This window comes from Cryobacterium sp. TMT1-62, from assembly GCF_004403145.1.
Taxonomy (GTDB): Bacteria; Actinomycetota; Actinomycetes; order Actinomycetales; family Microbacteriaceae; genus Cryobacterium; species Cryobacterium sandaracinum.
In genome coordinates this window covers 1-56265 of the sequence record NZ_SOGZ01000049.1, presented here as the reverse complement: position 1 = coordinate 56265, position 56265 = coordinate 1, and the positions used below count along the sequence as shown (strand labels likewise).

At 65.1% G+C, this 56265-nt stretch carries 51 protein-coding genes, 1 tRNA gene and 5 pseudogenes (1 of these 57 only partly in view); 28 read left to right on the top strand and 29 right to left on the bottom strand.

Features of this window, described 5'->3' with window-relative positions; genetic code table 11:
• Both E3T34_RS15130 and E3T34_RS15125 read left to right on the top strand, forming a co-directional pair.
• A protein-coding gene (locus E3T34_RS15130; protein ID WP_233191481.1) for a dehydrogenase crosses the window boundary here: on the top strand, positions 1-120 show its end. Its footprint begins 306 nt before the window's first position; only the last 120 of its 426 coding nucleotides appear in the window; its start codon lies off the left edge, out of view; it ends in the stop codon at positions 118-120.
• 156 nt (positions 121-276) lie between these two features.
• Positions 277-1872: a GGDEF domain-containing protein gene (locus E3T34_RS15125; protein WP_104102396.1), complete on the top strand. Its 1596-nt coding sequence runs from the start codon at positions 277-279 to the stop codon at positions 1870-1872.
• Positions 1873-1993: 121 nt separating this feature from the next.
• Here the strand turns inward: E3T34_RS15125 and radA are convergent, their stop codons facing one another.
• Together radA and E3T34_RS15115 are read right to left on the bottom strand one after the other, a co-directional pair.
• A complete protein-coding gene (gene radA / locus E3T34_RS15120) occupies positions 1994-3358 on the bottom strand; it encodes a DNA repair protein RadA (protein WP_104102393.1) in 1365 nt (454 codons plus the stop codon).
• Positions 3359-3367: 9 nt separating this feature from the next.
• Positions 3368-4309 carry an SGNH/GDSL hydrolase family protein gene (locus E3T34_RS15115; protein WP_241977427.1) on the bottom strand — a complete coding sequence of 314 codons (942 nt, stop codon included), beginning with the start codon at positions 4307-4309 and terminating at the stop codon, positions 3368-3370.
• 121 nt (positions 4310-4430) lie between these two features.
• On the opposite strand from E3T34_RS15115, the gene E3T34_RS15110 reads away from it, so the two are divergent.
• Both E3T34_RS15110 and E3T34_RS15105 read left to right on the top strand, forming a co-directional pair.
• A tRNA-Ser gene (locus E3T34_RS15110) sits at positions 4431-4520 on the top strand.
• Positions 4521-5979: 1459 nt separating this feature from the next.
• Positions 5980-6540, top strand: a complete 561-nt coding sequence (locus tag E3T34_RS15105; protein WP_134343448.1) for a recombinase family protein — start codon at positions 5980-5982, stop codon at positions 6538-6540.
• Positions 6541-6738: 198 nt separating this feature from the next.
• Here E3T34_RS15105 and E3T34_RS15100 read toward each other — a convergent pair whose 3' ends face one another.
• The 6 genes from E3T34_RS15100 to E3T34_RS15075 all read right to left on the bottom strand — a co-directional run bounded on the left by E3T34_RS15100 (position 6739) and on the right by E3T34_RS15075 (position 13993).
• On the bottom strand, positions 6739-8271 hold the full coding sequence (locus E3T34_RS15100) for an alpha-N-arabinofuranosidase (RefSeq protein ID WP_134343447.1): 1533 nt from the start codon (positions 8269-8271) through the stop codon (positions 6739-6741).
• Positions 8272-8340: 69 nt separating this feature from the next.
• Positions 8341-9633, bottom strand: a complete 1293-nt coding sequence (locus E3T34_RS15095; protein WP_134343446.1) for a family 1 glycosylhydrolase — start codon at positions 9631-9633, stop codon at positions 8341-8343.
• 50 nt (positions 9634-9683) lie between these two features.
• On the bottom strand, positions 9684-10577 hold the full coding sequence (locus tag E3T34_RS15090; protein ID WP_134343445.1) for a carbohydrate ABC transporter permease: 894 nt from the start codon (positions 10575-10577) through the stop codon (positions 9684-9686).
• Positions 10574-11527, bottom strand: coding sequence for a carbohydrate ABC transporter permease (locus tag E3T34_RS15085; protein ID WP_134343444.1), 954 nt, complete (start codon positions 11525-11527; stop codon positions 10574-10576). Before E3T34_RS15085 ends, E3T34_RS15090 begins: the two co-directional genes overlap by 4 nt.
• Before the next feature lie 11 nt (positions 11528-11538).
• Positions 11539-12858 carry an ABC transporter substrate-binding protein gene (locus E3T34_RS15080; protein WP_241976848.1) on the bottom strand — a complete coding sequence of 440 codons (1320 nt, stop codon included), beginning with the start codon at positions 12856-12858 and terminating at the stop codon, positions 11539-11541.
• Between the two features lie 91 nt (positions 12859-12949).
• On the bottom strand, positions 12950-13993 hold the full coding sequence (locus E3T34_RS15075; RefSeq protein ID WP_134343443.1) for a LacI family DNA-binding transcriptional regulator: 1044 nt from the start codon (positions 13991-13993) through the stop codon (positions 12950-12952).
• 316 nt (positions 13994-14309) lie between these two features.
• Here E3T34_RS15075 and E3T34_RS15070 point away from each other — a divergent pair, with 316 nt between their 5' ends.
• Positions 14310-15905 carry a CBM35 domain-containing protein gene (locus E3T34_RS15070; RefSeq protein ID WP_241976850.1) on the top strand — a complete coding sequence of 532 codons (1596 nt, stop codon included), beginning with the start codon at positions 14310-14312 and terminating at the stop codon, positions 15903-15905.
• Between the two features lie 556 nt (positions 15906-16461).
• Here E3T34_RS15070 and E3T34_RS15065 read toward each other — a convergent pair.
• On the bottom strand, positions 16462-17079 hold the full coding sequence (locus tag E3T34_RS15065) for a recombinase family protein (RefSeq protein ID WP_134343460.1): 618 nt from the start codon (positions 17077-17079) through the stop codon (positions 16462-16464).
• Between the two features lie 31 nt (positions 17080-17110).
• On the opposite strand from E3T34_RS15065, the gene E3T34_RS15060 reads away from it, so the two are divergent.
• Together E3T34_RS15060 and E3T34_RS15055 are read left to right on the top strand one after the other, a co-directional pair.
• A complete protein-coding gene (locus E3T34_RS15060) occupies positions 17111-17797 on the top strand; it encodes a sulfite exporter TauE/SafE family protein (RefSeq protein ID WP_104102319.1) in 687 nt (228 codons plus the stop codon).
• 596 nt (positions 17798-18393) lie between these two features.
• A complete protein-coding gene (locus tag E3T34_RS15055; RefSeq protein WP_241976852.1) occupies positions 18394-19818 on the top strand; it encodes an alpha-amylase family protein in 1425 nt (474 codons plus the stop codon).
• A gap of 674 nt (positions 19819-20492) precedes the next feature.
• On the opposite strand, the gene E3T34_RS15050 is transcribed toward E3T34_RS15055, so the two are convergent.
• Complete coding sequence (locus tag E3T34_RS15050) at positions 20493-20960, bottom strand: SRPBCC family protein (RefSeq protein WP_134343440.1); 468 nt, start codon at positions 20958-20960, stop codon at positions 20493-20495.
• 135 nt (positions 20961-21095) lie between these two features.
• Here E3T34_RS15050 and E3T34_RS17025 point away from each other — a divergent pair, with 135 nt between their 5' ends.
• Complete coding sequence (locus E3T34_RS17025) at positions 21096-21563, top strand: GNAT family N-acetyltransferase (protein ID WP_104102311.1); 468 nt, start codon at positions 21096-21098, stop codon at positions 21561-21563.
• On the top strand, positions 21560-23338 hold the full coding sequence (locus tag E3T34_RS15040) for a molybdopterin-dependent oxidoreductase (RefSeq protein WP_198411557.1): 1779 nt from the start codon (positions 21560-21562) through the stop codon (positions 23336-23338). The genes E3T34_RS17025 and E3T34_RS15040 overlap by 4 nt, the downstream gene beginning before the upstream one ends.
• Before the next feature lie 33 nt (positions 23339-23371).
• On the opposite strand, the gene E3T34_RS15035 is transcribed toward E3T34_RS15040, so the two are convergent.
• Together E3T34_RS15035 and E3T34_RS15030 are read right to left on the bottom strand one after the other, a co-directional pair.
• On the bottom strand, positions 23372-23593 hold the full coding sequence (locus E3T34_RS15035) for a hypothetical protein (RefSeq protein WP_104102306.1): 222 nt from the start codon (positions 23591-23593) through the stop codon (positions 23372-23374).
• 11 nt (positions 23594-23604) lie between these two features.
• Positions 23605-23970, bottom strand: coding sequence for a hypothetical protein (locus tag E3T34_RS15030; RefSeq protein ID WP_166785912.1), 366 nt, complete (start codon positions 23968-23970; stop codon positions 23605-23607).
• Here E3T34_RS15030 and E3T34_RS15025 point away from each other — a divergent pair.
• Both E3T34_RS15025 and E3T34_RS15940 read left to right on the top strand, forming a co-directional pair.
• Positions 23960-24907, top strand: a pseudogene (locus tag E3T34_RS15025) (IS30 family transposase); the annotation flags it as partial. The gene E3T34_RS15030 and the pseudogene E3T34_RS15025 sit on opposite strands and share 11 nt — an antisense overlap.
• A gap of 243 nt (positions 24908-25150) precedes the next feature.
• A complete protein-coding gene (locus tag E3T34_RS15940) occupies positions 25151-25312 on the top strand; it encodes a hypothetical protein (protein ID WP_158250296.1) in 162 nt (53 codons plus the stop codon).
• Positions 25313-25504: 192 nt separating this feature from the next.
• On the opposite strand, the pseudogene E3T34_RS17020 reads toward E3T34_RS15940, so the two are convergent.
• A pseudogene (locus E3T34_RS17020) lies at positions 25505-25651 on the bottom strand (prolyl aminopeptidase); the annotation flags it as partial.
• A gap of 264 nt (positions 25652-25915) precedes the next feature.
• On the opposite strand from E3T34_RS17020, the gene E3T34_RS15015 reads away from it, so the two are divergent.
• Together E3T34_RS15015 and E3T34_RS15010 are read left to right on the top strand one after the other, a co-directional pair.
• Positions 25916-26653, top strand: coding sequence for a hypothetical protein (locus E3T34_RS15015; protein WP_134343436.1), 738 nt, complete (start codon positions 25916-25918; stop codon positions 26651-26653).
• Between the two features lie 22 nt (positions 26654-26675).
• The gene (locus E3T34_RS15010; RefSeq protein ID WP_104102295.1) at positions 26676-27179 is read left to right on the top strand and encodes an SRPBCC family protein; all 504 of its coding nucleotides are present in this window, start codon (positions 26676-26678) and stop codon (positions 27177-27179) included.
• A 598-nt stretch (positions 27180-27777) separates the two neighbouring features.
• Here E3T34_RS15010 and E3T34_RS15005 read toward each other — a convergent pair.
• The gene (locus E3T34_RS15005; protein ID WP_104102293.1) at positions 27778-28182 is read right to left on the bottom strand and encodes a heavy metal-responsive transcriptional regulator; all 405 of its coding nucleotides are present in this window, start codon (positions 28180-28182) and stop codon (positions 27778-27780) included.
• On the opposite strand from E3T34_RS15005, the gene E3T34_RS17015 reads away from it, so the two are divergent.
• Positions 28069-28536: a hypothetical protein gene (locus tag E3T34_RS17015; protein ID WP_369827989.1), complete on the top strand. Its 468-nt coding sequence runs from the start codon at positions 28069-28071 to the stop codon at positions 28534-28536. The genes E3T34_RS15005 and E3T34_RS17015 overlap by 114 nt on opposite strands.
• Positions 28537-28696: 160 nt before the next feature.
• Here the strand turns inward: E3T34_RS17015 and E3T34_RS14990 are convergent, their stop codons facing one another.
• A complete protein-coding gene (locus E3T34_RS14990) occupies positions 28697-30106 on the bottom strand; it encodes a CoA transferase (RefSeq protein WP_104102287.1) in 1410 nt (469 codons plus the stop codon).
• 203 nt (positions 30107-30309) lie between these two features.
• A pseudogene (locus E3T34_RS17010) lies at positions 30310-30429 on the bottom strand (PLDc N-terminal domain-containing protein); the annotation flags it as partial.
• A 137-nt stretch (positions 30430-30566) separates the two neighbouring features.
• Between E3T34_RS17010 and E3T34_RS14980 the strand changes: the two are divergent.
• The 5 genes and pseudogenes from E3T34_RS14980 to E3T34_RS14960 all read left to right on the top strand — a co-directional run.
• Entirely contained in the window at positions 30567-32219 is a 1653-nt protein-coding gene (locus tag E3T34_RS14980) for an ABC transporter substrate-binding protein (RefSeq protein ID WP_104102282.1), read from the top strand.
• Complete coding sequence (locus E3T34_RS14975) at positions 32216-33181, top strand: ABC transporter permease (protein WP_255409041.1); 966 nt, start codon at positions 32216-32218, stop codon at positions 33179-33181. Before E3T34_RS14980 ends, E3T34_RS14975 begins: the two co-directional genes overlap by 4 nt.
• Positions 33178-34023: an ABC transporter permease gene (locus E3T34_RS14970; protein WP_233191474.1), complete on the top strand. Its 846-nt coding sequence runs from the start codon at positions 33178-33180 to the stop codon at positions 34021-34023. Before E3T34_RS14975 ends, E3T34_RS14970 begins: the two co-directional genes overlap by 4 nt.
• Complete coding sequence (locus E3T34_RS14965; RefSeq protein ID WP_104102279.1) at positions 34020-35594, top strand: ABC transporter ATP-binding protein; 1575 nt, start codon at positions 34020-34022, stop codon at positions 35592-35594. Before E3T34_RS14970 ends, E3T34_RS14965 begins: the two co-directional genes overlap by 4 nt.
• A 2-nt stretch (positions 35595-35596) precedes the next feature.
• Positions 35597-35745: pseudogene (locus tag E3T34_RS14960) on the top strand (transposase); the annotation flags it as partial.
• A 151-nt stretch (positions 35746-35896) separates the two neighbouring features.
• Here E3T34_RS14960 and E3T34_RS14955 read toward each other — a convergent pair.
• Positions 35897-36679, bottom strand: coding sequence for an HNH endonuclease (locus tag E3T34_RS14955; protein WP_198412297.1), 783 nt, complete (start codon positions 36677-36679; stop codon positions 35897-35899).
• Positions 36680-37402: 723 nt separating this feature from the next.
• Here E3T34_RS14955 and E3T34_RS14950 point away from each other — a divergent pair.
• The gene (locus E3T34_RS14950; protein WP_134343435.1) at positions 37403-37750 is read left to right on the top strand and encodes an SRPBCC domain-containing protein; all 348 of its coding nucleotides are present in this window, start codon (positions 37403-37405) and stop codon (positions 37748-37750) included.
• Positions 37751-38118: 368 nt separating this feature from the next.
• Here E3T34_RS14950 and E3T34_RS14945 read toward each other — a convergent pair whose 3' ends face one another.
• Positions 38119-38952: a shikimate 5-dehydrogenase gene (locus E3T34_RS14945; RefSeq protein ID WP_104102272.1), complete on the bottom strand. Its 834-nt coding sequence runs from the start codon at positions 38950-38952 to the stop codon at positions 38119-38121.
• A gap of 60 nt (positions 38953-39012) precedes the next feature.
• Positions 39013-40020 carry a LacI family DNA-binding transcriptional regulator gene (locus E3T34_RS14940; protein ID WP_134343459.1) on the bottom strand — a complete coding sequence of 336 codons (1008 nt, stop codon included), beginning with the start codon at positions 40018-40020 and terminating at the stop codon, positions 39013-39015.
• A gap of 170 nt (positions 40021-40190) precedes the next feature.
• Here E3T34_RS14940 and E3T34_RS14935 point away from each other — a divergent pair.
• Positions 40191-41335, top strand: a pseudogene (locus E3T34_RS14935) (ATP-binding cassette domain-containing protein).
• Between the two features lie 284 nt (positions 41336-41619).
• Here the strand turns inward: E3T34_RS14935 and E3T34_RS14930 are convergent.
• Positions 41620-42447, bottom strand: a complete 828-nt coding sequence (locus E3T34_RS14930; protein ID WP_134343434.1) for a hypothetical protein — start codon at positions 42445-42447, stop codon at positions 41620-41622.
• Between the two features lie 666 nt (positions 42448-43113).
• Here E3T34_RS14930 and E3T34_RS14925 point away from each other — a divergent pair.
• The gene (locus E3T34_RS14925) at positions 43114-45996 is read left to right on the top strand and encodes a bifunctional diguanylate cyclase/phosphodiesterase (protein ID WP_104102263.1); all 2883 of its coding nucleotides are present in this window, start codon (positions 43114-43116) and stop codon (positions 45994-45996) included.
• Positions 45997-46067: 71 nt separating this feature from the next.
• Here E3T34_RS14925 and E3T34_RS14920 read toward each other — a convergent pair whose 3' ends face one another.
• Positions 46068-46214 (bottom strand): SDR family NAD(P)-dependent oxidoreductase, encoded by a 147-nt coding sequence (locus tag E3T34_RS14920; protein WP_369827985.1) that lies wholly within the window; start codon positions 46212-46214, stop codon positions 46068-46070.
• Positions 46215-46362: 148 nt separating this feature from the next.
• On the opposite strand from E3T34_RS14920, the gene E3T34_RS16790 reads away from it, so the two are divergent.
• Positions 46363-46491 carry a hypothetical protein gene (locus E3T34_RS16790; RefSeq protein WP_255453057.1) on the top strand — a complete coding sequence of 43 codons (129 nt, stop codon included), beginning with the start codon at positions 46363-46365 and terminating at the stop codon, positions 46489-46491.
• Positions 46492-46506: 15 nt separating this feature from the next.
• Here the strand turns inward: E3T34_RS16790 and E3T34_RS14910 are convergent, their stop codons facing one another.
• The 4 genes from E3T34_RS14910 to E3T34_RS14895 all read right to left on the bottom strand — a co-directional run bounded on the left by E3T34_RS14910 (position 46507) and on the right by E3T34_RS14895 (position 48640).
• On the bottom strand, positions 46507-46980 hold the full coding sequence (locus tag E3T34_RS14910; RefSeq protein WP_104102258.1) for a Dps family protein: 474 nt from the start codon (positions 46978-46980) through the stop codon (positions 46507-46509).
• A gap of 97 nt (positions 46981-47077) precedes the next feature.
• Positions 47078-47470 carry a hypothetical protein gene (locus E3T34_RS14905; RefSeq protein ID WP_134343432.1) on the bottom strand — a complete coding sequence of 131 codons (393 nt, stop codon included), beginning with the start codon at positions 47468-47470 and terminating at the stop codon, positions 47078-47080.
• A complete protein-coding gene (locus E3T34_RS14900; protein WP_104102691.1) occupies positions 47463-48065 on the bottom strand; it encodes an Asp23/Gls24 family envelope stress response protein in 603 nt (200 codons plus the stop codon). Before E3T34_RS14900 ends, E3T34_RS14905 begins: the two co-directional genes overlap by 8 nt.
• Entirely contained in the window at positions 48062-48640 is a 579-nt protein-coding gene (locus tag E3T34_RS14895) for an RNA polymerase sigma factor (RefSeq protein WP_104102253.1), read from the bottom strand. The genes E3T34_RS14900 and E3T34_RS14895 overlap by 4 nt, the downstream gene beginning before the upstream one ends.
• 123 nt (positions 48641-48763) lie before the next feature.
• Between E3T34_RS14895 and E3T34_RS14890 the strand changes: the two genes are divergently transcribed.
• Positions 48764-48955, top strand: coding sequence for a hypothetical protein (locus tag E3T34_RS14890; protein ID WP_134343431.1), 192 nt, complete (start codon positions 48764-48766; stop codon positions 48953-48955).
• Positions 48952-49125, top strand: coding sequence for a CsbD family protein (locus E3T34_RS14885; protein ID WP_104102246.1), 174 nt, complete (start codon positions 48952-48954; stop codon positions 49123-49125). The genes E3T34_RS14890 and E3T34_RS14885 overlap by 4 nt, the downstream gene beginning before the upstream one ends.
• A 19-nt stretch (positions 49126-49144) precedes the next feature.
• Here E3T34_RS14885 and E3T34_RS14880 read toward each other — a convergent pair whose 3' ends face one another.
• The 4 genes from E3T34_RS14880 to E3T34_RS14865 form a co-directional block, all read right to left on the bottom strand.
• Positions 49145-50119 carry a magnesium transporter CorA family protein gene (locus tag E3T34_RS14880; protein WP_134343430.1) on the bottom strand — a complete coding sequence of 325 codons (975 nt, stop codon included), beginning with the start codon at positions 50117-50119 and terminating at the stop codon, positions 49145-49147.
• A 7-nt stretch (positions 50120-50126) separates the two neighbouring features.
• Positions 50127-51647, bottom strand: a complete 1521-nt coding sequence (gene gtfA / locus E3T34_RS14875) for a sucrose phosphorylase (RefSeq protein WP_134343429.1) — start codon at positions 51645-51647, stop codon at positions 50127-50129.
• 211 nt (positions 51648-51858) lie between these two features.
• Positions 51859-52026, bottom strand: a complete 168-nt coding sequence (locus tag E3T34_RS15935; protein ID WP_166785913.1) for a hypothetical protein — start codon at positions 52024-52026, stop codon at positions 51859-51861.
• A 1171-nt stretch (positions 52027-53197) separates the two neighbouring features.
• The gene (locus tag E3T34_RS14865; RefSeq protein WP_134343427.1) at positions 53198-53401 is read right to left on the bottom strand and encodes a hypothetical protein; all 204 of its coding nucleotides are present in this window, start codon (positions 53399-53401) and stop codon (positions 53198-53200) included.
• A gap of 193 nt (positions 53402-53594) precedes the next feature.
• On the opposite strand from E3T34_RS14865, the gene E3T34_RS14860 reads away from it, so the two are divergent.
• The 3 genes from E3T34_RS14860 to E3T34_RS14850 all read left to right on the top strand — a co-directional run bounded on the left by E3T34_RS14860 (position 53595) and on the right by E3T34_RS14850 (position 56121).
• Positions 53595-54329 carry a TetR/AcrR family transcriptional regulator gene (locus E3T34_RS14860; protein WP_134343426.1) on the top strand — a complete coding sequence of 245 codons (735 nt, stop codon included), beginning with the start codon at positions 53595-53597 and terminating at the stop codon, positions 54327-54329.
• Between the two features lie 153 nt (positions 54330-54482).
• Positions 54483-55664, top strand: coding sequence for an acyl-CoA dehydrogenase family protein (locus E3T34_RS14855; RefSeq protein WP_166785366.1), 1182 nt, complete (start codon positions 54483-54485; stop codon positions 55662-55664).
• A 253-nt stretch (positions 55665-55917) separates the two neighbouring features.
• The gene (locus E3T34_RS14850; protein WP_104171714.1) at positions 55918-56121 is read left to right on the top strand and encodes a hypothetical protein; all 204 of its coding nucleotides are present in this window, start codon (positions 55918-55920) and stop codon (positions 56119-56121) included.
• Positions 56122-56265: the final 144 nt, after the last annotated feature.

Sequence of the window (56265 nt, the reverse complement as noted above, 5' to 3'; positions counted from 1 at the left end):
ATGGTGTTCTTCGACGTCGCCGGTCCCCATGTCATGCAGGCCGCACCGGCGGACCTGATGCGCGCCCTCGGCCCGCTGCCCGGCGAGGAAGAAACCGGCACGAGCGAACCCGGCCGGTAGCGCCCGATTGACCCCCTCAGGCTGGGGGTCCCCAGACCCCCGGCCGCGGAGTCGGCCCGCGCTAGGCTGGCGCTAGACAGTGTTCGGCCCGCTCCCGAAGCGGAATCCGACGGACTTTTCACGGTCAGCATTCAGCCTGTCAGGGAGCAGGTCAATGTGGTGGAGACCGAACAGGGTCTGACCGATGCCCGCCTCGCGGGCGTCGAGCGACAGTACTGGATCGACCGCAATGTCGCCCTCCGGGACGCCGAGGCCTGGCTAGCCGAGTTCGGCGACGGGGAGCACGGAGCGACTGCGCGACGGCTGCAGGTTGTCGTCGCGGCTGTGCGCATCCGTCGCGGCGACCCGAGTCAGAGCGCCGTTGACGTGCAACAGATCCTGAGCTGGGCGGAGCAGCACGGCGAGCTCGCCCTGCAGTCGCGCTGTCACGACGTGCTCGGTTCCGTGTTCGAGATGGTGGGCGACCGCGCCCTGGCCCTGGAACACGCCGTCGCCGCGAACGACCTGCTCGAGGAGTCGGAGGTTCCACTCATGCGTGCAGCCGCCCGCAAGTGCCTGGCCGACGCGCTCGGCTCGGCCGGGTCCCTCGACGAGGCGCGCCGCCGCTACGACGATGCCCTCCGCCTCGTGATCGATGACCCCGAGACCATCATCCGCTACAACATCCTGAACAATCTCGCCTACACCGAATACCTGGCCCACAACCAGGTCGAGGCCCTCGCGGCCGTGGAACAGCTGATCGGCCTGTCCGAGGTGGGCGACCGACAGATCGGCATGTACGCCCTCGACACGGTCGCGCGCGTCTACCTGACGGCGGGGCGGCTGGACGAGGCGGAAGCGAAGCTGCTGCCGGCTATGGACCCGGCCGTGGGCAACCTGCATCCCGACGGGTCCGCAGTGGCCCTGGTCACGCTGGCCGAGATCTATCGCACGCAGGGCAATCTGGCCCGAGCGCAGACCGTCATCGACCGGTGCCGCGAGCTGTCCCAGCGGTTCGGGCTCACCCGCTGGTCGACGGAAGCGGCAAGGGAGCAGGCCGAGATCCATGCGGCCAACGGCGATTTTCGCGCCGCGTTCGAGGCGTACCGGCACTTCCACGAACAGTCCGAGGCGCTCGGTGCGAGCGAGAACGAGTCGCGCGGGCGCATCCTCGAGGCCATGTTCCAGACCGCGGAGTCCCGCCGAGAGAGCGAGCGGTACCGAGAGCTGGCTGAGCGCGATCCGCTCACCGGGCTGCACAACCGCCGGTTCGTCGACGAACATCTCAGCGCCGCGCTGATGCGCCTGCGCGAGGGTGGGCCGAGCGTGGCCATCGCCATGGTCGACCTCGATCACTTCAAGCGCATCAACGACACGCTGTCGCATGAGGTCGGCGACACTGTGCTCCGCGAGGTGGGCAGCATCCTGATCGCCGCTGCGGCATCCGCGGCCGACGGCATCGCCGCACGCCTGGGCGGCGAGGAATTCCTGCTGATCATGCCGGGGATTGACGCCACCGAGGCGCACCGGCGTTTCGAGGCGGTCTGCCGCTCGATCGCTGATCACGACTGGTCGCCGATCACCGGCGCCCTGCCGGTGACCGCGAGTCTCGGGATTGCCCTGGCGCCTGCCGACGGCCAGCAGAGCTCGGACCTGCTGCGCGCCGCCGATGTGCGTCTGTACGTGGCCAAACGCGACGGTCGCAATCGGGTCGTTCACGCCGCCATCGTCTCCACGTCGACCCCGGAGGCGGAACTGCTCGAGGCCCGATGATCACGGTGGGTCGGGCTTCCCGCTGGTCGAGCGCCCGGTGGTTGAGCTTGTCGAGACCTCGGTGACCCGAACCTGCCGCTCGCCCGGGACATCCGTGGCGGCCCGCGCCGGATGCTCCCTGCTAGAACGCGCGGTCGAGCTCGGCGTCCCGTGCGGACTGGCCGGTCGCGATCGCCGCGGCGACCGCGGTGCCGATCGCGCCGGCCTCGGCATCGAGTCGGATGGTGAAGCCGAGCCGGGCGGCCTCGGCTGCGCGCAGCTTGGCCGCTGACACCGGTCGCACCTCGCCGGCGAGGCTGATCTCGCCGAACGCCACGGCCCCTTGAGCGATCGGCTTGTCCTTGAACGCGGACGCGATGGCGAGGGCGATGGCGAGGTCGGCGGCCGGTTCGGTGAGACGGATGCCGCCTACGGTCGACACGTAGACATCCATGCTGCCCAGCCCCGACAGGCTCGCCCGGCGCTCGAGCACCGCGAGGAGCATCGCCACCCGTGAGGAGTCCACCCCGTTGGTGACGCGGCGGGGGTTCGGGGCCTGGGTCTTGATCACCAGAGCCTGCACTTCGACCGGCATCGCCCGGCGGCCCTCGAGTGCCACCGTGACGCAGGTGCCGGACACGGGGGTGGAGCCGCGGCTGAGGAACAGCGCGCTCGGGTCGGGCACCTCGGCGATGCCGTCGCCGGTCATCTCGAAGCAGCCCACCTCGTCGGTCGAGCCGAACCGGTTCTTGAGCGCCCGCACGAAGCGCAGCGCGCTCTGCCGGTCGCCCTCGAACTGGCACACTACGTCGACAAGGTGTTCGAGCAGGCGGGGGCCGGCGATCGAGCCGTCTTTGGTGACGTGCCCGACGAGCAGGATGGGCAGGTTGCGGTCTTTGGCCACCCGGATCAGCGTGGAGGCCACCTCCCGCACCTGGCTGGGCATGCCCGCGAGGCCGTCGGAGAGCGAGCTGGCCACCGTCTGCACCGAGTCGACGATGACGAGGTTGGGTTGAATGGCGTCGATCTGGCCGAGGATGGTGGCCAGGTCGGTCTCGGCGGCGATGTACAGCTCGGGTTGCAGCGCCCCGGTGCGCTCGGCGCGCAACCGCACCTGGCTGACCGATTCCTCGGCGCTGACGTAGAGCACGCGGGACTTGGCGGCCGCTGCCTTGGAGGCCACCTCGAGCAGCAGTGTCGACTTGCCGACGCCGGGCTCGCCGCTGAGCAGGATGACCGAGCCAGGCACGATGCCGCCACCCAGCACCCGGTCGAACTCGGCGATGCCGGTAGGCCAGTGCGAGACGGCCGTGGTGTCGACGTGAGTGATCGGGCGGGCGACGCCCGCGCCGGTGACGCTGGCCGGCTTGAGCGCGCGGGCCAGGCTCGCCTTCTCGGTGGTGTCCACCACGGTGCCCCACTGCTGGCATTCGCCGCAGCGGCCTGCCCACTTCAGGGTGGTCCAGCCACACTCGGTGCAACGGAAGGAGGAAACGGGTCTGGCCATTCTGCGAGCCTAGCTCGGGCCGCTGACACCACCCGATTCCGAAGTGTTCGCCACCGGAGTCGACGCGGGTTCCGGCGTGGGGGAGGGCAGGCCGGCCGGCACGGCCGAGGGCAGGCCGGCAGCCGCGTGTGCCGATGAGGGCAGGCCGGCAGGCGCGTTGGGGGCATCCGGCCCGGCCAGGTCGGCAGGCCGGATGCCCCGCACCAGATGAGCGCTCAGCGCCGGAACGAACGCCTCGGCCCAGGCCCGGTAGCCGCGGTTATTGGGGTGGAACAGGTCGCCCGCGACGTGTGTGGCGACGCTGCGCAGCCCGAGCCGCTTCGTCGTGGCGTGGAGCGGCACCACGCGTAGCTGGTACTCCGCGGCCACCTGGCGGATGATGCGGTTGGCGACGGCGACCATCCGTTCGTTGCGGGGCAGGTGGAAGCAGGGCAGGTCGGCGACCAGGGCGTGCGGGGGCAGCGCCGCGCAGACCTGCCGGATGCCGGCCTCGAAGACGGCGGCGTCCCAGAGGGCGATGTCGTTGGCGCCGATCGCGACCGTGACGATGTCCGGGGTGAGCTTCGCGAACGTGGGCAGCTGGTCGCGCACAGCCATTTCGACGGTGGCGCCCGACACGCTCAGGTTCACCACGCGCACCGAGCGGCCGGTGGAGAGACGGATGTGGTCGGTCAGGATTCCGACATAGCCGCGGTGCGGGGAACTCGCCCCGATCCCCTGCGCGGCACTGTCTCCGATGACGGCGTAGATCAGCTCGCCCTTGTCTTTCGCGCGGGCGCGCCACCAGAGAGAGTGCACCGGCAGGGTCTCATTGAGAATCACCGAGCTCTCGGCGATGCGACGCTGGAAGCCCCGGTAATTGACCACGGCGGCGGCGCCGAGGCCGGCCGCTGTGGCCAGGGTTCCGGCAGTGAGGGCAAGGGAACGGAGCCTGTGGTTCACGGTGATCACCCGGTGAGAATACCGCTTCGTGCTGGGTTCTCGTCGTTCAGGGCCGTTCGCGGCCGTTCAGACACGGATGTTCGCCGCCGCGATTCGCGCAAGGCTCCCGATTTCAACTAAACTCTCCCTCGGTACCGTGTCCGAGCGGCCGAAGGTGCAACTCTCGAAAAGTTGTGTGGGGGAGACTCCACCGTGGGTTCAAATCCCACCGGTACCGCCACAGAAAACCCCCTGCAGCCCTGTGTTTCACTGGGACTCAGGGGGTTTTTTCTCGCCGGGATTTCCCCAGCGGTAACGCAGCGGTAACGGAACATCTGTGAGCGGGTGTGAGCGGGTGTGAGCAAGTGCGAGTTGAGGCATGCGGTGGATGGTGACGCACGCACCGGGTGGCCCGCACCTTCCTGGCGACGATCTCCATGGTGCGCTGTGGCGGATCGAGAGCAGTCGAATCGACGTCCTCGCATCGGTCACGGCGAGCCCGGTGCGCTGCCGGTGAGCGCGGGGGGATACGCGTCCTCGACACGCCCGACGTGTCTGGGAATAAGCTGTGTGGCCGCTATCTCCGAAATGCACACTCATACACATTCACCCTCGCCGGTAGGTGTACGTGTACGTGTCCGGAAGCGGTGCGACCCATGCGAGACAAGGGGAGCGGGCATATCCAGCTTCAACGGTCGGACACATTCTCGCGGCGACAACTCAAGTTCAGGACCCCCCCCGGGCGCGCACAGATTCAAGGGAGTTGGGAGGAGGGTGCACATCTGTACACATACTTATCGTGGGCGCGAGCAGAGTCGCTAGGATTGTCGATCCGGCGGTACAAACGGCAGACGCGGTCCGTCCACCCGAGATCCGCGTAAATCCGCGGAGGTTAAGGGAAATTCGCAGGGTTTTCGGTTTTTCAAAAGCGGTACATCGCCGGTGCTTTTCCGGAGGGCTCGCGCCTGACGCACGACGACCGCCACGTCTGAACGCATGATGTGCTAACAAACTGCTCTTAAGGCAGGGAGCCGGAGCCACCGGAACTTAGTCGCACTATCAGAGGCGAGTGCCGTCGTTCTTGTTCCAATCTGGAGGCCACTCCTTGCGCGCAGCGTCCACCCACTCCGGTGACCTGTCTGGCCAACCTGTCGGCAGTGTGTCCCTTTGAACGTAGTAATGGCTTCGGTGCTCCGCGCCGCCCGTCCCCAGCACAGCTCCCCCAGGAGTGCGGCGCCAGGCGCGCCATACTTGTCCTCGCTCGGCGGTCTCGACCACGAATCGAAGATCAAGTCCGCCAAAAAGCACTTCGCCGCGATCGGCATCGACGACTACGCAAAGTCGAGCCCGGAGAATTGGAATCTGTGATGCATATGCGCCGGCGTCGATCGATTTGAAGGGTGATTCCCCGCTAGTTGTTTGCATAGTCATTGCCGGTTTGCTGCCCGAGTCACCAGAGACGGGCCTCCGCGAATTTCCCGGTTCTGATGTGCTCAAGACTCGTTGCCAGAATCAAACGTTGCCAGCGGAGCGCTACCGGGATTGAAGCTCAGGTTGGGCGATCCTCATGCCAATCTGGGTACACGCCAGCTTGACGTCAGATCGCGCCGCGAAACCCGTCCAGTTGGAATGGAATTTGTATTTGCTGACAGCCCTCGTGTTCGGCTCTTAGAGTTCAACCTGACAGATCGGGTGGGCATATGACAGGTCAGCGAATCGGCTATGTGCGCGTGAGCACCCTCGATCAGAGCACGGCCCGTCAGCTCGACGGTGTCGACGTCGACAAGGTCTTCGAGGACAAGGCCTCAGGTAAAGACGTGAACCGGCCCGAGCTGGAACGGATGATCGATTTCGCCCGAGACGGTGACACGGTGCTCGTTCACTCGATGGACCGCCTTGCCCGTAATCTCGATGACCTTCGTGCGATCGTGCGCCGGCTCACAGCGAAAAAGGTGCGCGTCGAGTTCGTCAAGGAGCAGCTCACCTTCACCGGCGACGACAACGCGATAGCAACGCTTCTGCTGAACGTGATGGGAGCGTTCGCGGAGTTCGAGAGATCTCTGATCCGTGAACGTCAGCGCGAAGGTATCAATCTGGCAAAGCAGCGAGGCGCGTACCGCGGCCGCACACCATCGCTGGACGCCAAGAATGCTGCCGAGTTGCGCGAGAAGGCCGCTGACGGCGTCCCGAAAGCTGCTCTCGCTCGCCACTATGGCATCAGTCGAGAGACCGTCTATGCCTACCTTCGCGCCGTGGTTTGAACGTCGCGTTGTGCAGGCGTCCTTCAACAGCTGACCGCGGTGTCCAAGGCGCTGTGATGGTTGCCTTTTATCTGCTCCACTCTGTTTGAAGGTCCTCACAGGGGAAGGCACCGCGAGCGACATTCGTTGGGAGCAGACCTGTCGCGTGCATTTATGCCTGCGAGTTTCGTGAGGTTAGTGAAAATCCGCGAGTTGCGGTCAGCTCTCGTGGGGGGTGTCAGTCGCGATGATGCGGATCATGGTCCAAGACACCGGTGGCAACGAGATCGTGGCGATCCCGGCAGCAACGACGACGGTTAGGTTGGCTGCCGGCCGGACGCGGTCTGGATCGTTAATCGTGTTGGCCGCGTTCAGATCAGGGTCGCTCAGGGTTTGAGCGGTGACGGACACATTCTCGCCGAGGTGGGTGAGGTCGATGGTGACGTCGGCTGCTTCCTCTTCGGACCTGTTCACCAGGTACACGGCTCCGCTGCCGGCGTCGTCGTTCCACGCTGCTACCGCGTCGATCACGGGTACCGTGCCGTACCGCACGGTCTCGTAGGAGTCGCTCTGCAGTTGCACGTCGACGGCCCGGCCGACCGCCGACGCCGAGGTGGCCGCGAACGGGAAGAAGGTGGTCTGTCGCCAGGCGGGTCCACCGGGCGCCGTCATGATCGGTGCGATCACGTTCACCAGCTGGGCGAGCGACGCGCTGGTGACCCGGTCGGCGTGCTTGAGCAGTGAAATCAGCAGGCTGCCAAAGACCACAGCGTCGGTGACGGTGTAGACGTCTTCGAGAAGGCGGGGAGCTGTGGGCCAATTGTCGACGCCCTCGATCTTGTCGACGTTCTCGAATCGCGTGTTGTACCAGATGTTCCATTCATCGAAAGAGAGCTGGATGCGCTTGGAGCTGCCGCGCACGGCACCGACGTGGTCGGCGGTCGCAACGACTTGCTCGATGAAGCGGTCCATGTCGACGCCGGAGGCTAGGAAACTGGCGCGGTCGCCGAGGTCCTCGTAGTAGGCGTGGCAGGAGATGAAGTCGACATCGTCGTAGGCGTGCCCTAGCACGACCCGCTCCCATTCCCCGAAGGTCGGCATGGTCGAGCTCGACGAACCGCAGACCACCAGCTGCAGGTCGGGGTCGAAGGCGTGCATCGCTTTCGCCGTTTGTGAGGCGAGCTTGCCGTAGTCATCTGCAGAGCGGTGCCCGATCTGCCACGGGCCGTCCATCTCGTTGCCGAGACACCACATCCGCACATCGAAGGGAGCCTCGCGGTCGTTCTGCCGACGCTGGTCCGCAAGCGCGGTGCCCTGCGCGAGGTTGGCGTATTCCAGCAGGTCGAGGGCCTCGGCGGTGCCGCGGGTGCCCAGGTTGACGGCCAACATCAGGTCGCTACCGACCGAGTCGAGCCAGTTCTGGAATTCGTGCAGACCCACCTCATTCGACTCCGTGGAGTGCCACGCCAGGTCGAGGCGGGCCGGGCGCTGCTCGATCGGCCCGACGCTGTCTTCCCAGCGGAAACCCGACACGAAATTGCCACCGGGGTAGCGAATTGTCGTGACTCCGAGCTCCTTGACCAGCTCGATGACGTCTTGCCGAAAGCCCTGGGCATCCGCGGTGGGATGGCTCGGTTCGTAGATGCCGTCGTAGACGGCTCGGCCGAGGTGTTCGATGAACGAGCCGAACAAGCGTCGATCGATGGCACCGATGGAAGCGCGGGGGTTTAGGGTCAAATGGGCGTGCGACATCGCAGATCCGTTTCGTCAATGGGTGGGTGGAAGGAAAGCGGGTGTATGGGGGAGGGAGAGCGGCAGGTGTCAGGCGACGACGTCGACTGAATCCATCGACAGTCCCGTGGCCAGGAGACGTGCTTCGGTCGCGTGCCGTTGAAAAGAATCGGCGACCGGGTTGCGTCGCCGGGCGAGCTGTCCCGATGGCGTTTCCAGCAGGTCGTGCAGGCCCATTGTCAGCAGGTGCTCGGCGCGGGGCGCCTGGGTGTGCCGCCATGTCCATTCGTACATGTCGAACAGCGGCCACCAGGTGTAGCCCACCACGTTCACGCCGTCGGCCTTGAGCTCGTGCAGCGCGGCAACGGAGGCGTCCAGCCACCGGCGTCGTTCGGCCACGGTGCCGGTGACGCAGGTCTCAGTGAGCATGACGGGAGCACTATAACGGTCGGCCCAGGTGGTGAGCACCTCTTTCAGGCCCTCCGTGCCGCTGTCTTCATAAGGGCGAGGGTCGGCGAATCCGCCGCCGTGGTGGATTCCCGCCTCAAACACCTCGGTGGAGTGCAGCGGGTAGTAGTTCACGCCCATTACATCGGGGCGAACCGGGTGCGCCCGAAACCAATCGAGCAGGGAGTCGGAGGTGCCGCCACGCTCGAGCTGGCCCAGCAGCGGGTGGTCCGGGCCTACGGCGCCGGTGACGAGGTCCTCGACGAGGAAGCCCTGGTGTCGAAGCCGGGTCACGGTGTCGACATGCTCGGGCGCGTCCAGGGCGCCGGAGTAGCGGATGCCCGCATCGACGTGCACGAAGGTGGCCCGGTCGCCGAGTACTGATGAAATCGCGTGTTGCGTTTTCACGAATCCCTCCGCGAGTGCGGTGGCAATCGACACCATCCCGGTCGGGCCGGAGAGATACGGCGGCCAGTAGGCATACTCGCCCGAGAACAGGGCGTGGATCACGGGTTCGTTGACCGGCGTGTAGTCGGTGGCGAGTTCGCCGTACCGCTCGGCGAACCGTTGGGCGTATTCGGTGACGTGGTCGGGATAGTCGGGATTGGAGAATTGGCCGTCGAGCCAGAGCGGCGTGCCGTAGTGCAGCAGGTCGATGACGGGGCGGAGTCCCAGTTCTGCGAACCGCGCGATGACGCCGTCCACCCACGACCAGTCCCACTGGCCTCGTTCGGCGGCCACTCGATGCCAGGGAACTCCCCAGCGCACCAGTTCGGCGCCGACGTCGCTGGCCAGTTGCAGGTCGCCGGCGTACTGCGCGTAGTGCTCGGTGAGTTCGTATTCGTCGATGGCGCGCTCGCCCGGGCGGGCCTGCGGCACGAAGGTGTCTTCGATGCCGACTGCGAAGTGCAGTCGGCCGTCGTTAAACCAGGTCATTAGTGCTCGTTTCGGTGCTGATGGTGAGTGGGAGTGGGCGGCGGCGTGGGCTATTTCAGGCCGCTGCTCGCGACGCTCTCAATGAAGCGCCGCTGCACCAAGAGGAAGAGGATCGCCAGCGGCAGCACGGCGATGAGTGCGCCGGCCATCATCACACCCTGCGGAACGATGCCGCCGGGACCGGTCAACAGGGTCAGGCCAGAGGTGATCGTGCCGTGGTCCGTTTCGGTGGTGAACACCAACGGCCAGAGCAGGTCGTTCCAGTTGTTGACGAAAGTGAAGATGCCCAGGGTCATCAGCGCCGGAATGGCGTTGGGCAGCACCACGCTCCTGAACACGCGGAACTCGGAGGCGCCGTCGATGCGGGCGGCGTTGTCGAGGTCGCGGGGGAGGGAGAGGAAGAACTGCCGGAGGAAGAAGATACCGAAGGCATCCGCTGCCCGCGGCAGGATCAGCCCGGCGAAGGTGTTAACCCAGCCGAGGTCGGAGACTAGCTGGTAGATCGGGATGAGCGTGGCCTGGAACGGGATCATTAGGCTGGCGATGATGACGATCAGCAGCACCTTGCTGCCCCGAAAATCGAGGCGAGCCAACGCGTAGGCCGCGAGCGAGTCGAACACCAAAGCAAACAGGGTGACCCCGCCAGCGAAGATGAAGCTGTTGCCGATCAGCCGCGCGAAGGGCAGTTCGGAGAAGATCGCCCGAAAGTTGTCGAGCGTCCACTCGGCCGGCGCGAGCGTGGGTGGAAAGGCGTTGACCTCGGAGGCCGGCTTGAACGCCGTCAACACGATGATGATCACAGGCAGCATGATCGCCGCCGTCACGACCAAGAAACCGACGAAATAGAGGGCTCGCGTGAGGCTGACTCGAGGAGGCCGCCGGCGGACGGTGCGGGAGGTGGATGCCGGGGCGTTGAGTGCCGGGCGGCTGAGGGTGCTGGTCATGAGCTGGTGTCCCCTCCACGCCGACCGAAGAACAGGAACTGTACGAGGCTCAGCAGGAGCGTGGCCACCAGCAACACATATGACAGTGCGGAGGCGAACCCGAGTTCGAGGTCCTTGAACCCGGACTGGTAGATCTCCATCACGATGGTTTGCGTGCTCCGGTAGGGCCCGCCTCCGGTGAGCACATAGATCTGATCGAAAGCCTGCAGTGCGGCGATCAAGGCGATCACCACCACGAACGCCATCGTGTTGCTGAGCATCGGGAAGGTCACATTGGTGAATCGGCGCCATCCGTTTGCACCGTCGAGCGAGGCTGCTTCGTACAAACTCTTGGGGATGTCTTGCAGGCCGGCCAGAAAGATCACCATGTAGAAGCCGAAACTCTTCCACACGGCCACGAGCACCACGGTGGGCATGGCCAGCGCCGGATCCTCCAGAACGTTGCCGATGCGGATGCCCACGGCTTGCAGCCAGTAATTCAGCAGGCCGATCTGCGGGTCGAGCAGGTACGACCAGGCGAACGCTGCCACGGCGAGTGACACGATGAACGGCAGGAACAGCGTGGTTCGGAAGAACCCGCGGAAGGGCAGCTGCGGGCTGTTTATCGCGAGGGCCAGCACCAGTGCAACCACCAGGGCCACCGGAGTGAACAACAGGGCATACAGAGCGGTGTTTCCGATCGACTGCAGGATGCTCGAATCGGTGAAGACCCGCGAGTAATTGGCGAGACCGACCCAGGTTTCCTGCCCGAAGCCGCTCGCGTCGGTGAAGGAGAGACGGAGGGCCGAGAGCATCGGCCAGCCCACAAAGGCCGTGAGGATGATCAAGCCAGGGGCCAGGAACCCGACGACGACGGCCCGCCGGCGGAAGCCGTCGTTGAGCGGTCGTCGGCCGCCGAGCTGGCCTGGAGGCCGCCAGGGTCGGCGGCGCTGCACAGTTGGAGTCGTCATCGGGTTCCGGTTCAGTTGTCCAGAGCCTGCTGCACCGCGGCCTGCGCGGCGGTGAGCAGTTCGGCGGGGTCGCCGCCGGCGAGAGCCTTCTGGGTGGCTTCGTCCACGGCGGTGAGCACGTCGGTGCTGTTGACGACGCCGGGCAGGAGAGCGCGGCTGGTGTCGGAGAATTCGGTGAGGGCGGCGACGGTGGCGTTTGCGCTGACATCTTCCGAGGTCACATCGGTGCGCAGCGCGGGCCAGCCGGATCCGAGCGACCAGAGGGTGGCGACATCCTTCTCGTTGAAGTAGGCCAGGAACTTCTCCGCGGCGGCCTGCTCGGCCTCGGTCGCCTGCTCGGTGACGGCCATCGAGACGCCGATCGCCGACGCGGCTTGGGCCTCGGGGCCGGCCGGGATAGCTGCGATGCCGTAGTTGATGCCGGCGTCGGTGGCGAGGCCCGTCATCCAGGGGCCGCCGATGTGCATGACGGCCTTGCCCGAGGTGAAGAGGGCGTCGGCATCGATGCCGTCGAGCCCGGTCGGCGAGATCGCATCCTTCTGAACGGCATCCGCCCAGTAGGTGAGCGTGTCGATATTGGCGGCCGAGTCCACTGTGGCCTTCGTGCCATCGTCGTTCGTGATCGAGCCGCCACCGCCCTCGAAGAGGCTCGCCCAGACGCCGTTGCCGACGGTGCCGTGGTCGGGCAGGGCCAGGCCGTACTGCTCGGGAGTGCCGTCACCGTCGGCATCGATCGTGGTGGCCTTTGCCGCGACGACCCAGTCGTCCCAGGTGGTCGGGAAGGTCGTGACGCCGGCTGCGGCCAGCTTGTCCTTGTCGTAGAAGACCGACAGCGGAACGAAACCGGTGGGGACGCCGTACTTGGAGCCGTCGACGGTTTCCATCGCGACGGCCTCAGTGTTCAGCTCGGCGGTGTTGCTCGTGTCATCGGCATAGAAGTCATCGAGGTTGACGAGCGCCTTCTTGGACGCGTAGACCGGCAGGCGCTCCGCCGGCATGGCGACAATCTGGGGGCCTTCACCAGAGGAGAGCGCCGTGAGGAGGGTGTCGTCGATGACGGCCCAGGTCTTGGTCTGGGTGGTGACCTTGACCTCGTCCTGCGACGCATTGAAGTCCTCGACGATGCCGTTGAGCACGTCGCCGTCGGCCTCGGTGTAACCGTGCCAGAAGGTCAGCGCGACGGGGCCGTCGCTGGCGGCGGGGATGGCGGCGCAGCCGGACAAACCGGAAACGACGACGGCGGAGACCGCAAAGGCGGCCATCAGCTTCTTCACTGGGTACCTGCTATCTGCTTCCCACGGCGCTGTCGGGAAGCTCTTGGAAGTGGACACTCGATGCAATTTACATCGATGTAAATTTGAAGGTACGCCATCGCCTGGGTGCTGTCAACACCTTCTTGTCCCAGACCGCGAAGCGGCCCCGTCAGTCGTGGAGCTGGGTCTTCACGGTGGTTGGGATAAGCCTCGCGGGGATGGGAATCGTGGACGCGCGCACCTTGAGCGAGTAGCCGACCTCCACATGCACCGACTCCGAAGCGTCGTCGCCCACTGCGATGCGGGCGAGTACGCGGTCCACGGCCAGGCGGGCGAGTTCTTCGCGGCCGGGGGAGATGGTGGTGAGGGCGGGGGTGGAGAAGCGCGCGTCTTCGATATCGTCGAAGCCAACCACGGCAACGTCCTCGGGAACCCGCAGGCCCGCCCGCTGCAGGGCGCTCATGGCGCCGAGGGCGAGGGCATCGTTGAAGCAGACCAGCCCGTCGAACCGGGTGCCGGCGGCCAGAAGTTGGGTCACGGCCGCCGCTCCATCGGAGCGGTGCCAGAGTGGCACGTCGGCGACCAGCTCGGGAGAGATGCCGAGGCCTCGAGCCGCGAGCGCTTCCGCGTAGCCGTTGAATCGCAGCGCGCTGGTGCCCACGGGCCCTTCTGGATGCGCCCCGACCACGGCGATCCGGCTGCGGCCCAGGTCGAGCAGGTGCTCCGTGGCCGTGCGGATGGCGGCGGTATTGGGCAGTGTGACGTGATCAGCGGGGCTGCCCTCGACCCAGTCGCCCAAGACCACCACCGGGAAGTCGACGGACAGGCCGCTGACGTCACCGGGGCCGAGCGCGATAGGGCTGAAGATGAGGCCGTCGATCGCGTGGCGGCGCATCGCGGCGACCGTGGCGATCTCGTCGTCGTCACTGCTGGTCTGCTCTATGAGCACGGTGTAGTCGTGGGCCTTCGCGGCGCGGATGACGGCATCCGCTAGTTCAGCGAAGTACGCCTGGCTCAGGTCGGGCACGGCGAGCCCAATCACCTTGGTGCGCCCCGACCGCAGGTTGCGGGCAGAGATGTTGATCTCGTAGTCCAGCTCGGTTACGGCGCTCATGACCCGGTCGTGCATGCGGGTGCTCACGTGCTCGTAGCCTGACAGCACGTTAGAGACGGTCTTGACCGAGACCCCGGCGAGGCGGGCGACATCCTGCATTGTCGCGGGCGAACCGTTGCCTCTCACCGTTGCCCCATTCCCCACGCGTGCTGTGTTCCGGATATCACCTCGACGGTACCTCACCGGGGCTTGCTCGTGCGGGAGCGACGGCAGCTCCGTGTTAGAACGGAACCCTTGACACCGGCCGTGGCGGTGATCTACGTTTGGCCTCGCTGGTTTACAACGATGTAAATCAGGCGGGCGAGCCTGCAATCCTCCAGAGAAAGACCACATGATGACAACGTCGTTAGCCAGCACTCCACGACCACCCCGCCGTTTCCGGCGGTGGGCCACTGCATCTACCCTGGCCGTAGCCATGGTCGCTGCGCTCGTGTCAGCCACCCCGGCGGTGGCGGTGACCACGGGTAACGGCGCGCTGGTCTATTCCCCGGCGGCGGGCACCTCGTTCAACCCCGAAGGCGGCCGTGCGGCCGGCACGACCTATTCCAAGATGATCGTTCTCAAGAACAGCGGCACCTCGAACGGGACCCAACTGGTCACCTTCGACCAACTCGTTCTGGAGAACGGGGTACAGGTCTACCCGATCTATCGCAGCACTAACAACGGAACCTCTTGGACCCGCATCGCGGCCGTCAAGCCGAGCACGCAGTTCCCGTCTCTCACCCGTACCTCCCAGCCGTCGCTGTACGAAACACCGGTTCAGCTGGGCACGATGCCGGCCGGAACCCTGCTCCTGTCGGGCATGATCATGCCCACCGATCGCTCGAGCAGCCGCCTGGTGATGTACAAGAGCCTCGACCACGGGGTGACCTGGTCGTTCGTGAGTACCGTTGACACCGGAGGGCCGGCCACGTACGACCCGAGCCCGACCTCCACCACCTCGACGGTTTGGGAGCCATCCGTCGCTGTCGACGCCAACGGGGGTCTGGTCACCTACTTCTCCGACGAGCGGCAGAAGGCCAACAACGTTTTGCAGGCGGTGAGCTACCGCCGGTCGACCGACGGCGGCCTCACCTGGGGCGGGGTGGTGAACGTTTCGGCGCCGACCAATTCGAGTGATCGCCCCGGCATGATCACTGTGACGCGGCTGCCCGATGGTCGCTACCTGGCCACCTTCGAAGTGGTTAACCGCCCGAGCCAGCAGAACAACACAGCTCCGGTGTATTTCAAGACGTCGCCGGATGGTTTGACCTGGTCACCGGAGACGAGCATCGGTACCAAGATCGTGCTCGCGAATGGGCGCGGCATCGGTTCGTCCCCCGAGGTACGTTGGGTGCCGACGGCTGGCACCGCCAACGGTATGATCGTGGTCTCGTCGAAATGGGCGCTCGATGCGTCGGGCAACATCAGCGGAGGCCAGAACTTTGTCGTCAATCGCAACCTGGGCAGCGGGTCCTGGGAGCAATTGCCGTACGCAGTGACCTACGACTCTGCGGACACCGAGGGAGGAACGTTCAGCGGCTTCGCACAGGGCTTCGATAGCAGCGCCGATGCCAAGACGCTTTACCAGGCGACCAACGTCGAGAACCTGACGACTACGTATAACGACGTCCGGGTCGGGTCCATCCCGATCAACGCCCAACAGTACGAGGCCGAGTTGGCGTCGCTCACCGACACCAGCCTTGTCACACAGCCGGATGCTAAGGGCGGCTCCAAGGTTGGCAACATCAACAACGCCACCAGCATCGTGAAATTCACGGTGCAGGTGGCGACCGCCGGAAACTACACAATGAACGTGCGCTACGACAACGGCACGGGTGCCGCGAGCACGCACACCGTCAGTGTGAACGGAGGAGCGCTCTCGTCGGTGGCGTACCCGGCCACGCCCAACTGGGGTCGCTTCGGCTGGGCGCAGAAAACGATCGCTCTGGTGGCCGGCACCAACACGATCACCTTCACAAAGGGCACTGGCTTCGCCGAGCTGGACCAAATTCAGCTCTACCAGCCGTAGTTCCTGACTCCGTTGACGCGAACGGGTACCTAAGATCAGGCCGACGTCCTGCTCGAGCCAACGGCCACGAAAAATGTTCAGAAAGGCGGGCTGTGAAACCCAGGGTCGTCGGCCCCACCCATCGGGGTGGGGCCAGACAGCCGTCCCTGATTTCCTGCCGCTTTCTGGTGATACGACTCGGACGTGCCCAAAAATACCCGAGAGAGGTTTGCGAGCGATCGGTTCGTGTGCTTGATCGTTTGAAGGACTGCCTCTCACTGTGGCGGGGTGTCACGGCCAGACGACGAAGCCGATCTGCTCGGCAGAAAACCTGCGGAAGCCGGTCGCTCAGGCACATGCTGAGGCACGGGACGTGCGGCGGAACATCCACGATCGCGGTCACCTTATACGTCGGCTACTCTGCGCCGCTGAGCGCCATATCGTTGCGCGTGTGTCGAATTCCACAGAGGGCACCCCGTCAGCTACCGCGTCCAACCCGTAGGTGTGACGTGGCGGCAACTTCGAGAGTCGTCCACATGACCAGTTTACGAGGCCTACTTCAAACCGGGCAATAAGTTCACAACAAGGTCACGGTGCGAATAGAGCGGCTCGTCCTTGAGATTAAGCCGCTCTCGCGGGACGAGGAGGCTTGTTGGTGGCGGTAGAGAGTCGCTCGGCTCCAGCCCACGAGGTGGGCCGCGTCTTCAGTGGTGCGCCCCTTCGCTCGAGCGGCGGTTGCGATCACGAGTTTGTCGGCGATGACGGCTGGGTCTGAGAGGGGCCGGCCGAAGCGGGTGCCGGATTGACGGGCGGCGGCGATGCCAGAGGTGACGCGCTCGACGATGAGTTCCCGTTCGTATTCGGCGAAAGTGGCCAGCATGTTCAGCATGAGCCGTCTGGTGGTGGCTGGGTCGATGCCGTCCGAAATGGACCGCACATTCACGCCGCGCTCGCGCAGCAGAGTGACCGTATTCAGGACATCGATCAACGATCGTCCCAAGCGATCCACCCGCCACACCATGACAGTGTCATCAGGATCGGCATACTCGAGCAACTTCGTCATCCCCGGCCGCTCAATCGCGGTCTCACTCCCGGACGGGATATCAGCGAACACATCTCGCTTCTGCACCCCGGCGGCGGCCAGCGCATCCAGCTGAAGTTCAGCCGCTGGCTCCGGGGCCTCACTGCACCTCATCAGCACCGACGGCGCCCCCATAGGCCTCGTTATGTTGACCCCGGCGCGAGCCGGAAGAGTTGGACGCCAGCCCAGCTCCTCGCCGACGTACTACGATCCAGCTAACCAGTCAGCTCATCGTACTGGCCGCGATCGTGTTTTCGCATGTTGCGGCGAATGTCTAGTTAGTGCGATCACGCTGTGGTCCGACGTGAACATCCGTGTGGCGGCCCTGTTGCTGGTGACTTCCGCGATCGGGATCGTCCCCGGGACCCTGATCGCAAAGTCGCTGCCGGCCAGCTGGCTCGGTATCCTCATCGGCGGCGTGACGCTCGCTGCTCTGGCCGCGACGGTATTCCTGCGCAAAAGCAAGCTCTTCGTAGGAGCGCGGGGCACCGGAATCGCCGGCGCCCTGTCCGGATTCATGAACGTGACCGCAGTCGTGGGCGGGCCGCCAATCGCCATCTATGCCAACTCCACCAACTGGGAGTACAAAGAGTATCTGGCCACCGTCCAGCTTTACTTCGCAGGTCTGAACGTTCTGTCGCTGCTCGCACGGGGAGTGCCTGACCTCCCGACGGCAGGATGGGCGGTCGCGGTGGGAGCCGCGGTGGCAGGTCTCGTGATCGGAAACCTCCTCAGTTCAACCATCAACGAGTCGGTCGCGAAAAAGGCGGTCCTGGCCATCGCGGGTATCGGCTCCCTAGCAACAGTGGTCCAGGGCGTGTTGACTCTTTAGAACGACCGACGAAAGCCACGATCCCCGAACGTCAACGACATGATCCGCCCAATCGCTGTGATCGGCACCGGAACGTCTTTCCTGCGACCGCCTGATGCTGACCACGATTTGGCGGGAAGAAGGAGGGCGTGGCGAGAGAGCGTCGCGGGCCCTGATTCCTCGCGGCGGGTGCTCCAGCATCCTGCGGAATGGTGATGCTCGCTGGGGCCTGGGGTTTCACTCGCTTCCCGTTGGCGCGGTCAATGGCCATGTAGGTGCCGGGTGTGGGATAGATGAAGCGCTGGAATCCGTCCTTGTCTGGTCGGCCTTTCGGCTTCATCGCCTCCGGACTCGTCTTTCGGGCGACTTCCGACGAGGGTGAGAGCACGCCTCGCCGGCGTTCCGGAAGGATTCCACCAGCCCTCGGGCGAGTATTAGGTGGCTGGCGCACAGTAACTCGGCATGCGCTTGCACTATTGCAAGCGCTTGCAGTAGCGTGACCCGAGGGTGTAGTACCTCGTTTACCGAGTTCCGCTTCCGCGGCCCACTCGCAATCGCCCGTTCCCAATGGAGCGCGTCGGCGTGGTCCGCTGGCGCGCGCGACAAGGAGTTTCATCGTGCGCAGATCAACCCGTCCGTTGTTTGCAGCGGTGGCCGGCCTGGCCCTAGTCCTGACCCTGAGCCTCGATGTAGGAGTGACAACGCCCCGGGCGGATGCGAGTCCGCCGGGTGCCAAGGACGTCACGGCGACGCTCTTCGAGTGGTCCTTCGCATCGGTCGCCCGGGCCTGCACGGATACCCTCGGTCCCAAGGGGTATGGATTCGTCGAGGTCTCGCCGGCCCAGGAGCACATCCAGGGCTCGCAGTGGTGGACCTCCTACCAGCCGGTCAGCTACAAGATCGCCGGGCGACTCGGCAACGAGGCCGCCTTTTCGAGCATGGTCAGCACCTGCCACACCGCCGGTGTCAAGGTCGTGGCCGACGCGGTGATCAACCATATGAGTGCGGGTTCCGGCACGGGCACGGGGGGCACCGTCTACAGCAAGTACGACTACCCGGGCTACTACCAGAACCAGGACTTCCACTCCTGCCGGACCCCGATCACCAACTACAGCGACCGCTCCAACGTGCAGAACTGCGAGCTCGTCGGCCTCGCCGATCTCGACACGGCGAGCACCTACGTGCAGTCCACCATCGCGGCGTACCTCAACCACCTCAGCGCCCTCGGCGTCGATGGTTTCCGGATCGACGGCGCCAAGCACATGGCCGCGGCCGACCTCTCCGCCATCAAAGCAAAGCTGACCAACTCGAGCGTCTACTGGGCGCAGGAGGTCATCGCCGGCGGGAACGAGGCGGTCCAGCCGGGCGAATACACCTCGACCGGCGATGTCGACGAATTCCGTGGGGCCTTCGACCTCAAACGCATGTTCACCAGCGACAAGATCGCCTACCTGAACACATGGGGCGAGTCCTGGGGCTACCTCGCGAGTAACAAGGCGCGGGTCTTCGTGGACAACTGGGACACCGAGCGCAACGGCTCGACCCTCAGCTACAAGGACGGCAACACTTACACGCTCGCGAACATCTTCATGCTGGCCTGGCCCTACGGCTCGCCGAACGTGTACTCGGGCTATGAATTCAGCAACACGGATGCCGGCCCGCCGACTGGCGGCACGGTCAACGCCTGCTACAGCGACGGCTGGAAGTGCCAGCACGCTTGGCGGCAGATCGCGAACATGGTCGCCTTCCGCAATACCGTGACGGGCACCTCGGTGACGAACTGGTGGTCTAACGGCAACAACGCGATCGCCTTCGGTCGGGGGAGTGGGGGCTTCGTCGTGATCAACCACGAGGGTGGCGCGATCAGCCAGACGTTCAAGACCTCCCTGCCCGCAGGAAGCTACTGCGACGTCCAGCACGGCGACCCCGGCGCGGGCGGCTCCTGCTCGGGCCCAAGCTACTTCGTCGCCGCTGACGGAACCTTCACCGCTACCGTGGGCGCCGGCGACTCGATCGCCCTGCACGCCGGAGCCCGCACGTAAGTGGATAGCCAACGCCATAGCTAGGGCTTCCGCGGCCTCGATGACTGGCCAACACCGACGTGCATTCCGTCTCAACGTGGCGATCGCGATGTGCGTTGAGGGTCGCCCAGACCAGTTCGTCGCGGTCGTACACGCCAAACACGCGAAAACCCCGGTTCCAGAGGTCTTGAGTGGCATCGGCATCCAACAGCACGTGCGGGGTGGCTGACGTGAATGGGTAGTCGGCGTTGTTTGTCTTTTCCAGCTCATACAGATCGGCCGAGGAGGTCACAGTCAATTCGGAAACGCTGAGTCCGGCAGCCTGAACTCGCGAGAGCGCCAGGCGGAAGTTCGACAGATTTGGCGGATCCGCCAGTTCAAGCCGAGCACTCCAAGATTGGCCGACGACAGTGAACCCTCGTGCCTCCAAGCCCTCTCGCTGTGGATCAACGTCTCGCAACATCAACGATCACCGCAACGACGAGTGCCGAAGGTGCCACGTGGAAGGAAGGCGTCGTGGCTCTGGCGGCTCGTTTGCGTACTCCAGCGGGTGGGAGTAGCTCGTCGTGTGCTGCTGTCTCCCCAGCGGCCCTGTCGCTGCGCCCTCCCGACCGCACCGCTGGCAGCATCTGGCGAGGCGTACGCCCGTGCACACGGGGGCCTTGGCGTCCAGTCAGGACGCGAGCACCGTCACGTCAAGCGCGGGCGTAGCGCAGCGCAAGTTGGCGCAGGGTGGCTTCGATACCGGCGGCGTTCTGCCGAGGAAAGCCGAGCAACTCAAAGACCTTGCCCTGCACGGCTGGGACGGTGCTGTAGTCGAACGTCTCAGTGACGCGCGTCGACGTGGGCGTGAGCGGCGTGAGTTCCCAGCGCCACCGGTGGCCCGCTGGGCTACTCCATTCCACAAGCCGACCGTCCTCGAAGCGCGTCACCGTGCTGGTGATGCGATACCGGAGTCCGTGCTGCTTCATCGCTACCGAGAATTGTGCGCCCTGGCTGAGCCGCCGCGGACCCGACACTGTGTCGCGGACGGTGCCCGAGCCGTCCAGCTCACCGTGACGGTGCGGATCAGCCACCAACGCGAAGACGTCGTCGGCCGAAGCCGGCACCTCGACAGTGCGCGCGACTTGGCGCGGTCCTTGCTCAACCTGTTCGACCGTCATGCTCGCTAGCCTAGGTCGTTCCCAACCGCCACTCCCCCGAAACTTCAGGACCTCGGTGACTTGGCGCCAAATCTGCGTCCGTCGAGGTCCGGCCTGCGGACAGCCCGCAGCTCAGTGTCGCCGAGATTGGGAACAATGGTCTTGATGACGAATTTAGATTTAGCGCCAGATGTTCGCCTTGCATTCTCACCTCTGTCTCCTGACGATCTCGAATCAGTTTTTGGCGTCTTCAGCGATCCCGACACGTGGCGGCACTTGCCCGTGGGTCGTCACAACACTCGAGAGCAGTCCAGAAGGATCGTCGACGACGCCATCAAGAGCCGGCGAGAACATGGCATTGGTCAATGGGCTGTTCGTGTGGGCGACCGGGGATCGGATGATGCGCTGAGAGCTGGCACGTTCGTCGGTACGGGTGGAGTGAACATGACTCCAGCGCCCGTCTGGAACCTCGGGTACCGTCTCTCCCCGGCGACGTGGGGGCGAGGTTTCGCGACGGAAATCGCCATTGCTGCGGTCGTTGCCGTCCGAGCACAAAGTGACTCGGTTGCGAGATCCCGTCAATCTGGTGCTGGCATTTTAGCGGTTGCTAAGCTCACGACATGATGTCCGGACTGGAAGATCAGAATGTTCCCGCCCCCGATCGTGGGCCGGGGGGGATGCGAAGCTTCCGTTCGGAGCTTGACAGCACGCACTACACCGCGGTCGACGAACACTGGGCAGGCGGTCTCCCAGCACAGTACGGTGTCGCTCCGCGGGTGCGAATTGGTAAGAGCAAGTGGTTCAACCTGTTGTGGTTGATTCCGATCGGCTTGGTGCTCCTGGTCATCGGCATCGCGGTAGCGAAGGGGATACGCGAGCTCCCTGCCGTGCAGGATTTCATTCAACAGTATCCGGGCGAGTCTGAGCTTCCGGAGAACGCGCCGGTGGGTTTCCCTGCATGGCTGGGCTGGCAGCACTTCCTGAATGCTTTTCTGATGATCTTCATCATCCGCTCCGGCGTCACAATCATCGCCGATCACCCGCGTTTGTACTGGTCCAGACACTCCACACCGGGTAAAGACTGGTTGCGTATGCAGAAGCCGGTGCCGAGTGATCCGCTGTATACGTCGAAGCAGGATTCGATCACCTTGCCGGACGGCGTCGGCTTGCCAGGGCGTCGTCACTCCATCGGGCTCGCCCGCTGGTGGCACCTCGGCGTTGACACGTTGTGGTTACTCAACGGAATCGTGTTCTACGTTCTGATCTTCGTCACCGGCCAGTGGATGCGCTTGGTCCCCATGAGTTGGGACGTCATCCCGCATTCCATTTCGGTCGCAATCCAATATCTGTCGCTGGACTGGCCGACGGAAAACGGCTGGGTCAACTACAACGGTCTGCAACTGATCGCCTACTTCATCACCGTGTTCATCGCCGCTCCGGCCGCTCTCATCACCGGGCTCGGGATGTCACCGGCGTTGTCGACCAAATTCCGGACCATCAGTTCGGTCTTCAGTATCCAGGTCGCACGATCACTCCATTTCTTGGTGCTCGCCTGGTTCGTCATGTTCATCATCATCCACGTGACCCTCGTGCTGACCACCGGCGCCCTCCGCAACCTCAACCACATGTACGCGTCACGGGACGACAGCTCCTGGGTCGGGTTTTTGATCTTCGCCGCCTCGATGGTGGTCATCATCGTCGGCTGGGTGGCGGCGACACCGTTCACGTACCGGCATCCGCGTGTGGTGCAGAAGGTGGGGTATGCGCTGATCGGTCCCGCGCAGCGGTTGTTCGAGCACATCGATTCGAAGCCGGGTCAGTACACGGAGAAAGATATCTCTCCCTATTTCTGGCATAACGGTAAGTTCCCGGAATCGGAGGAGTACAAGAAGCTCCAAGCTGGCACCTTCACGGATTACAAGCTGCAAATCGGTGGGCTCGTTGATAATCCGGTGGAGTTGGACCTTGAGCAATTACGGGCGCTGTCACACCACGAGCAAATCACGCAGCACTTTTGCATTCAGGGCTGGTCGGGTGTTGCGAAGTGGGGCGGCGTCTCAATGCAGACCATTCTTGACATCGCGAAGCCGAAGCCGGAAGCGAAGTGGGTGATTTTTTACTCCTTTGCGGTCGGTTCTGATGGTGGGATTTACTACGACGCTCAACCGATCGAGCAGATGAGTTACAAACTGACCATGCTGGCCTATGACATGAATGATGAAACGCTGTCGTTCGGTCACGGTGCTCCGCTGCGGTTGCGCAACGAGGTGCAGCTCGGTTTCAAGCTGGTCAAGTGGATTAAGGGCATCGAATTCGTCGAAGACTTCTCCGAGGTCGGCGGTGGTCTGGGTGGGTACGACAACGACCATGAGTTCTTCGGCTATCGGCAATCCATCTGACATCCCACGCACTGACCGACAGGTTGGAACAACTTACGATTGGAAGTCGGCTAGCCACAGGTCGGGGCCGAAGACTTCGTATTGGATGTCTTTTGCGGGTACGCCGCGGGCGATTAGCGCGCTGCGGACGGATTGCATGAAGACCAGCGGGCCGCACAGGTAGTATTCGGCGTCCGTGGGCAGTTCGATGGTGCTGACGTCCATGAATCCGGCGAGTTCGCCGTCGATAGTCTGCGTGGATTTCGTGGGTTCCACATACCAGGTGATCAGGGATGCGTCGGGAAATTTGCCAAGTCTGCCCTGATTTGGTTACGCAAGGCAAAGGTGTTTGCTGAGTTGCCAGCGTGGAGAAAAGCCACCTTTCGTTGGCTGCCGGTCATCACAAGGTGGGAGAGCATGCCCGCCATGGGCGTGACGCCGATTCCAGCGCTGGCGAGAACCACCGGCCGGCCGGTGAACTCCGGGACCACATCGCCGAACCGAGCACTCAGCACCACCTCATCACCGATTTGGAGGCTGCTGTGTAGCAGGTTGGACACCTCCCCCTCGGGGGTCTTCAGACCATGAACCCGCTTGACGGAGAACTGCCGGTGCAGATCGTCGTCAGCGCGGGTGAGGCTGGTGCGCCGCATCGCAGCGGCACTGGGCCGGGCGCCGTCAACGATCAGCCGGGAAGTGGCCAGAAACCAGGTTGCCGGCCGCTACGTGCCCTCGCTCGCGCAGGAGCAGACCTGGGCACGGGCTCGGCGGCCAAGAGCCCGGAAGCTGGACGGATTAGCGTTACGGGAACAAGTCGCCACGATGCTCACCGATCGGTTCAGCCCGGAACAGGTCGCGGGCCGACTGAAAGTCAAGCATCCGGAGAATCCGGAGATGCAGGTGTCACACGAGACGATCCACCAGGCCCTCTACGTGCAGGGCCGCGGATCGTTGCGCTTGGAAGTTGCCACCGCGTTGCGGTCAGGGCGTGTCACACGGCGCCCGCAGCGGTCGGAGGGTCCGCGGCCGCAGAGGTTCCGGGAGATGGTGATGATCTCCGACCGGCCGCCGGAGATCGAGGACCGCGCCGTTCCCGGGCATTGGGAGGGCGACCTGATCATCGGCTCGACCTCGTCGAAGTCCGCGATCGGAACCCTTCTCGAACGGACTACGGGATACGTGATGCTGCTGCATTTGCCCGGGGATCACACCGCTCGCACCGTGGCCGACGCGATGATCGTGGCAATGAACACCCTCCCCGAACAGCTGCGCCGTTCGACCACCTGGGATCAGGGAGCGGAGATGTCTCGACACCAGGAAATCACGATGGCGACCGGGATGCCGATCTATTTCTGCGATCCGCACTCGCCCTGGCAGCGTGGCAGCAACGAGAACACCAACGGGCTCTTGCGCGAGTACTTTCCAAAAGGCACAGACCTGTCCTTTCACGGGCCCGGGATCCTCGAGAACGTCGCTGCGGAACTCAACCGCCGGCCCCGCAAACGCCACGGCTACCGAACGCCCGCAGAGGTCCTCGCCACGCTAACCTCGAACCCAACCAATCAAACCGGTGTTGCAGACACCACTTGAATCCGCCCGATATGAGGCGCCTAGGTTAAGTGACACACCGGATCGCGCAGGAGTGGTTCACTCCTAAGTGAAAATATCCAGCGATCAGAGCGACCTTGGATGCGAACCGCTTCAAGACCGCCCGCTTAGTGTTCCGGCCTCATCTCCTGCGGTGCATGGGATCTCCGTAACGCTCGGTCGTCTCGTTGTTGCACTGGTGTTCACTTGCACGGATCACGTGGAGGGTTACATCTGGTCCGGCCTGTGCCAGCACCTGGGCACGTCGACGGGCCCGCCGAGGTCGAGCTGGCCGTGGAGCAAGACGCCGGGGATTCCGGCGAGACGGTCATCATTACGCAGCAGTTGGTCTTCCTCGAGCCGGGCCCCGTGCGTGAAGTAGTGCGTCACGATGCGGGCGAACTGTAGCTGGAATGTGGGTCGGTGAAGCGAGGGCTGGGTGCCGAGCCGGGTTCGAGCGAGACGGCGGCGTCTCCCCAGTCGCACCAGCGCTGCGCTGCGTATCACTGTGGCGTCGTCGCTGTGGTTGAGTAGGCGGTCGTAGGCGGCGACGCGGTCACCGTCGCGCTCGGAGGCGGGGACTCCCTCGTGGAAGCGCTGTCATTTCTCGGGCAGGTAGCGGCCGGTCTCGTGGCGGAGCCAGCGCACGTCGCTGCGCTGGGTCATGGTGACGGAGACCAGGACTAGGGTGCGCACGTGCTGCGGGTAGCACTCGGCATAGGTGAGGGCCAGTGTGCAGCCCCAGGATCCGCCCCAGAGTCACAGCTCGGAACGGTGGAGAACCGAGGGTGGCTTGTGGCCTATTCAAATACCCGACGCTAAGTGTTTGTGGCGTTCGGCAGCGATCGTTCGCACGACATGCCCAGAAGTGGAGGAGCGCGTGTCACTTACCGTGTAAGCACCAAGGTAATGAATGCGACTCTGAGCGATACGTCATCCCGAGGCACCCATCGAGTCCACCTCGCCAAATCGATCTCGGTCGTGCTTGCGGCACTGACCTAGGGTGGACGCATGGACGCTGACATCAACTTCTACTTCGACCCGGTCTGCCCCTTCGCCTGGATGACGAGCAAGTGGGTGCGGCAGGTGCAGGAGCAACGCGACTACACCGTGGACTGGCGGTTCATCTCGTTACGCCTGATCAATGCCCAGGTCGACTACGACACGCACTTCCCTCCCGAGTACGAAGCTGGACACACCGCCGGACTCAGGCTCCTGCGGGTAGCCGCCCGCGCGCGAGCGGAGCACGGCCGCGAGGCGATGGCGCCGCTATACGCCGCCTTCGGGACCCACATCTTCGACACCGCCCCCGGCCCGGACAACCATCGGACCGAGGGTGAGGTGCGTGAGCTCCGCGGGACGCGTGAGTTTGCGGAGCCGATCCTCGCCGAGGCGGGCCTACCGCCCGAGCTGGCGGAAGCTCTCGACGACGAGTCATGGGACATCGAGATCCAGCAGGAGACGGACGAGGCACTCTCGCTGACGGGAAAAGACGTGGGCACGCCCATCATCCACTTCGAGCCGCCCGCCGGTGCGGCCTTCTTCGGGCCGGTGATCAGCCGGCTGCCACACGAGGACTCGGCGGTCGAGTTGTGGGACCACGTGGTCGGGCTGGCCCGCTTCCCGGGTTTTGCCGAACTCAAGCGCAGCCTGCGCGAGCAGCCACAGCTGGCCGCGTTCGGAGTCGACGCGGACACGGTCGGAAAGCAAGAAGACTGGCACGGCGGCAGCCGGCGGCAGCAGAAATGACCCCCTCCATTAGGGTAAATGCATGAATGAGACGAGCACCCTCAGCCACCAGGAGTCCATCATCGTCGAGGCGTCGGCCGCGTTTCTCTATGACCTACTCTCCGACATCACCCGCACCGGAGAGTGGAGCCCGGTCTGTACGTCATGCTGGTGGGATGACGAGGCCGAGGCCGGTCGGGTCGGTGCCTGGTTCACCGGGCACAACGAGCTCCCACACCGGACCTGGCAGACCCGGTCCGAGGTGGTGACGGCAGAGCACGGACGTGAGTTCGCCTGGGTGGTGGGCGGCAGCTTCGTGCGCTGGGGCTTCAGCTTCACCGCCGCGGAGACCGGGACGATGCTCACCGAGTCCTGGGAGTTCCTGCCGGACGGGATCGCCATGTTCGAGGAGAAGTTCGGCGAAAAGGCGCACGCTCAGATCACCGACCGCACCCAGCAGGCCCTCGGTGGCATACCGAAAACCCTCGCAGCGATCAAGCGGATCGCCGAGGTCTCCATCGACGTAGGGGCGAAAGCCCAGTCTTGACCGGGCCGCTCTCGGAGCGCATCGTGTCGTTGTAGAGCTGCCAATGACCGCGACCGGATCGCTTGGCGTGGAACAGGTCGGAATCGGTGTCGCGCACCAGGCTGGCTATTGTCGAGTGTTCCGTAAACAATGCGATGCCAATCGTTACCGTGGGCAGAGTGTGGCGCCCATGGATGCTCAGTTCGGTGCCGACAGCAGCGGCGATGCGCGCGGTCAGGTACTGGTGTGGCTCGGCCGTCCCCATGCGGTCTTGCCTTCAACGCTCACGTTTCGTCCCTGGCAATCCTGCAACTCGGGACAGGAGCAGATGCCCCACCGGGCGGGCCGGCCCAGCGCACACTTCCGCTAGTCATTCGTGCTTCGATCCGTCACGGAGGATCGGTAGGTACTTCCACAAATCCCGCTGCGCCAGGTGGGCGCGTGCCCTGAGGCACGTCGTCCTGCGGTCATCCGCCGATGAGGGTTCGAAGGAGCGGCAGTCTTTGCGGGAATTGGAATCAGTGGCCGCATAGGTGACAGATTCGGTTCTTTTGTGTGAATGGCAGCGCTAGATGGCGGTGAATTCGCATCGCTTCATGGCATGGGTGAACGTTGCGCGCTACTGGTGAGCGTGGGTGATGACGTGGCAGACACCGCCCGCTTCGCAATCGCCTGGGTCGAGATGCTGGCTCGCGTCGATGATGTGTTGCAGCTCTGTTTCAAGGAGTACGAGTTCTTGTTGGCGGCGGTGCACATCCGCAAGTCTTTTCAAGAGGAGGTTGGAGACGTGTTCGCACGGCACCTCGCCAGCTTCTCTAACAGTGATGATGCCGCCAATTTCGGCCAATGTCAGACCAGCCGTCTGGGCAGACCGAATGAACCGCAGGCGCGATAGGGCCGCTTCGTTGTAGTGGCGGTAACCGTTCCCCCCACGTTCGGCGTGATCCAACAGGCTGCGCCGCTCATAAAACCGGATCGTCTGTGCGGTTACGCCGCTCGCGATGGCCAGGTCTCTAATCTGCATATTCCCATTTCACCACTTGACCTTGCACTGCGGTGCAACGTTTACGGTGAAGGCATGGATATTACGTTGCAGTACTTCGATGGGTGCCCGAACTGGAAAATCGCTGCTGAGCGGCTGGCGTTGATCGCGGCTGCATGCCCCGGCATCGTTGTGACCCGGCGGTTGGTCGAGAATCTGGAAGACGCAGAGACAATCGGTTTTCGGGGATCTCCGAGCATGCTGATGGACGGAACAGACCTTTTTCCCGACCTATCGGCGTCGGTCGGGCTGGCCTGCCGCATCTACAAGACCCCCACGGGACTAGCCGGCGCCCCAACACTGGAGCAACTGCGCGATGCGATCACTACAGCATGAGCGGCATAAGTAAGGAATACGACCTGTTCGTGATCGGTGCCGAAATGGCCGGCACCACAGCAGCCAACAGGTGCGCTGCACAGGGATGGCGCGACACTAACCTTCAGCGGGCGGCTTTCGCCATGCTGCACTTGCCGATGGCGCACCTTCCGGGTGGGACTTATCGCTCGCCGCTGGCGGATCGTGACTCGGCCCATTCCGGCTGGTCCGCTCCCCACTGGCTGCCGATCCACCTGTAGCGATTCGGACCGCCGCTAATGCTGATCGCGGGTGCGGCACAGGTGACGGTCCCTTCTAACGTTTCCGCGTTCACGGTTTGGATCTCATATGGGCCGGCTTCGGTCTGCGGGGAATGAGGCTGGGCGAGTAGCTCGTGAGCGACCCGGGCCAGTGAAATGTCGACGGTCCACCCGTGCCCGTCGAGGTGGCGACGTCGAAGTGCTGACATGATCCCGGCGGCAAGTAGGTACCCGGCGGAGTGATCCAGTGCTTGGGCCGGCAAAGCTCCTGGCCTGCCGGTGCCGTCTGCGTGAATCTGGGCGATGCCGCTGGCTGCTTGGACGATGCTGTCGAATCCTCGGCGCTCGGCCCAAGGTCCGCTTTGCCCCCACGCGCTCACCCGGCCGATAACGAGCCCTGGATGGCGGTTGTGGAGTTCGACCGGCGAGAGGCCGAATTGGTTGAGGCTGTTCGGTCTGTATCCCGAGACAACAACGTCGGCTTCCGTCAGTAGCTGTTCGAGGCGGTCTCGATCCGGTTTGTAGCCGAGATCAAGGAGCGCGGAACGCTTCCCTTGCCCGGTGTCGAGGTACTGCCAGGGGAGTTCCGGCATGCCAGGATTGTCGATGCGAAGGACATCTGCCCCGAAGAACGCGAGGCTGCGAGTGGCCACCGGCCCGGCTATGACGCGGGTCAAGTCGAGCACCCGAACGCCCTCCAGGGGCGCGTGTCTGTCGGCCGACCCCAGGCTATGGAGGCCCGAGTCTCCTGCCTGCTGCACCAGGCTGATGAAGGGAGCTGCTTTCAGGGATTGGGCTTGAGGATGTCCTCTCCAACTGCTCGGGCTGCGAACCGCGCTGATCACCGCACCAGAATCTGATGCTTCATCCTCCAGATCGAGGGCGCTGCGGCGCGAAATTGCGCGAGCGACAGCCTCGGTGGTGGCGGAGCCATCCAATCTCAGTAGTGAGCGCAAAGCCGCTTCGTGATGGGGATAGTTGGCGTGAGTGCGAACCCAACCGTCGCTCGAGGCGAAGAATCCGGACAGGGGCGCCCACGCTGGCGCGGGGTCCCCGTTCCACCGAAATAGTTGGTCACTCCGGAAGGCGCCGGCGACCAGTTGCGGCGCAGAGCCCACCCGCGGAACTTCATCCGCCTTCGGATCCCGCACTTCCGAACGGACAAGGTGCAGTAACGAGGCCATCAGCTTGGTCGCTGCGATGCTGTCCGCGGCAAGATCCCCGACAGGCAAAGGCGACGAAAGCGGCACCGGCCCGGACAAACGAACACGATCGGCTAGCTCCGGAAGTTCCGCGGAATCGGAGAGAAACGTGCTGAGGAAGGTGCCCATCGGTTGCCTCCCACGCCCTCGACCGTGCACACGTGGGCGTGAAACCAGGCGACCATCGGTGATTCCCACTTTATCCCCATGTCACGGAGTGCAATTGATGTCATGAGGGGCCGAGCAATCACGGGACGGAATCAAAACGGGGGGAGAGCCGGCGATAGGCCAGCCAAGGAACCCCTTCCGCAAAGGGAAATGAAGGTCGAGGTCTATCGAACCTGGCGTGTGAGTCGAAGGCCGAATGGGTGTGGCCCGGCTAAATACCAAACGAGCGCGCCGAGTAGAGGCGCGAATACGACGGCGATCATCCAGAGGACTTTCTCCACCTCGGACTGGTCGCGGGTTCGCGCAAGGCGGTTTACGCGGTCACTCGTTCCGGCCGGCCTGCTCCACGGGCAAGGTACGTTTGATGGGCGGAGTCAATTAGTTGCTAGTTTGATCCGCACCTGAGAAAGAGACCCCATTTATGCGCTCTCGCGCCCATACAACATCCTGGCTGCGCGCCGCAGCTGCCATTATCGCCACCGTCGCTGTGGTTACGGGGTGCAGTGCCACCGCCCAGAACACCGCGGCCGACTCCACTACCCTGACCTACGCCATCAACGGTGGCACGCTCAGCGGCGGCAAGATGGACATTCACTCATCGGCCTTCCAAGCCACCGCCCTCGTGATGCGCAATTCCTTCGATTCGCTCGTCTATCAGAAGGCCGACGGCTCCTTCGTGCCGTGGCTCGCCACGTCGTGGCAGATCTCCGACGACGGCCTGCAGTACACCTTCGACCTGCGCGATGACGTCACCTTCCACGATGGCGAGCCTTTCAACGCCGAGGCCGTCAAGGCCAACTTCGAGCACGTGGTCGCTCCCGAAACGGCGTCAGCGGATGCCGCCAGCCTCATCGGGTACGCCGAAACCGGTGGCTTCTACGCGGGCACCGAGGTCGTTGACGAGTACACCGTGCGGGTCGACTTCAGCCAGCCCTACGCCCCGTTCTTGCAGGCCGTGAGCACCGCCAAGCTCGGCTTCTACTCGCCCGCGGCGCTGCGTGAGAACGCAGCCCAGCTGCCCGCCGGCGGCCCCGGCATCTCGGTGGGCACCGGCCCGTACGTGTTGAGCGAGTACACGCCAGACCAGAGCATCGTCTTCACCGCGAACGAAAACTATAACTGGGCACCGGATGGCAGCACCCACCGGGGCGCGCCGGCCATCGACACGCTCGAGTTCCGCATCCTGCCCGAATCGTCGGTTCGCACCGGCGCACTCACGAGCGGTGAAGCACAGATCGCCAGCGACATCACCCCGAACGCCGTGGGACAGATCGGTGACGAGTTCACTATCGAAAACGTGACCATGCCGGGCCTGCCGTACACCCTGTTCCTCAACGAGGCGCACGGCGTCTTCGCCGACGAGAATGTGCGCCGCGCCTTTGCCCTCGGAGTCGACATCGGTCCGGCCGTGGAGAGCATCTACCAGGGGCAGGCGGAACGCGCGTGGAGTATCCTCTCCCCGGCCACCCCGAACTCCTACGATCCGAGCCTCGAAGACAGCTGGGCCTTCGACCCCGATCAGGCTAATGCCCTGCTCAACGCGGCCGGCTGGACCGAGCGCGACTCCGAGGGCTACCGCATGAAAGACGGAGCCCGACTCAGCGCGCAGTGGCTCGCCTATAACCCTGTCTCCGATGCCAACGCGAGCTTCGGAGACGTCGTGCAGTCGGACCTGCGCGAAATCGGCTTTGAAATTGTGCGCGACAACCGTGAAATCGCCCAGTACTACGAAGCATTCGACCAGCGTAATTACGACCTATCAGACTGGAGTTTTCCCAGTGTCGACGCCGACGTGTTGCGCGCCCACCTGCACAGCGGCGGCTACAAGAACGGCTCATCCACCGCCGATCCGGTCGTTGACACGCTTCTCGACAACGCCATCGCCACGAGCGACCCGGCCGAACGCGAGTCCCTCTACCAGCAGCTACAGCAGTGGAACGCTACCCACGTCGCCATGGTTCCGATCACCGTGCCCACCGCGATCACCGCATACAGCAAGACCATCGAGAACCTGAGCTTCGACCTGTACGGGCAGCCGCTCTTTTACGAGGCGTCCCTCACGACCGCTCCGTGATCGAACGCCACGGGCACGCACGCGGCGCTGGCCGACCGGGCGCTCGCCTGCTCGGTCGGCTCGGCGGCATGGTGCTTGTGGTGTGGGGCGCCGCCACGCTGGGATTCTTCGCATTGCGGCTGATCCCGGGCGACCCGGTGAACGTGCTCATCGGGCTCGGCAACGTCTCGACACAGGTACGCGACCAGATCCGCGAAGACTGGGGCCTCGCCGACCCGCTTCTCGTGCAATACCTCGGCTACCTCGGCCGCCTCGTGCAGGGCGACCTCGGAACGTCGTACCGCAGGCAGCAACCCGTCGCCGACGTGATCGGCCAGCAACTCGTGCCCACCGTGCAGCTGATGGCCCTCGCCGTTGTGTTCGCGCTCCTGCTCGCGCTCGGGTCGGCATTGATCGGGCGCGGCCGGCGCACAGCACCGCTGGCCGGCCTGCTCGAACTCGTTGCCGTGTCGTCGCCCACGTTTTGGATCGGTCTCGTGCTGATTAGCGTCTTCGGCTTCGGGCTTGGCTGGTTTCCGGTCGTCGCCACGGTGGGGTTCGGCGCTCTCCTCCTGCCAGCAGCGACCCTCGCCATCCCGGTGGCCGGCATCATCAGCCAGGTGCTGCGGCAGGGCCTCGATGACGCAGCAGCGCTGCCCTTCGTCGACACCGTGCGTGCCCGTGGTGCCAGCCACACCCGGCTCGTCGTGCGCCACACCCTGCGCCACGCCGCCGCCAGCAGCATCACGCTCACTGGGTATATGGTCGGCTCGCTGCTCGGCGGGTCGGTGCTGGTCGAGACCGTCTTTGCCCGCCCAGGGCTTGGCCGCGTAGCCCTCAACGCCATCGTTGACCGGGACGTACCCGTGGTGCTCGGCATTATCGTGCTCGCCGCGGTGGCCTTCTCCGTGATCAACCTGCTCGTCGACCTTGTCGCCGACCGCATCGACCCGCGCCTGGAGACTAAGCAGGCCTACGCATGAGCGTCCTCGTCGCCGTCCGGTCACGTCGAGTCAAGCGGATGCCCGCCCCGGCACTCTGGGCCGCCGCCGGGTTCCTCGTGCTCCTCGTGGTGTCGGCCCTTCTGCCCGGGGTGTTCACCGCCGCTGACCCCCTGCGCACCGACATCGGTGAGGCGCTGCTGGCGCCCGGCCCCGGGCATCCGTTTGGAACGGACCAGACTGGCCGCGACGTGTTCGCACGGGTGATCTACGGTTCGCGGTACTCGCTCGCCATTGGCTTCGGTGCCACGCTGATCGCTCTGGTCGTGGGGCTCGTGATCGGCTCATTCGCTGGGCTTATGCGCAGCCTCGGCGACGGTGTGCTGAGCCGCGCCATCGAGATCGTGATGGCCTTCCCGGAGTTTCTGCTGGCCCTGATCGTGATCGCAATCATCGGCCCGGGGGAGGCGAGCCTGCTCGTGGCCGTGGCCCTCGCGGTGATCCCCTCATACGCGCGCGTCGCCCGGGTGCAAACCCTCGTGGTCAAGCGCGCCGGCTACGTGGAGGCCGCGCGCACGCTTGGTGTGTCGCCCGCGGTGACCGTGCTGCGCCACGTGCTACCCAACACCCTCGGCCCGCTGCTGGTCATGGCCACCATGGGAGTCGGCACCGCCATCACTGCCGCAGCCGGCCTGAGCTTCCTCGGCCTCGGGCCGAAGCCGCCAACGCCGGAGTGGGGACTCATCCTCTCGGAAGGCCGCAATTTTCTCGCCAGCGCCTGGTGGATCGCCGTGTTCCCCGGGCTCGTGATCACCGCCACCGTGGTGTCGACAAGCATTCTAGGCCGACACCTGCAGGCCCGAAGCGCGCGGCGGCAGCGATGAGCGTCATCACGGTGCGCAACCTGCGCGTGGTTCTGCCGGGCTCGGCGACCGCCGTGGTCGACGGCGTCTCGTTCAGCATTGCCGCCGGGCAATGCCTCGGCATAGTGGGGGAGTCCGGTGCCGGTAAGACGGTGACCGGCCGCAGCCTGATCGGACTCACCCCGGAGGGCGCACGGGTCACCGCCGAGGAACTGACCGTGGCCGGAGTTGACGCTCGAGACCTGACCGAGCCGGCTTGGCGACGCCTGCGCGGTGCCCGCGTTGGCCTCGTGAGCCAGGACGCCCTCGTCTCCCTTGACCCGCTGCGCCGGGTGGGCGCCGAGGTGGCCGAACCCCTCGAGGTGCACGAACCCACACTCGGCCGCGCCGACCGTGCCGGCCGGGTGCTGCAGCTGCTCGATCAGGTGGCCATACCAGAGCCCGCCATGCGCGTGCGTCACTACCCGCACGAACTTTCTGGTGGCCTGCGCCAGCGCGCACTCATCGCCTCGGCCCTCGCGGCTTCGCCGGCCGTGCTGATCGCTGACGAACCCACTACAGCCCTCGACGTGACCGTTCAGGCCCAGATTGTGGTCCTGCTGCGCCAGCTGAAGGAGTCGGGCCTCGCGCTGCTGCTGATCAGCCACGACCTTACGATTATCCGCCAGCTCGCCGACGACATCGCCGTGATGAAAGACGGGCGGTTCGTCGAGTTGCAGCCTGCGGCCGACCTGTTCGCCGCGCCGCAGCATCCGTATACTCGCGAGCTTCTGGCGGCGGCGTCGCAGAGCCGACCGCCGGCCCCGCCGAACACCGGCCCCGTGGTGCTCGCCGCGCGGGACCTCGCCAAGACCTACGGCCAGGCGGCCGCGCAGCTACACGCTGTGAACGGGGTCTCGTTCGAGCTGCGTGCCGGCCACACCGTGGGCATCGTGGGCGAGTCGGGGTCGGGCAAGAGCACGGTGGCACGGATGCTGCTGGGCACGGAAACCCCGGACCGCGGCGATGTTCTGATGCACGGTGAGCCCTGGAGCCGAGTGCCGGAATCGACGCGGCGGGCCCGACGCGGCGGCATCCAGATCATCCACCAGGACTCCCTGAGTGCCTTCGACCCGCGGGCGACAGTACTGCAGATCCTGTCGGAGGCAATCGCTCTGGATGGCACCCGGCTCGGGCGGCGTCGACGGCGCGAACGCCGGGCGCGGGCGATCGAGCTACTCGAGCTGGTGGCACTGAACGATTCCCTGCTGGGGCGGCGGGCGCACCAGCTCTCCGGCGGGCAGCGCCAGCGCGTGGCGATCGCCAGGGCGCTGGCCCGGCAGCCGAGTATCTTGGTCTGTGACGAGCCGGTGTCGGCGCTGGACGCGTCTATTCAGGCCCAGGTGCTCAAGCTGCTGGCATCCTTGCAGGAGACGACGGGGCTGGCGATGGTGTTCATCTCGCACGACCTCGCAGTGGTACGCGCGCTCAGCCACGACATCCTCGTGATGAAGGATGGCGTTGTCGTGGAGCAGGGACCGGCTGCGGCGCTATTTCTTGCGCCGCAGCATCCGTTCACCCGAGAACTGCTCGCCGCGCACGCCACGGCTTAGTCGGATCAGCCAACGGCCGGGTCGAATCCATGAACACCAAGATCCGACTCATCACCCGCATCGCGTTCGGCTTCACATCCCCGACGCCCTGATCGCCCTCACCATGCTCAGCCTCGGCGGCCATAAACCGGTACTCCCGAGCAGGGTTTAACCCACGGTTACGACAGGACAGCCTTCACGACGACCAGTTAATTGTGATCATCCTCCGCCTCGGACATCGTCGGGAGATAGACGAATCCCGATAAGTGAACGCCCATCGGCGCACACGAAAGGAACAACATGACGGCTCTGGCCGCGCTGAGCTACGCGAGGACCTTTGAGCCCTTCGTTCGGTTGCACCGCCAGCAGAGCGTCTGGAGGTTTTCGGGCGTGCTGAGACCGCCTTTGGACACCGGTATGATGTGGTCGACCTCGAGCAAAAGGTGCGGCTCGGCAGCCACCGAGACGCTGCATTGCAAGCAGGCGTAGCGGTCGCGCTGCTTGATCTCGCCTCGGAGTCGCACCGTCATCAGCGCGCGTTGCCCAGCGGCCGACTTCGTCCAGCGGATCTTCGGGACGAGCGTCGCGGACAGTGCATCAAGGGTGGGAGTGTCGAGTGCGATGGTCGACGCCTGACCGCTGTTGCCTCCTGCGGAGGTGTACTGGAATTTGTAAACCGGGTACGGCACCTCGATGGGAGACAGGTGGGCACCGATCTGGTTCCAGAACTCGTTGGCGTAACGCTTGAGGATAAACTTCGGCGGATTGATTCTCGCGGTGATCTCTGCCTCGCGACCCTTGACGTTGGAGACCGCCTCCTCCAGCCGTGAGATGTCCTCGGCGACACGCTGAACGTCAGCCAGGGTCTCCTGGTCGGCCTTGATGGAGAAGTACTTCATGACGTACTTGATCGGCTCGACGCTGGCATTGCGGACGACCTGGAGAGATGTGTTGTGCACTTGCGGCGCGTAGTCGGAGACGTTGCGGTTGCGCCGATTATTCCACGCCGAGTTGTTCTCAAACATGGCCAGGTGCGCATACTGACCCGCTGAGGACGCTCCCAGCTCAAATGAGCCTTGCGAGCGGATCTCGGCCACGTAGTTCACGACCTCGTTGTGCTCGGCGACAACGACGACGATCTCGGATCGCAATGTTTGGAACTGGTCGGAACTGGTCGGAACTGAAATAGCGATCCTTGCGGACCTTCCAGATGATCGGGCTGGCGATCAGAACCAGTGCAAGCGCGGCCAAGGCGGCAACTCCGCTTCCGGTGGTTCCGCCAAGGACGAGGGGCGCCGAAATGAGCAGCATGATTTAAAGCGGTTTGGGCATGATGCCATCTTTCCGTGATGTGACGTAGACAAGCTCATTCTGGCGGGCACTTCTGACACAAATGTCTCTTATCCAGCAAAAACGGGTCAACACTTCCAGTGGAAGCGAGGCAGAGGGCAGAGGAAACTCATGCGGGCTGGCGGCTGCGGATTAAATGACGATGCACGGCCAGGGATGCTCGAACGGCCGCTTTTCGGCGCTGCGAATTGTCCTGCTCGTGCGATGGAGTGATGAGTGGCGAGTGGGTGCGCGCGGTTATGTTCGGAGCGGCGGGTCGAGTTCTGCGCCGTCTGCGGCGCCGGGTGGCACCTTGAGTGGCCAGTTGGCCTTGTAGTTGGAGTGGACATCGCGGTCCCGACGTCGAGTCGTTGAACATACCGGCCCCATGCCCGTTTGGGCAGTCGGGTTGCCTTGCGTTGCCTGCGTGGCACGGTCCGCAAGGAACTTAGACCAACCACTAATGCGTTGCCACTCGCGTTCACGGAGTTCTCCCGCCCGTGAACAGATACGCAATCATGGGTACGCTCGAGCCCGGTGCTACTGGCAGCATCGACTGGGATGATTACGGCAGCTTCCCGATCGAAATCACCGAGGTGGTGCCCGACGGCTCGTTCGGCTTCCGTTGGTCGGGAATCCCCGCAGAAGAGCTCGACGAGTACTCGACGCACGTGCGCTTCACCATCGCCGATGCTGGTACCGGGACGGATGTCACGGTGATCGAATCGGGCTTCGACACACTCCCCGGCGGCACCCGCTACCGTCGCGAACGTCTTGAGCAGAACCGAGAGGGCTGGGACGTCGAACTCGACGAGCTCGCGATCCTACTCGAGGGTGTCACCCAGTAGTTCACGATTACGGGGGAGTCGCTCGACGAGTTGGCCACGTTGCTCGGCCGGTAGAGGATTATTTGACAGAGCGCAGAGGATGTACGCGAAAGTACCAAATAACTGCCCAGTGATTTAGCGTCCTGTGAGTTATAGGAACAACCCGCCACAGGGTCGTGCTCAGAACTGGTTGATTCTGGTCTAAGAACAGGTCTTAAAACGAATGGCCTCCGAGATTTCGGAGGCCATTCGTCGTTACCGGGGTGGATTGTCCTCGTGGGGAGGCGTTTCCTGACGAGGATCCCCTGGAGGCAACGAGGGCCCCGGTCAAGTCACGTGAACGCCGACTGAAGCAACCTGCTTCGGCGTCGACTTGGTTCAGGCGCGCGCTACCGTGCGTGAGTGCGGGCGAAGGCGGATGCCGCGGCGACCTGCTCCGGCCCCGGCCGCACCCCGGTGTAGCGCTCGAACTGCTCCGCTGCCTGCAGAGCGATGACCTCGGCCCCCGTGATCACGGTCTTACCTGCCGCGCGCGCGGCCAGGATGAGCGGAGTCTCCGCGGGCAACGCCACCACGTCGAACACGCAGGTCGCGTCGGCGATCACCTCGGCGGAATAGGACAGGTCGTTCGCCTCGGCACCGCCGGTCATGCCGATCGGGGTGACGTTCACGAGCAGAGGTGCGGTGAGACCGGTCGGCTCGGCCGCCCAGCGGTAGCCGAGCTCGGTGGCGAGAGTCCGGCCTCGGGCCTCGTTCCTGGCGATCAGGGTGCCATGCTCGAACCCGGAATCGCGGAAGGCCGCGGCGACGGCCTTCGCCATTCCGCCGCTGCCGCGGAGCAGGAACGGAGTGGTCGGGTCGAGGGCGCGCGCGCGGATCAGATCGGCGGCGGCGATGTAATCCGTGTTCGAGGCCCGCAGGCAACCGTTGTCGTTGACGATCGTATTGATCGACGCGATGGCGCTCGCCGAGTCATCCAACTCGTCGACCAGGGCGATGACATCTTCCTTGAAGGGCATCGACACGGAGCAGCCACGGATGCCCAACGCACGCACGCCGCCGATCGCGGCGGCAAGATTCGTCGTGGTGAACGCCTTGTAGATGAAATCGAGCCCCAGCTCGGCGTACAGGTAATTGTGGAAACGCGTGCCGAAATTGCTGGGCCGGGCGGCCAGGGAGATGCACAGGCGGGTGTCTTTGTTGAGCAGGGGCTGCAGTGTCATGCGGTCAAGTTTAGGAGCGGAATCGCCAGCGGATGCCCGGGCGGAAGGAGCGGGACCCAGTCAGCCGGCGGTGGACTCCCGCACGATCAGCTCCGGTTGGAACTCGATCTGCTCGTGCACGAAATCGTCGCCGCCGGCGGCTTCGCGCAGCAGGTCGACGGCCGTGTGGCCGATCAGGGCGCTCGGCTGGTGGATCGAGGAGAGCGGCACGATGGCTGCCGCCGCGAAAGCGATGTCGTCGTAGCCGATGAGCGCCACGTCTTCGGGGACCCGCACATCGCCCAGCATGCTCAGGGCCTGCAGCACGCCGATGGCGAGCAGGTCGTTCGCCGCGAACACGGCGTCCGGCCGGTCGACCGGGTCGCGGGCGCGCAACTGCTCGCCCACGAAACGCCCCTGCAGCACCGAGAGGGACTCCGTGCTGATCACCTCAAGCGACACGTTCGGATGCTCCCGCACGGCCTGCCGCGCGCCCTCCAGCCGGTCGGCAACCTGACGGATGCTCTGCAGCCCACCCACGAACGCGATCCGGGTGCGCCCAATCGAGGCCAGGTGCTCCGTGGCGAGGTGCCCGCCGGCCACGTCGTCGACGGCCACGGAGGAGAAGCTGTGGACGGCGGTCTGCCGGTCGACGGGAACGGTGGGGGTGCCGCGGGCGCGCAGCCGCATGAGCCGGTCCCCGACCTCGCCGAGCGGGGAGATCAAGACGCCGTGCACACGCTGCTCTTCGAACAGGTCGAGGTAGGCACTCTCTCGGTCGATGTTCTCGTCGCTGTTGCCGAGGAGCAGGGTGAGACCCTCTTCGGCGGCCCGGTCCTCGGCGCCGCACGCGACATCCGTGAAGAACGGGTTGGCGACGTCGAGCACGACGAGCCCGATGCTGCGGCTGCGGCCGGCCCGCAGTCGCCGGGCAGCGTCGTTGCGCACGAAGCCGAGGGCGGAGATTGCCGTCTGCACCCGCTCCACGGTTGCCGGGGAAACCTTGCCCGGCCGGTTGAGCACATTGGAGACGGTGCCGACCGACACCCCGGCGCGAGCCGCGACTTCGCGCACACTCACCGTTGCCATCGTCACCCTTTCGCCTTGCGCTTTGCTGCCTCTAGGTGAAGTGTGAATCACCGCGCCGCAGATTGAAACGACTCAATACACGAGACCTATTCGAAGTCTCGGTTGAATCTCATTTGGGGGATTGCACTTTTTCTGCTGTCGACGGACGCCCCAACCAATCCGTATATTCGCTGAATACACGTTCTCTGAAACGATTCACCCTTGTCGGTGCCGTTGAGCCATTCGGACCGGTCGTCGCCCTCGCAGACGGGAACATCGAAATCCTCCCCGGTGAGATCCATGCCCTGGTCGGCGAGAATGGGTCCGGCAAGTCCACCCTCGTGAAAATCCTGGCCGGGCTCTACCGCCTCGACGCCGGCGAGTTCCAGGTCGACGGGCAGCCGGTGTCGTTCCGCACCGTGGCCGACAGCAAGGCCCCCGGCATCTCCGCGATCTATCAGGAACCCACCCTGTTCCCCGACCTCACAGTGGCCGAGAACATCTTCATTGGGCGCCAGCCGAAAGGCCGGCTGGGCCTGATCAGCCGGGCCGCCATGCGCACGGCCGCCGCGACCTGTTCGACCAGCTCGGCGTGCGCATCGATCCCAACCGAGCGGCCGAAGGACTGTCGATCGCCGACCAGCGGATCATCGAGATCGCCAAGGCCATCTCCCAGGGCGCCACGGTGCTCGTCATGGATGAGCCGACCGCCGCGCTGTCGGACATCGAGGTGGAGCGCCTGTTCCAGGTTGCCCGCAACCTGCGGGCCCAGGGCGCGAGCATCCTCTTCATCTCGCACCGCTTCGACGAGGTGTTCGCCGTCTGCGACCGCATCACCGTGATGCGGGAGGTCGCCCCGGTGGGCGACACCGTGCTCTCCGTGAAGGGGCTCGGCCGCGCCGGCCTCTTCGCAGACGTGACCTTCGCCGTGGACGACCCCCGTTTTCTGGCACCCGGGGACATGCCGGCGCGCATCCGTTCCTACTGCGCCGAGCACGGCTTGCCGGTGCCGGGCACCCCGGTCGAACTCATGCGCAGCATCGTCGAGAGCCTGGCGGCTGCCTATGCCGAGACCCTCCGGGTCGCGAGCGAGCTGTCGGGAAGGAGCATCCGCGCGGTGCATATCGTCGGCGGTGGGTCGCAGAACGACCTTCTCTGCCAGCTCACCGCGAACCGAACGGGGCTGACCGTGCTGGCCGGCCCCGTCGAGGCCACCGCGATCGAAAACGTGCTCGTGCAGGCCCGTGCCCAAGGTCTTGTGACCGGAAGCCTCGACAGCCTGCGCGCCCTGGTCGCCCAGGCCTCCGCCCCACGGCGCTACCGGCCCACGGCCTGACGTGCGCCGGTGCTACCTGCCTCGGGGCGGAGCCGCCCCGACTGCCTGCCGTGCGCCCCCAACCAATTCGACGGAGATTCTGCCAAAATCCGGCCATTCCCACCGAGAACGGGCGGTCTAGAGCAAAATCTCCGTCGAATTCGTTCGGCGTCGGGCTGGACTGTCGCCCTCGGTCCGCGGTCGAGAAGGGGCCAGGGTGGATGGCTCACAGGGGCGCCTACGTCCCGGTGGGGTCCGGGCGGTGATGCGTGATCAGGATCGGGTCGATCGCGCGAGGCGGCCGCTCAGGCCCAGAGGCCGATGCTGACCTGGAGGCGCGCGTGGCTGCCGAGCACCGCCTGCCCCATCGGGACGATGGGAACCGGCAGCTGCCATTGCCCGTCGCTGGACTTGCCCGGTGCCCAGTCGAGCTGGTTGGGCAGCTCTGCTTGTTCGGCGATTCGAACGGCGAGGGTGCTGTTCCACTCCCAGATCACGCTTCTGGCCGCGCCCTTGTCGTTCACCTCGACGTCGACGATGAGCGTGTCCTGCCAGTCCGCGATCTGCTCGAGGTGTCCCCCGAAACCGAGGGTGCCGCCCGTCTCCTTGAGTGAGATGATCTTGAGGTTGAGGTTGAGGTTGAGGTCGAGGGCGTAGCGGCACTTACGCACGTTCTTCGGCTGCAGGAAGATTGTCATCGACGGGACCGGTGACAGGGGCCCGGCGATGCCCTTCTCCGTGGCGTTCAGATCGATCGGGCAATAATGATCGGCCGTCTGCTCATGAATAAGCGCAGGCACGCCACGGATGGCCAGCCTCGCCTCGCCCTGCCAGATGCGGTCGTTGCGATCGAGCTCCACCCCGTGCGGGGCGACCTCCACCCGCAACCCGCCGAACAGGAAGCGGGAAAGGTTCTGGTACGTTTCCTCGGAGTTGACCAAGCCGTATCGACCCGAGTGGGAGCGATGGATGTAGGCCCGCGCGCCCCCGTAAACGTAAGCGTTGCGGATCGCGACGAGACCATCGCTCTGCACGCCCATGACCGCGGATGACAGCCCGGCGGCCACGGAATAGTCGCGTGAATTCGTGCCGACGATGCTGAGGATGCGGGAGGGAGGGAAGGAGCCCACCATGCCCGGGGGTCCCACCGGCCCGTTTTCGGGTCGGTTTCCCGGGCAGGGTCGTGGGTGGCCGACAGCATGTACTCCTGCATGTGCCGGGGGAGAAGATATCGCTGCCCAGCGGCCCGAACCGGTCCATGAGCCAGCCCCCGATCGGCCCGCCGAGCTCGGGGGAGATTCCTCCATGCGGGGTCCCGATCGTGCAGAGTTTCGACACCGCTTCGGCGGGGTCGGCCAGTTCGCGCTGCAGGACGGTGCGGCAGATCAGCCCGCCCATGGAGTGCGCCACGAGGTAGACGGGTGGTCCGCCGCGAGTCTTGGCATGCACCAGATCGATGAAATCGACGAGACCCCTGGCCGCGCGGCCGATGTCGTACGATTGCGGCTCGACCCCGAATGTGCCCATGCGGCGTCGTGGAACTGGTGGATCCAAACGGAGTCCGGTTCCAGCGTTCCGGGATAGGCATTGATCAGGACGTTCTGCTGTCAGAAAAGCCTCGCACACAAATGACGGGGTAGCGCTCGCTCATCGCGTCTTCATTCGCGCGTCACGTGTCACGACAGGAGATCTTGGTGGCACGATTGGAGGCGTTCGACAAGCGGATGACGGTCCTGAACCGATTTCCGCGCTTACCCCACGCCGAAACCCGTCGATAAAGAGTTGAGAGGTGCAAGACGATGGACACAGAGCCGCGCGAAACCGCAAACACGACTATCAGCCTACTCCTGCGCCACGTGCGTGAGCGCGGTGGGGAGGGAGCCGTCATCGAGGTGCTCGCCCGGGCGGGCGTACAGCAGGATGCAAAGACTCTCCAGAACACGTCCGCGTGGGTCAGCTACGCCACCCGAATCCGGCTGTTCGAGGCCGCAACCGCGGTGCTCGGTGACCCGAACACCATGTTCACCGTGGGTACCGGTGCGGTCCGCGGTGACGTCCAGCCCGTGCTGGTGCAGCTCCTGAGTGTGTTCGCCTCACCTGGAGCAATTTTTCGTCAGCTGCCACGCATGGTGCCGAAGTTCACCACAACGTCGACGATGGATGCAGTCCGGGTCGGACAGACCAGCGCGACCGTGCGCTACCGCCTCCACGACGGCTATCGTCCGTCCCGACTCGACTGCCAATACGCCCAGGGACTGTTTTCGTCCGTGCCGGCCATTTTCGGACTCGCCCTTGCCCACATCAGCCACCCGCAGTGCCAATCGGACGGCTACCCGGCGTGCGAATACGTGCTGACCTGGTCAACGCGGGTGCGTTGGTGGTCCTGGCGCACGCGGAGTCGCTGGGTCGACGCATCCCTCGGCGTACTGCGCGACAAGGTGCGGGAGGTGCAACTGGCCGCGGCTGACCTCGTTAGCAGCGACGATGTCGACGAGGTGCTCGCCCGAATCGTCGATCGCGCCGCCTCCGCCGTGCTCGCGCCGTCATACCTCCTCATCGTCGAACCTGCCGGGGGCGGCGCGCCGCTGGTCCGCCACCGAGGGCTTGGCGACGAACGTGGCGCCGATCTCGTGGCACGGATGCTGCGCGGAGAGCAACTGGGCGAGCGCGCGCTGGTCGTTGACATCGCCTCCAATCGCAGGATCCACGGGCATCTGGCCGCCGTGTTCACGGAGGGACACACCGCGATGCTAGGAGATCGGGCCCTGCTCGAGGCCTACGCCGGACACGCGGCCGCAGCCCTGGACCTGTTCACGGCTCTCGAGGAATCCCGCCGGGAGGGAGTTCGCACGACCGCACTGCTCAACCTCGCCCACCAACTGGCGATCAGCGACAGCGTCGAGGCGATCGCGGAAGTCATCGCGTCGGCACTGGCGGCGATCGTCGGCAGTGACGCGGCATCCGTTCTCCTCTGGGACGCCGACCTTGGTGAGCTTCGCCCTGCCTCAGCCGTCGGTTTCGAGCCTGCCGATCGCGAATTCTTCATGCGTACGACGCTGACTGTGGAGCAGACGCCGGAGCTTCTCGGCGTTCTCAGACGGCAGGAACGCGTTCTGATCACGGCTGACGACGCCAGCCCGGCCCTGGCGGAGCTGCTCCGTGCCATCGGTTCACACAACGTGGTCGCCGTCCCCCTTCTCGCCGGGGATATGTTGATGGGCGTCGCAACGGCCTGCTGGGTTGCCCCCGTCGCGGCCGAGGTCCTGGCGGAGGCCATCACCCTGATCGAAGGTGTCAGCCACCAGGGAGAAACGGCCATGCAAAGGGCCCGGCTGCTCGAGACAGTGAGGCACCAATCCCAGCACGATGCCTTGACAGGCTTGCCCAACCGAGCGCTGTTCGCGCTGCTGCTCGACACCGCCCTGGCAGAGTGCCAGCCTCACAGCCGAACGGCGGTGCTGTTCTGCGACCTCGACAACTTCAAACGCGTCAATGACCGGCTGGGCCATCGCGCCGGGGACGAGCTGCTGCGGCAGGTCGCGGCTCGCCTGCGCGCCGAGGTTCGAACCAATGACACTATCGGCCGCCTCGGCGGCGACGAGTTCGCGGTGCTTGTCACCGATCTCGACGGCGAAGATTCGGCCATCGAGCTGGCCCACCGAGTAGTCGGCTGCCTGAATCCCCCTTTCCACCTGGCCGGCCAGCACGTGCGCATCTCCGCCAGTGTGGGTGTTGCCTCGCACAGTGGACAGGGGGGTCGCGGCGAGCAGCTCCTCGACGCGGCCGACGCCGGGATGTACGACGCAAAGAGAACGGGACGGAATCAGATCGCCGTCGCCCGCACCGAGGTGCCGGGCAGTGCATCATCGAACCCGGAATCACCGGGGGACACCGACACGTCACTGCTGGTCGAGCTGGCCCGTGCCGTCGAGGCGAACGAGATGAGGCTCTACTACCAACCTGTCGTGGACATCTCCCGTTTCGGCGAGGAGACGGTGGTGGGTGCGGAAGCCCTCATCCGCTGGGCGCACCCGCGACTGGGCGTTTTGGCCCCGGGCGCCTTCTTGCCGCTGGCGCAGGAACGCGGCCTCATCACCGAGATGGATCTGTGGGTGATCGCGACCGCGTGCCGGGACGTGGTCGAGTGGCCGCAGTTAGGCGCTCGGCCTCTAGGCGTCGCGGTCAACCTCGACGCCGCCACCCTTCTGGACTGCCGACTCGTGTCGACGGTTCGCACGGCTCTCAACCGCAACGACCTCGCACCGGAGCGACTGACCCTCGAGGTGGTGGAGAGCAGGTCACTGGTCGACCTCCCCGGCATCGTCGAGCGCCTCGTGGAACTGCGCCGCCTGGGCATCCGCATTTCCCTTGACGATTTCGGCACCGGCTTCTCGACCCTGGCCTGGCTCAACACCCTTCCCGTCGACCAGATCAAGATCGACCGCAGCTTCATTCAGGACCTTCCCAACGCCTCCTCCGTCTCCCTCGTGCAGGGAATCCTGGCGCTGGCGTCGAAGCTCGACGTGGAGGTGATCGCCGAGGGGGTGGAGACCACGGAACAGCTCGACAGTCTCCGCACCAGCGGCGCCGTGCTTGCCCAGGGCTACCTGTTGGGCCGCCCGAGCGCGACCTGGGACCCGATGGCTGGAAGCGCGGTTGCGGCGGCCCGACGCGGGGCATAGCGCACGAGTCCGGGCGTGCTCGCCCCAGATCGCGGCCTGGCCGCCGTCGGCCGGCAGGACGGCCAACTGGTTTATCCGTTCGGGGACACATCGCTCGCGATGACCCGGGCACCCTCGCTGGCGAAACGGATGGCCGGGGCCCGGCCGAGCCCGGACCCCGCACCGGTCACGATGGCCGTCTGGCCCTGCAAACGGTACGGGGCGAATGCGGGTGCCATGGAATCCGAACGAGCTGGCGCTGATCGCCTTGCGGCTCTTCCGGAAGCGCGAATTCGATGCCTGCAGCGGGGCGGACGTCGCATCCGCCGCCAGGGCCAGCCGGCGCACCCTGTTGCGTCACGTCACGTCACGTCACGTCTAGGTCCGATGGCGGCACACGCCTTGTCGGCGGCGGCTGATGCGGCCCCGTTCTGGTGGGTCGAATTCAGCGTTGGAGAACAGCAGGCGCTCGTCGGCCAGGTGATCGATCGGATCGGCCGTGCTCTGGGCGACTGAATGCAGTTGGCAGGCTCAGGCCAGCATGCTGCGCAGCATCCACGCCGTCTTCTCGTGCACGTCGAGGCGACGCACGAGCAGATCGGTGGAGACCTGGTCGGGCGCACCCTCGGCGAGGGGCAGCACCTCCCGGATGGTGCGGGCCGTGGCCTCATGGGCGGCGACCAGACGACGGAGCATCTCCGGGGCATCCGGCAGGTCGGTGTCCTCGCGCACGACGGCGAGCTCGGTGAACTCACGGTAGGTGCCCGGCGCCGGGGTGCCCAGTGCACGGATGCGCTCGGCGATGTCGTCGACGGCCAGGGCCAGCTCGGTGTACTCGTCCATGAACATGGTGTGCAGAGAGTGGAACATGGGGCCAACGACGTTCCAGTGGTAGCTGTGAGTCTTGAGGTACAGGGTGTACGAGTCCGCCAGCACCCGGGACAGGCCGTGAACGATCTTCTCGAGCTGCTGATCCGGGATACCGATGTCGATTATCTGACTCACTGGTGACTCCTTAGGTCGTGTGGGTATTCACGCTACACACCCGGGGTGTGACGCCGCCGTGAGGACCGGTGGCCAACCGGAGTGACCGCGAACCCGGTCAGTCGATCCGGGCCACGGTGACCGCGATCTCGGTCACGACCGGGTTACCGTTCTGGTCGAGCTGATCTGTGATCGCATCGTGCACGCGGCGGCTCACGTCGGGGGCCGCGAAGGGTGCGGCGACGCCGATCTTGACCGCGATCTTCAGGCCGCCCTCCCTCTCGGAGACGGAGACGGAGACGGAGACGGAGCTGGTCGACCGCGGCTTGCCGGTCACGGCTTCGACGGTGGTTGCGATCACCGAGGCGACCACGGTTGCCACGAGCGGGGCTGCCGAATACAGCGCATCCACGCCGGGGACTGCCAGCACCGCCCCCTCGAGTTGAGCGGTCAGCTGGGCCGGCGTCCCGGGGTCGGGCGGCGGCGCTCCAGGTGCAAGGGCGTCACTCATCGCTGCTCGCTTTCGCTTTCGCCGGCGGGGGTACGGGTTGGTACAGGTCGCGGATGGTGATGTCGACGGCCTCGACGGCGAGTTCCGTGTGCTGGCTAAGTGCGGTGTAAAGAGCCTCCCGGAGCTGCTCGGCGAGCGGTGGAATGTTCTTGCCCTCCAGAACCGTGGCATCCACGCGCACGGTGACGGGTGCGCCGGGCTCGCTGACCTCGCCGTCGAGGCGGCACCGGCCGACGATGATGTTCGGCACGCCGTCACCGGCGGCACGCAGAATGCCGCGCACCGCACCTTCGGTCACGCTCAGGCGAGCGGTGGGGGAGGGGTGGCTGATCGGGATGTCCCGGCCCGCGCGCGCCTCCAGATTGATGTGCTGCAGAATCGAGTTGACCCAGCTGTCCTCGCGCTCGGATTCGCGCTCCACGTCTTTCCGGAGCAGGGCGCGCTGCGTGCGCCGGAGCCGCTGCATGCCGCGCAGGGCGATCTCGCACTCGGGGAAGCCGTCGATGCTCGGGTCTGCGGGGGTGCGGTCCCGGTCGAGGTAGTCGCTCAGTTCTTCGAAGGTGTGGCCCGCGAGCTCATCGGAGGGGTTCATCATCGCCATTCCTCCATCTCTTGGAGCAGAGTCTTCCGAGCTCGGGCGAGAAGCCCACGAACCGTTGAAACGGGAAGTTCCAGTTCCTCCGCGATCTCGCCGTAGCTGCATTCCGCGAGTTCTCGCAGCATCCAGCAACGGCGCTGGTCCTCCGGCAGATCGCCGAGGACACGCGTCAGAGCTTCGGTTTGAGACTCCACCTCCGCCAGTCTATGGGGGGAGTGGCTCTCCGGTGCCGGGGCGTCGGTGAGATCGACGTTGAGGTGCGGACGCCGGGCACGTAGCCGGTCGACGCTTTTCCGGCTCACGATCCGCATCAACCAGCTTCTGACGGCGGCGCCGTTGTCGAGGGTGGGCAGCTGCTGCCAGGCGGTGATGAAGGACTCCTGAACGACGTCGTCCATCTCGTCATTTGATCCCAGGACCCGGCTGGCATACACCCGCATCAGCGGGCCGTAGCGACGCACGAGCGCCTCGAACGCCCGAATGTCCCCGTCGGCGGCGCGGTCGGCCAGGGTCTGGTCGGTGAACGACTCAAACGGAGATGCGAGCGGTGCCCGGATTGGGGTCGTTGGCATCATTTCTCCACCCTCTCACCCGCCGTGTCCAAAAATTACTTGACAAATCCGTGTGACAAATATGCCACAACACACGTCGTATTACTGACAGCCTTTGTCAGCCGCAGAACGGAAGGATTCCCGATGTTCCACTCACCCGCCGTCGACGACAGCATATCCGCCGGTGCCGTCATGCCCACGTTCGATTCGTTGCTCGTCGGTCCGGCCGATGATGATGATGACGCCGGGGACTCGACGGCTGCGACCGCATACGTCTGGGGCACGCGCGCCTGGCTGCCACCGACGCAACACCACTGGAAAGGGAAGACGCTATGAGTGCATCCGACAAGATCGAAAACGCCGCCCAGGACCTCAAGGGCAAGGCCACTGAGGCCGTGGGCAAGGTCACCAAGGATGATTCCAAGGTTGCCGACGGCAAGGCGGAGCAGTCTTCGGCGAGTGTGAAGAAGGCCGGCGAAAACGTCAAGGACGCTTTCAAGCACTAAGTTCTTCACGCATGGAGCGTCAGATCCAGTCGTTGCGCTTGAACAGCACGTAGAGCAGTGCCGAGAGCCCCACGATCAGCGCGGCCGAGCTGTAATAGCCCAACGGCTGGGCGAAGCCGGGGTAGGGCACGTTCTGCCCGTAGAAGCCCGTGATGGCTGTGGGCACGGCGATGATGGCCGCGTAACCAGTCACCTTCTTCGTGATCACGTTGAGCCGGTTGCCTTGAATCGCCAGATTCGCCTCAAGGATGGCGGTGGCCTGGTCACGCAGGCTCTCCGTCCATTCCATGACGCGAAGCACATGGTCGTATACGTCCTGGAAATAGGGACCCATTTCGTCCCGCAGCAGGTGCAGATCGCGCCGCAGCAGCGTGTTCACGACCTCGCGCATAGGAAGGATGACCCGGCGTATCGTCACGAGACTCTTGCGCAGTTCGAAGGAGGCCCGCTGCACCGCTTCCTGCTTGGTACCAGGCAGGAAGAGTTGGTCCTCGAGTTCTTCGACTTGTTCGTCCAGTGCTTCAACGGCGTCGAAATAGCCGTCGACGAGGTGGTCGAGCAGCCCGTGCAGGAGGAAGGCCACTCCGTTCCGGGCCAGATCGGAGGCCGAATCCCAGCGGGCCACGACGGCCTCCAGGTCGAAGCCTTCAGTGTGCACGGTCACCAAGGCCCGGTCGGTGATGAACACCGCGATCTCGTGCGTGGTGACCTGAGCGGTCGCCACGCCGAATTCGGCCGAGTACGCGGACAGGAACAGGTGGTCGGGGTAGCGGTCGAGCTTGGGCCTCTGCCGCAGCGTCAGGGCGTCTTCGACCGCCAGCTCGTGCAGGCCCAGTTCGCCCGCGAGGCTGACGAGATCCTCTTCGCCGGGATCGGCGAGGTCCACCCAGACGACGGCGCCGGACAGGGCGAGGTGCTCAGACACCTCGGCGAGCGGGAAATCCTCGTCGACGAGAGAGCCGTCGCGGTAGCAGCGGGTACGGGGTGTGGGCACACTCCAGTCAAGCCCGATCTCGACCGATCGAATAGGTCAGCGCGCGGGGGGGCTCCCAGGCGGCGACGGATGTGACGGTGTCGAGCACTTGCGTGCGTCCGGCATCCGTCAGCTCGATGCGGAGGCTCGGTGAGTCCAGCGTCATGGCCACGGTGAGTCGCGCGACGGCGTCCGTACCGGTCCAGAGGAGTTCGAGTCGGTCGTCGCCGATGGCCGTCCAGGAGAAGTCGCCGTCGAAGGCCGGGTGCGTGCTGCGGATGCGGGTCAGGCCGAGCTGGGCCCGGGTCACGTCGGTCGCGAGGGCACGTTCGACCTCCTCCGCCGTGTAAACGTGGCGGTTGACGTCGCGGCCATTGCCGGTGCGCTCGAAGAGTTCGGTGTCGTCGAGGCCGCCGAGCAGTCCCACGTAGTACACCTGCGGTCGGCCGGGCAGGAAGTGCTGCACGGCGCGGGCCAGAAGATAGGGCACTTCCTCGCCGCCGAGGACGCTGTAGAACGTCGCGTTGATCTGGTGCGGCAGCGTGAACCACTCGGGCACGACGGATGCGATGGAGGAGTGGCCGTGTGTGGCACGCTCCGCCCGCGCGAAGATGTCGATCATCTCGGCCTGGGTCAGCAGGCCCGGCTTGTCGCCGATCGGGCCCGCGTCGATGACGCCGATACCGTCGTGAGTGTCGAGCACGGTGATGGCGTTCGCGGGGCGGATCTTGAGCCAGTCCGCGAGGCGGTCAACGGTTCCGGTGCCGAGCGAATGTAGAAGCAGAGGTGCCAGCGCGAAGTCGTAGACGCGGTCGACCAGCGGGGCGATCGCGAGCTGCTGGCTGTAGTGCGCGTGCACCTCGACCAGCACCTCGAGGCTCTCCTCGTGGGCCATGGCCACGACCGTGCGGGCGAACTCGAGGGTCTGCTCGGTCATGAAGCTGTCGGTTCCGGGGGTCTTCACGGCGTAGCCGACGGCGTCGAGCCGCACCGTTGTGACGCCGCCGGCGGCCAGCGTCTGCAACACCCGACGCAGATAGGCGAGGGCCGCGGGGTGGTTCACGTCCAGGTCGACCTGGGTGGGCATGAAGGTCGTCCAGACGAGGTGACGGCTGCCGTCGGCGCCCTGGTAGGCGGTGAAGGGGAGTCCGGGTCGCGGCCGGTAGAACGCCGTGATGTCCTTCTCGGTGCCGCCGTTCGGGAACACGGTGTCGAAGGTGAGGAACATGCCCTCGGAGGTGGAGGCGGTGCCACGGGCCAGCCAGTCGATGAACTCGACCGACGAGGAGGAGACGTGGTTGACGATGAGGTCCGCGGTGAGCCCGCGCGTGCCGGCGAGGCTGCGCATGTCGTCCCAGGTGCCCAGTCGGGCATCGACCGCGGTGTGGTCGATCGGGTCGAAGCCGGCATCCGCGCCGTCGAAGGGAACGTAGAACGGCAGCACGTGCACGCTGCCGAAGGCCCTCAGCGGTCCGTCGAGCAGCGTCTGCAGATTGTGGATGGTGCCGCCCAGGCGGTCGGCGTAGACGAGCAGCTCGATTGTGGTCATGTTCAACTCCGGTTCGACTCGGCGCGGCAGCGAACAGCACCGATTCAGAAGTTACGGCACCCGGTGGGCCAGGGCAATTCCGGCTGTCCTTCCGGCTGTCCTTCCGGCGGCTCCCCCTCGGTGGTCGAGCGTGCGAGACCCTGGAGACCCAACCCGGCCAGGGACCCCGTGATGTTGGTCGAACCGGTCGAGCCCAGGGCCCAGTACCCCCTTACTCGTCGTCCCGGGTTGCGTTCTTCCGTTCGATGGTGGCCGTCATGCGGGTGCGGGTGCGGGTGTCGGTGCGGCTGTCGGTGTCGGTGTCGGTGTGGGTGTGGGTGCGGGATTTGGTTGTGTTTCGCCCTGTGTGGGGCCCGGTTTCGAGCCGGGGTGGTGCCATGATCTGTGCGGCTCCGCGCAGCATGCGGATGGCCCGTCGCTCCGCGCGGGTAAAGCACGCTCCGGTGCGCCCCGGGCGATGATGCGTCCGCCATCGTTGATCACGGCCTTCTGTTGGCCGCCGTTGCTGATCAGATCTCTGTCGGCGAGCGCGTCGGGCCTGGACCGGTCGGCGACCTCGGCCGCTGCCGCCACCCGAACCGCGTCCACCCGTCTCCCGTGGACCCCGACCGCCCCGGTCACCTGCAGCAGGTCGTCGTCGTCGAAGCCGCGCACCGCCGAACACCGCCGAACACCGCCGAACACCGCAGAGACTCCCCACGCCCCACCGCGAGGGTCTGCCACTCAGCGACCGCCCGGGCCGCCGCGGACGGGCCGGGCACGGCAACCGCTTTGAAGCTTTCCCAGAGGTTGATCACAAACAAAAGGTTACCAAAATTAGAACAAAGAAATGAGGGTCTTTCCTATTGTGGATAAGTGCTATTCGAAATCTATGTTCAATTTGACCGGTACGCCTCGATGAGCGAATCCTGACGGCTGTGGGCGATGATGGATCGCGAATTGGGGGTTTCGGGGCGGTTGTTCCTGGTGCCGACGTGGACGAGCAGTGGACCGCTACGCGGGATCACCGTGCGTTCCGGACCAGTGTGCCCGAACGTCCTGCTCCGAGTCCGAGGCCGTGCGGCAACGCCGCTGAACGAATTCGACGGAGATTTGGGCCAAAATGGCCCTAGACACTGCTGAACAGCTGTTTTTCAGGAAAATCGCCGTCGAATTGGTTCGACAGCTAACCCGGCGCTCCGCCTGTGCCGACAGGCATCCCCGGGGTGTGGTCAGCTCTGGCCCCTCCGGGAGCTACGCAACCGATCGATCAGGACCCTCTCGTGTGGTGCCGCGGAGCGTCCTGGTCGGCAAGATTCGTCCAGTGCTTCTCGGAGCCGCACTCGTCGCACAGGAACCAGATCTCTTCATCCGCCAGGGTGTCGGTTGCCACGGCTCGGGTTCGCATGAGTCCGGCGCAAGCGGCCTGCTGGCACTGAGGATTGAAGTCCATGTATGGAGCGCTCTCTCTCGGCGCGGCAGTTTGCCGTCTGTGTTGACCGTGCGGGTGACGTTACTCCGATTCGGCGTGTGCGACCAGAGCTGAGGTGGCGGAGCCACTTTTGCGGGTGCTATGCGCCGAGGCGTCGTGCCTTGAAGCCGAACACCATCGCCTCAATGCTTGGAGCGAGCAGCACAAGAACGGCTCGGGAGGCCGGCCAATGCTGCTGCCCCCAGCGGGACCGGCTCCTCGCCGCCGCGCTCGTATCCCGGCAGCTCAGCAGGGCATCACTCAGGAGTGCGGCGTCGACAAGAAACACCGGCAGGAAGGCCACGGAAATCCAGGAGGTCGTGAGGGCGCGGCGCCCCTCGCGGCGCCTGCTCTGCCTGGGTGCCGGCGCTCGTTCCTGCAGCGGCCATGGTCACTCCTTCGCCACCCCCGCTTGCCCGTCCGTGCCGCACCGGGCAAGCGGGGGTGGCCTGTCAGGGCATCCGTTCGTGCGCATTCCATGATAATTTCACCTGACCATGTCAGACCTGCCTGCCGAATCCTCCCGGGCTGCCGAGCCGCTCGGGCCGCAGAGACCTCTCTCGCGGGTCGAGGTTGCCGACATCGCGGTTCGCCTGTTCCAGGAGCACGGCTATGAGGCCACGAGCACCGTGGACATCGCCGAGGCGGCCGGGGTCTCGCGCAGCACCTTCTTCCGGCAGTTCCGGTCCAAGGACGACGTGATCTTCGCCGACCACGACGAGCTGGTCGCCCGTATCGACGAGCACTTCGCTGCGACGCATTCGGATCCCTGGCTGGCCGTGTGTGAGGCCGCCGCCATGGTCTTCGAGCGGTTCCGCGAGCGACTGGAGATCGTGCGCATCCGGGACCGGGTCCTGCGAGAGACCCCCGTGCTGCGGGACCGGGAAACCATTATGGCGATCCGGTATGAACGGATGTTCGCCAGCTACCTGCGCAGCACCGTGCCGGGTGTGCCGCCCCTGACTGCCATCCGCTTCGCGGCCGCCGTGACGGCCACCCACAACTTCGTGCTGCGGCGCTTGATCCGGGCGACGGACAACGTCGGCCCGTATTCGCTGGCCGCCGAACTCACCGAGGTGCGACGGCTTTTCCACCTGGATGCCGCGGAGCCAGGTCCTGAGGTGCGACCCGCGGGCGACGTGGTCGTCGCCGTCTTCCCGGCCGCCACGGATCCCACCGAACTGGCTCGCGCCATCGAGGAGCGGCTGCGCGCCCAGACGCGCTCCCGCTGAGACTCAGTATCACTTGACCTGAGACTGAGTGTCAGATAGAACTTGTACCTGGGTATTTTCTGACCGGCGCACGAGGGCATTCATTCCCTGGTGCCGGACGACATCAGCCGATCAGGCCTGCCCGACTTCGCTGTCCTCCACGAAAGGGAAACCGTGCCCGACTACGACGTATCCACGCCCCTCGACACCGACTACTACGGCGTATTCGCCGACGTGCCTCAAACTGACCGGGCCTTCTGGGACCGCGCCCGCAGTTTTGCCACCGAGTCGCTGGACGAGTTGACGACTGCGTGGGACAAAGCCGAGTACCCGCTGCACCTGGCCCGTAGACTCGGCGAGCTCGACCTTCTCACCGACGGTGTCGTCGGCCCCGGACTGAGTCCCATGTCGCCGCTCGCGGCCGGGCTCGTCAACATGGAGATCTCCCGCGGCGATGGCTCGATGGGTACCGTGGTCGCCGTGCAGGGCGGGCTGGCCCTGCGCAGTATCGCCCTCTTCGGCAGCCCGGAGCAGCAGGAACGCTGGCTGGTGCCGCTGGCCCGCGCCGAGAAACTCGGCGCCTTCGCCCTGACCGAACCGGACCACGGCTCCGACTCGGTCGGCCTGGAGACCACCGCACAGCGCGACGGCGACGAATGGGTGCTCAACGGCGAGAAGAAGTGGATCGGCAACGGCTCGGTCGGCGACGTGACGGTGGTCTGGGCTCGCGACGACGACGGCAATGTGCGCGGCTTCCTGGTGGAACAGGACACCCCCGGGTATCACGGAGAGACGATCACCGGGAAGGGGTCCCTGCGCGCCATCCACCAGGCTCGGATCACCCTCACGGATGTGCGGATCCCGCTGGACGCCGTGCTGCCGGGCACCCACACGTTCAAGGACGCCTCCACGGTGCTCTTCGCGACCCGGCTCGGAGTGGCCTGGTCGGCCCTCGGCCACGCCACGGCGGTGTTCGAGGCGGCTCTGAACTACTCGACCCAGCGCATCCAGTTCGGTAAGCCGCTCGCCGGTTTCCAGCTCGTGCAGGAGCGCCTGACCATGATGCTGTCCCGGCTCACGTCGATGCAGCTGCACTGCTTGCGTCTGGCTGAGCTCGACGGCGCCGGAACGCTGCGCCCGATCCAGGCGTCGCTGGCGAAGTATCACAACACCAGGGCGGCGCGGGAGATTGCGTCGATGGCCCGTGACATGCTCGGTGGCAACGGCATCCTGCTCGAAAACCACGTCATCCAGCACCTCGCCGACATCGAGTCGCTGCACACCTACGAGGGCACCGAAAGCGTGCAGTCGCTCCTGATCGGGCGGGACCTCACCGGGATCAGCGCCTTCCGCTGACCCGATTGCTCGTCTCAGGACTCGGTCGACCTGTGGTCGACGGATGTCGCCGCTCGCGGGCCGGGCGGGTTTCGGTCAGGTGGATGAAATGACCAGTACTCGACATTGTGGAGACATTCGGCGTCTGCCAACGTACGCTATGACGCAATCACTCAGCCCGGCCGCACCAGAACGTGCCAGAGAACACGGGCAGCACTGCGCGCAACCGTCGTGGGAAACTCGGCCTGTGCGCCTGAACCAGGAACGCAGATCGATGACCGACAAACACCTCACCGACGATCAGCTGTTGCTCGAAACGGATTACACCAGCTACGCCAGCTCGTGCCGCGACCCGCACATCACCCCGACGAACGACCTCGTGGAATGCCGACGGCAGAGCGGCCATGACGATACGCACGCCACCAGGTCCGGCCTGCGCGCCATCCGCTGGGCAGTGCCGGAGCCACACGCGGCCTAGCCGAGCACGCCTGACTCCGGCCCGCCCTGTCACACGCCCGTGCCCCGAACGAATTCGACGGAGATTATGGCTCTCCTGCTTCATCTGTGGGTGTTGCGGAGCGCCTTAACGGCCGCACGCCGCTTCCTGTCTAGGTTTCTGACT

Excerpts from the sequence above, each read along its gene's own strand:
- E3T34_RS14850 (WP_104171714.1), top strand. The coding sequence starts at position 55,918 with ATGACCGACAAACACCTCACCGACGATCAGCTGTTGCTCGAAACGGAT.
- E3T34_RS14945 (WP_104102272.1), bottom strand. The coding sequence starts at position 38,952 with ATGACACTGCAGCCCCTGCTCAACAAAGACACCCGCCTGTGCATCTCC.
- E3T34_RS14900 (WP_104102691.1), bottom strand. The coding sequence starts at position 48,065 with ATGATGAACCCCTCCGATGAGCTCGCGGGCCACACCTTCGAAGAACTG.
- radA (WP_104102393.1), bottom strand. The coding sequence starts at position 3,358 with ATGGCCAGACCCGTTTCCTCCTTCCGTTGCACCGAGTGTGGCTGGACC.
- E3T34_RS15085 (WP_134343444.1), bottom strand. The coding sequence starts at position 11,527 with ATGACGACTCCAACTGTGCAGCGCCGCCGACCCTGGCGGCCTCCAGGC.
- E3T34_RS14980 (WP_104102282.1), top strand. The coding sequence starts at position 30,567 with ATGCGCTCTCGCGCCCATACAACATCCTGGCTGCGCGCCGCAGCTGCC.
- E3T34_RS15090 (WP_134343445.1), bottom strand. The coding sequence starts at position 10,577 with ATGACCAGCACCCTCAGCCGCCCGGCACTCAACGCCCCGGCATCCACC.
- E3T34_RS14990 (WP_104102287.1), bottom strand. The coding sequence starts at position 30,106 with ATGGGCACCTTCCTCAGCACGTTTCTCTCCGATTCCGCGGAACTTCCG.
- E3T34_RS16790 (WP_255453057.1), top strand. The coding sequence starts at position 46,363 with ATGGCGGCACACGCCTTGTCGGCGGCGGCTGATGCGGCCCCGTTCTGG.
- E3T34_RS15040 (WP_198411557.1), top strand. The coding sequence starts at position 21,560 with ATGATGTCCGGACTGGAAGATCAGAATGTTCCCGCCCCCGATCGTGGG.
- E3T34_RS14930 (WP_134343434.1), bottom strand. The coding sequence starts at position 42,447 with ATGGTGGGCTCCTTCCCTCCCTCCCGCATCCTCAGCATCGTCGGCACG.
- E3T34_RS14905 (WP_134343432.1), bottom strand. The coding sequence starts at position 47,470 with ATGAGTGACGCCCTTGCACCTGGAGCGCCGCCGCCCGACCCCGGGACG.
- E3T34_RS15010 (WP_104102295.1), top strand. The coding sequence starts at position 26,676 with ATGAATGAGACGAGCACCCTCAGCCACCAGGAGTCCATCATCGTCGAG.
- E3T34_RS15050 (WP_134343440.1), bottom strand. The coding sequence starts at position 20,960 with ATGACGGTCGAACAGGTTGAGCAAGGACCGCGCCAAGTCGCGCGCACT.
- E3T34_RS14920 (WP_369827985.1), bottom strand. The coding sequence starts at position 46,214 with ATGGCACCCGCATTCGCCCCGTACCGTTTGCAGGGCCAGACGGCCATC.
- E3T34_RS15030 (WP_166785912.1), bottom strand. The coding sequence starts at position 23,970 with ATGCGGCGCACCAGCCTCACCCGCGCTGACGACGATCTGCACCGGCAG.
- E3T34_RS14885 (WP_104102246.1), top strand. The coding sequence starts at position 48,952 with ATGAGTGCATCCGACAAGATCGAAAACGCCGCCCAGGACCTCAAGGGC.
- E3T34_RS15015 (WP_134343436.1), top strand. The coding sequence starts at position 25,916 with ATGGACGCTGACATCAACTTCTACTTCGACCCGGTCTGCCCCTTCGCC.
- E3T34_RS14940 (WP_134343459.1), bottom strand. The coding sequence starts at position 40,020 with ATGGCAACGGTGAGTGTGCGCGAAGTCGCGGCTCGCGCCGGGGTGTCG.
- E3T34_RS14890 (WP_134343431.1), top strand. The coding sequence starts at position 48,764 with ATGTTCCACTCACCCGCCGTCGACGACAGCATATCCGCCGGTGCCGTC.
- E3T34_RS14860 (WP_134343426.1), top strand. The coding sequence starts at position 53,595 with ATGTCAGACCTGCCTGCCGAATCCTCCCGGGCTGCCGAGCCGCTCGGG.
- E3T34_RS15935 (WP_166785913.1), bottom strand. The coding sequence starts at position 52,026 with ATGGCACCACCCCGGCTCGAAACCGGGCCCCACACAGGGCGAAACACA.
- E3T34_RS14925 (WP_104102263.1), top strand. The coding sequence starts at position 43,114 with ATGGACACAGAGCCGCGCGAAACCGCAAACACGACTATCAGCCTACTC.
- gtfA (WP_134343429.1), bottom strand. The coding sequence starts at position 51,647 with ATGACCACAATCGAGCTGCTCGTCTACGCCGACCGCCTGGGCGGCACC.
- E3T34_RS15005 (WP_104102293.1), bottom strand. The coding sequence starts at position 28,182 with ATGCAGATTAGAGACCTGGCCATCGCGAGCGGCGTAACCGCACAGACG.
- E3T34_RS15060 (WP_104102319.1), top strand. The coding sequence starts at position 17,111 with ATGTTGACCCCGGCGCGAGCCGGAAGAGTTGGACGCCAGCCCAGCTCC.
- E3T34_RS15075 (WP_134343443.1), bottom strand. The coding sequence starts at position 13,993 with ATGCAGGATGTCGCCCGCCTCGCCGGGGTCTCGGTCAAGACCGTCTCT.
- E3T34_RS17025 (WP_104102311.1), top strand. The coding sequence starts at position 21,096 with ATGGTCTTGATGACGAATTTAGATTTAGCGCCAGATGTTCGCCTTGCA.
- E3T34_RS15095 (WP_134343446.1), bottom strand. The coding sequence starts at position 9,633 with ATGACCTGGTTTAACGACGGCCGACTGCACTTCGCAGTCGGCATCGAA.
- E3T34_RS15105 (WP_134343448.1), top strand. The coding sequence starts at position 5,980 with ATGACAGGTCAGCGAATCGGCTATGTGCGCGTGAGCACCCTCGATCAG.
- E3T34_RS15065 (WP_134343460.1), bottom strand. The coding sequence starts at position 17,079 with ATGAGGTGCAGTGAGGCCCCGGAGCCAGCGGCTGAACTTCAGCTGGAT.
- E3T34_RS15100 (WP_134343447.1), bottom strand. The coding sequence starts at position 8,271 with ATGTCGCACGCCCATTTGACCCTAAACCCCCGCGCTTCCATCGGTGCC.
- E3T34_RS14965 (WP_104102279.1), top strand. The coding sequence starts at position 34,020 with ATGAGCGTCATCACGGTGCGCAACCTGCGCGTGGTTCTGCCGGGCTCG.
- E3T34_RS14895 (WP_104102253.1), bottom strand. The coding sequence starts at position 48,640 with ATGCCAACGACCCCAATCCGGGCACCGCTCGCATCTCCGTTTGAGTCG.
- E3T34_RS15070 (WP_241976850.1), top strand. The coding sequence starts at position 14,310 with ATGGTCGCTGCGCTCGTGTCAGCCACCCCGGCGGTGGCGGTGACCACG.
- E3T34_RS14970 (WP_233191474.1), top strand. The coding sequence starts at position 33,178 with ATGAGCGTCCTCGTCGCCGTCCGGTCACGTCGAGTCAAGCGGATGCCC.